This is a genomic window from Dethiosulfatarculus sandiegensis (genome assembly GCF_000931935.2).
Lineage (GTDB): Bacteria > Desulfobacterota > Desulfarculia > Desulfarculales > Desulfarculaceae > Dethiosulfatarculus > Dethiosulfatarculus sandiegensis.
Genome location: NZ_AZAC01000056.1, coordinates 288358 through 346028, shown reverse-complemented (window position 1 = coordinate 346028; position 57671 = coordinate 288358). Strand labels below are relative to the sequence as shown.

Sequence of the window (57671 nt, the reverse complement as noted above, 5' to 3'; positions counted from 1 at the left end):
ATGGCAAAAAGCTCATTTCTCAATCCGTGTTGGTGGGATTGGCGGGTTTATTCTTGGGGGGGCGACGTCTGCGGCGGCGCTTTTTAGCGGGAGCCGCACCCTGTTTTTCGTCCTTGCCCTGTTTGGGGGCTTCTTGCGGCTTGCCGGAATCGGATTTGGGTTTTGGTTTGGGCCTGGGCTTCTGCCCTTCCCCACCCGTCGCCTTGGCGCCTTCCGGCTTCTGGCTGCTTTTTCGCGTTCTGCGCTTGGGCCTGCTCGAAGCGGGCTTTCCCCTGTTTTTACGGTCCTTTAAGGGACGCTTGCCCTGGGGGCGGGCCTTTTTCCTGGGAGGACGATAATCAGGGGCCTTATCTTCCTGGAACATATCATCATCAGCCCAGGCCACCGGCACCTTGTCATCCAGGTATTCTTCAATATAGGGCAGATGGGTGGCAAAACGGTCACAGCAAAGGGTTATTGCCTTGCCTTTGGCTCCGGCCCTGGCCGTGCGCCCAACCCGATGCACATAGTCTTCCGGGTCGGCGGGCACGTCATAGTTGATCACATGGCTTATCTCATCCACATGCAGGCCCCTGGCCGCGACATTAGTGGCCACCAGTATCTGGACCTCGCCGTTTTTAAAGCGCTCCAAAAGCTTCATGCGCTTGCGCTGGTCCAGGCGTCCGGAAATGCCTTCGGCCGAGTAACCGTTCCCCGTGAGTTTAAAGGCCAGGCGGTCCACTTCAGACCGGGTGTTGGTAAAGATCATCACCCTGGACCAGTCTTCCTTATTGAGAAGCCCCAAAAGCAGATTAAGCTTTTCATGAGCCCCGCAATGATAAAGGGCCTGGTCAGCCTCTTTAACGGTTCTGGTGTCCGCCTCCACGGTCACCTCCTGGGGCAGGTTCATGAACTCATAGGTGAGCTCCAAAACCCTGTACCCCAAGGTGGCCGAAAAAAGCATGGACTGGCGGCGCTTGTAATCCGGCAGCCTGCGCATAATCCAGCGCAGGTCGGCCACAAAGCCCATGTCAAAAAGCCGGTCCGCCTCATCTATCACCAGGTGCCTGATGTTTTTTACATCCAGTATTCCCTGTTTGATGTAGTCGATAAGCCGGCCCGGAGTTCCCACCACAATGTCCACCCCGCTGCGCAGGATATTGGCCTGTTTGCGATAATCCACCCCGCCAAATACGGCTGATATCTCAAAATCGGCATAACGCCCGAATTCCAGGGCATCTTGATAAATCTGAAGGGCAAGCTCTCTGGTGGGAGCGATCATAAGCGCGCCCGGTACGCCGGTTTTGCGCTTTTTATCTCTCATCATGCCCGCCATCACGGGCACTAAAAAAGCGGCAGTTTTACCGGTTCCGGTCTGGGCCTCGCCTGCCACGTCATTACCCAAAAGGGCTATGGGTATGGCCTTTTCCTGAATCGGGGTGCAATATTCATAGCCGGAATCTTTAAGCCCCCTTAAGAGCGGTTCCGGAATATCAAAATCCGCAAAAGGGGTTCCTTTGGCCAGGGGAGGTGGGCCGGGTTTGTTTTGTTCTTCGATCTTGGTCTCCTTATTATTTGGCTCCATATCTTTCCATATTCAATAAACGCCCCTCAAACGGGCGCACAAAGTCGTCAGGGCAAAATCCCTTCGCCTCTGTATTCACAGGTCTTGTCCGTTTCACAGTTAAAAGCGTGGCTTTTATAGACCAGCATGCCGTCCATAAAGTAAATCCAGTAAGGCTCTTCCTTGGCCTTGCTCCAGGCGATCTCGCTTAATCCCAGGCTGGCGACTCCAGTCAGCACCCTGCCGACCCCTTCACTGGGTCAGGTGGGTCTGTCCGGCACAAAATTGTATTGCCAGACCAGATAATCGTCCTCATGCCCGGTGAAACGAACCAAACGCACCTTGGCGGGTTGGCCCAGTTGCTTTTTAACCATTTGGCCGGTCATGCCGACCTCAACCTTGGCCAACTCCTCATTGGCCCGCCCGGCGCAGCCCGAGGCAATCAACATCAATCCCAGTATAAACAGTATGGCTCTTTTAGTCATTGCCTTGTTTTCTCCAAAGCAAACCGAACTCCCGGATTCTTGGTATAGCATCGGACATAACCGTCTTAATATACCACGCAAAATTCATAAAAGCTTGGTTTGTAGCCTGAAAGTAGCATTACAGGCGGGTGAGCTTGCCCCAGCGCAGACGGCCTTCAAGTAAACGGTCAAAACCGCTTCCCTCTGTCTGGGAGAGAGTCAAGACCCTAAAAAAGGCCTTGAGATAACTTGTGGAAACCGAATCCGCCTGGTTTACGATAAGGCTTGAGGTCGCTTTTGGAGGAAGAGTTTTAAACGGCCCGTCCGGACCCAAAAGCACTTTGGCCAGGGCCTCGGGGTTGATGCGCTCGCCGGGCAAAAGGCCTGCGGCCCTGGCAAAGACCTCCGGCCTGTGCACCCAGTCTGGACTTAAATTGCGGCCCAGGCCGGAGCCTCCCACCATAACCACCATATGCTCTGTCCGGACCGGGACCACGGGCTCCCAGGGAGCCCAGCCCTTAAGAGGCCTCCTGGATGAGCCGTCGGCCTCCACCAGCACCTTTGTGTTGGGCAGATCGGCAAGCTGGTTGACAAGCTCTTCGTTTATCCCTCTCAACTTGCCGTCCAAGGTGGTCTCTGTGGCCAAAAGAATAAGTTCGCCCGGTTTGATCAAACGCTCCAACTCCCAGGCCGGGACCGGTTCATTGCCTAAAAGTTGAACCTTGACCTTGCGTCTGGCCTCGGGGGGGAAAAGTTTGGTGGTGGTGGTCATAACAACGGGTTTCCCGGCGCCTGCGAACTCAGAAGCCAGTGCATAGAGCAGAGTGGTCTTGCCGCCGGAGCCCACAATGGATGTAACTCCGGTTTGGGCCAGTTCCAAGGCTTCGGAAAGTGGTCCCGGACTCTTTTTTTCGTTCATTTAGCTCTCCCGGTTTTCGTCCCTCACCACCAGAACCGAGCAATGAGCCCTGGTTACGGTCTTGGCCGCCGTGGAGCCGAAAAGCACCCCGGCCAATCCGCTCAAACCAGTGGATCCCATTACTAATAGATCGACACCTTCTTTTCTGGCAAACTCGGCCAAGCGAGATGCCGGATTCCCCTCAAGAATAACCCTTTCCACTGAAAGGCCGCTTACCATCTCGATATAGCGTTCTTTCAGCTCGGCTGTGCTTTCGTTTTTCAACTTCTCGCTGAGCCCCATGGTGGACTGGGAAACGATAAAATCATCCATCAAGGGTGTGGGCGAAACCAAAGGCGGGACCACATGCACCAATACCAATTCGGCCCCGTGTATGCGAACCAACTCCACGGCCTTGGCCACCGCCAGGTCCGCAGTCTGGGAAAAGTCTGTTGCTGCTGCTATTTTTCGAAAGGCCACGATGGATTCCTCCGTTTGTTCTTTTCCCCAGTTTACAGCACAAAAAGGGTTAAGCGCCCATCAAAAATCATTAAACCCTGCATAAACAATGAGCCGCAACCGTTAAAAACGGTTGCGGCTCTTATGTTCGGAAGGTTTTTCCCTTTTGATCAGGGCATAGGCGCCTTGGTCAGAAGGAATTTCAGATCTTCGTCATAGAAGGTCACGCCCGCGCCCAGGAAGAAGGTGGCATGGTCGTCATCGCTGATAAAGTCATCCGCGCCGGCCGTGACGTAGAAGTAATTCCAGAAGGTGTAGTCCACAGCCACCTTGAGGTGGGGATTGGTGTCTATGCGGAAATCATAGGCCTCAAAGGTGAACTTGAGGTTGTCGTCCAGCATGTGATAATCCAGGCCCACGCCGCCTGTTGTATTGAATATTCCGGCCCTGGCCGTAAGATCGTAGAAACGCTTGCCGATCTGGGCATTGAAACCGATCTCATCCCGGTCGTAGGTGGTGGTTTCCTGAACAGTGGTATAGGTGCCGTCCGGCCCCGCATTGTGGGACACGGTTTTCTTGTCGGAACGGCGGCCCACCGGGTCCGTGACCACACCCAAGAGATAGAATTTATCTGCCTTGGGTTGCAGGCGCACACTCAAGGTGTTGCGCAGGGCGGACTCGCCAAACAGGTATTCACCCCGGTAATCCACATTGACCCGCCAGGCGTCGGCCTGGGTTATGTATTCGTTAACACCGGTCAAGACGTCGTCGATCTTGTTGATGGTGGTGTCGTCGTTTACCAGGCGCCCCAAGGTGCCCTTGCCCTGGTCTATCTTTTTGGTGACTTCTTTTAAGGAGGCCAGGGTGGAGTTCAAGTCGTCCAGGGTCTGGCGATCGTTTATGAGCCCGCCAATGGTTCCCTCACCCTTGTCTATCTTTTCCACCACAGAGGTCAGCCCGTTTATAGTGTGGTCCAATTTAGCGCTTATATTACGGAAATTGGTGATCGTCTCACCCAGGGCATCTTTGTTCTGGCCGCTTATCTGGGAGAGGTCCGTGGTAAAACGGTCCAGGTTCGCAATCACCTTGGTAAGGCGGTCCTGGTTATCTGCCACCACCACCTTGAGAGACGCGGTGATCTCCCGGATATTCTGCAAGGACTCGCTTATGTTCCGCTGGCTTTGGGGCGAGGCCAGGCTTACCTTCAAAGATGATGTGATCGCCTTTACATCGTCTGCAATCTCGCCCACCCGGGCCATGACCCGGTCCAGATCGGTCGGCACCTCGGCCTTGGCCAGCACCCCGCCCTGTTTCAGCTTGGGCGCGGCCGGGTTGCCCGGCTCCAGAGCCAGGTATTTATCACCCAAAACCCCCCTGGTCCTGATAAAGGCCTTGGAATCCGCGGCAAGGGGCACCTTGGAGTCCACCAGCATGGTGACCCGGGCCTTGCCATTTTCCAGGCCGATGGTCTTCACCCGGCCGATCTCGATACCGGCCATCTCCACGGGCGCATTCTTTTTAAGGCCCGTGGCGTTATCAAACACCGCCGATATCTCGATGCCTTTTGGTTCGCCAAACTCAAAACTGCCCAGCCTTATGGTCATATAGGCCAATACAGCCAGGCCCAGCATGACAAAAACTCCGACTTTGGCCTCAGTGGAAAAACCGGCCATGATGCCTCCGGTTGAAATTCAACTTGCTTGTAACCTTGCTATAACCCAAACAAAAAAATCAAGAAAAAGAACACCCACCCCTGTTTTGCAGCCACGGCCAAGTAAAAAGAATGGTCTTTACCCTAGACCACCTTTATGGGCCCCTCGGCCCGGCCGTTTACAAACTGCCTCACCACAGGGTCGGTGCTTTGGCGCACCTCTTCCGGGGTGCCGCTCATAATAATGCGGCCGTCATAAAGCATGGCCATATTATGGGCGGTGTCATAGGCGCCTTTAATATCATGACTGATCACAACCGCCGTCACCCCCAGCTTTTGCTGGGTCTCGTTGATCAGGCGGTTGATAGCGTCTGTCATCAAGGGATCGAGCCCCGTGGTGGGCTCGTCAAACAGGATTATCTCTGGGTCCAGGGCAATGGCCCTGGCCAGGCCGACCCTTTTGCGCATGCCTCCGGAGAGTTGGCTCGGCATCTTGTTCTCCACCCCGGGCAATCCCACCAGGGCCAGTTTTTCCGAAACAACAAGCCTTATCTCCTCGGAAGGCAGCCTGGTGTGCTCCCTTAAGGGGAAAGCCACATTCTCACCCGCAGTCATGGAGTCAAACAAAGCCGCATCCTGAAAAAGCATGCCATAGCGGCGGCGCACCTGGTTCAAGGCGCGGTCGTCCATGATAGTGATATCCTGACCATCCACCAGCACCTGGCCCTCGTCAGGCTTGATCAGGCCGATTATATGTTTCAGGATAACGCTTTTTCCTCCGCCCGACCGACCGATTATCACCGTGGTTTTGCCCTTGGGGATAGCCAGATTCACGCCGGTGAGCACCTTTTGGCGCCCAAAGGATTTATGCACGTCCCTGAGTTCGATTATACTTCCGTTATCAATCATAATCAGAACATCAACGCCGTGAGTACATAGTCTCCGGCCAGAATCAGGATACAGGCAAGAACAACAGCCTCTGTGGTGGCCCGGCCCACGCCCTCGGCTCCGCCTGTGGTGTAAAAACCCTTGTAGCAACCCACCACGGCAAGAATCAAGCCGAAAAACGATGCCTTGGCCAGGCCGGTAAGGATATCTTCCACTTCCAGGTACTCGATTATCTTGGCGGTAAAGATGCCGTAGTCTATACCTAACATCCCCACTCCCACCAGGTAGGAAGCCACGATTCCGGTAAAGTCGGCAATAACCGTCAAAAGAGGCAGCATAATAATCGCGGCCAGCACCCTGGGGAGGACCAGATACTGCACCGGATTGACCGCCATCACATAAAGAGCGTCTATCTGTTCGGTCACCCGCATGGTCCCCAACTCGGCCGCCATGGCCGAACCCGCCCTGGCCGTGACCATAAGGGCCGAAAGCACCGGCCCCAGCTCCCTGGTAAGGGCGAGCGCCACAGTGGAGCCCACCAGGGTTTCGGCGCCGAAAAGGGCAAAACCGTGGTAGGTCTGCAAAGCAAAAACCCCGCCGGTGAAAACACCGGTAAGGACCACTACATTAAATGATCTCACCCCCACAAAGTCCATCTGCTTTAAAAAAAGGCGCAGGCGAAAGGGAGGCCTAATAAACCAAAGCGCCGACTGAATTAAAAGAAGCAGGATCTCTCCGGCTTCTTCCAGCCCGCGCATTGTGTTGCGGCCCAGCAACTCAAAGGGTTTTAGCAAAAACATTGACTATCCTCATGGGTCCCATGCCCGACAGAAGCCTTCATAACTTATGCACCACTATATGTTCGCCAAGATAACCCGTCAAGCCGGCCCGGCTGATCGGGCAATGTCTAATACTTTTGCCTTTAGGTACCTTATTATAGACGCAAACCCAAGCAGTATTGTTTCATGTAGATCAAAAAAATTAAAATAATACTCAGCTCAAAGAATCAAAATGACCAGTTAACCAATTTAAATCAAAACCAAATTAAAGCTAATACACAACTTATGGCAAGCTTTTGCTTAAACAAGCAGGGGGGAGGACATAAAAAACCGGTTGGAGAGGCTTTGCCAACCGGATAAAACAGCCAAGGCATGCATGCGCCCGGGGGGCCAAGATCATCCCAGCCTGCGCAGGCGCTCCTTAAGCTCCACAATATTCAGGGACTCACGTACGAACCTGGAAAGGGCAAAATTCTGTTCCGGGTTGATCTCATGAAATTCAATCCCCACAGCCACCATTCCCCGTTCATTAATGATATTCCGCACCACTCCCCTGACTTTCTGGGCGCTGGTCGCGGCCCCCAGTTTGAAATAGATCTCAAACTCGGCATCCACCGCCAATTGGGGGACCTTGGCGCTGGCCTTTTTCTTACAGACAAAACGGCAACCGCCAGTACTGATGTCAATGATCGAGCCGGCCAGATTGGCATCCCCCAATTGCAAGGCCGCAGTCAGGTAGCATTCCGCCCGGTCGGCTTTGCGCAGCTCATGCCGGGATACAATCTTGGGAAAGGTCGAAAAAGTCAGGTTAAAAGGTTTATTAACCGTACTCAAAACGGTGGACTGAAAGGCAAATATAGACCCGCCGTGGAGATATTTCACAACCATGGGCACGCCCGGTTGAAACTTGCCCCGAACTCTGGTGTCAATCTGCGGTGTGCTGATAATCAGGTACTTGGAAGTCTCCATTCCAACTAAGCTGGCATGGAGGTTGCTCTCCACTCCTTCCAGACTTAAAAGCAACTTACAAGGGATATCAACCTGGAGTTGGTCGCTCCCTCCCATTTGTCTAAGCAGTTCTTCCAATTCCATATGAGAATCAACCCTTGATATGAATGGAGGAACAATTAATCCTTACACTTTTTCTCTTCAGTCCAAGCTACTCACCATGTGAAACGATAAACGGAAAAGCCTTAGTTAACTAAGCCAAACTATTCAATTATAACTCAACACACAATACAAAAGCCAATCTTTATCGGGTACTAGTCCTTCCCTCACGGCAAAGGCCAATAATTTTCTAGGTATTGTCGAATGTTGCCAAATCGGTTACTTAAAAACTCAAACAATAGTATTAATCCTATATAATTTATGCAAAGATGATATTTATCTCTATCGCAGCATTCTTAAATGCCTCAACTGCCTCCGATCAGGTTATTTTTCTGGATTAAACGGCAAATAGCTTATAATCTAATACATATTCAGGAATACCAATCGGGTATTCGTAATGCCAACGGGTTTTATGCCGATGAACGACCTCCCCAAAGACAACTTAACCAAGGACAGGGATTCAGAAACCTTAACTGAGAGTGAGACCTTTTCAGCAGACTCCGCGGATGCCGTTTTAGAGGCTTTGACCGAACCGGCCTGGATCACAGACAAAGACCACCTCATTCTGAAGACCAATCAAAAATTTCGCGAGCAACTGAAGCTATCGAGAGGCAGCAAATATCATTGTTGTTACGAATATTTCTTCGGACGTAAGACCCCCTGCCCGGCTGAAGAGAGGGCCTGCCCGATTGAAAGGGTTTTCGCAACCCTGAAGCCTTTCAACACCCTCTATGAGCTCATCTCGCCCCAAGGAAAACGCCAATTATTCCGCGTACAGTCAAGGCCCCTAAAAGACAGCGGGGGCAAGCTTAAGGGAATCTTGCACATCATGCGGGATGTGACCGCCCTGGAAAAGGCGCTGGAGCTGGAATTTGCTCAGGAAGATCCAGGCTCAACCAACCGGATAACAGCCTCCCCCCAACTGCCTCACGGCGAAAAGCGCTTTCAATCCCTGGTGAATAACCTGCCGGGGGTGATCTATCGCTGCGCTCTGGATGAATTCTGGACCATGCATTACATAAGTGATGCTGTCTTTGAACTCACGGGTCATAAAGCTAAAAATTTCATAGGTAATCGTAAACTGGCCTTTGCCGACAGCATACACCCCGAAGACAGGGGAATGGTTGAGGCCGAAATCAAAGCCGCTTTGGCGGAGCACAAACCATATGCCATTGATTACCGGGTGCTTCACACCTCGGGTGACATAAAATGGGTGCATGAAAGGGGCTTGGGCGTATCCATCGATGAAAATGGCCCGGTGGTCTGGCTGGATGGGGCCATATTGGACATAACTCCAAGGATAAAAGCAGAATTTGAAAGCGAGGAGGCCCGAAGAAGGCTTGAACAGCTAATCAATTTTCTGCCTGATCCCACCTGGGTTATTGACAAGGAAGGACGCATTGAGGCCTGGAACCTGGCTTTGGAGATACTCACCGAGATCCCCGCAGATCAAATGATAGGTAAAAGCGATTTTGAACATTCTCTGCCTTTTTTCAGGGAAAGACGCCCCTCTCTTTTGGATCTGGCCCTTAATTGGGATCAACAGGCGGCCAAAAGCTACGAACAGGTCAGCAAGCAGGACGAAACCCTCACCGGACTATCCTATCATCCCCACTTGGGAGACGGAGGCTTATGGCTCTTGAGCTCCGCCAGGGTGCTCTACAATTCCAGGGGGCTTCCCAACGGAGCCATCCAATCGATGCGGGATATCACCCAACGGGTGAAGATGGAAGAAAGCCTGCAACTCGCCACCCACAAGGCAAAAGAGGCGACCAGGGCCAAAGATGAATTCCTGGCCAACATGAGCCATGAGATAAGAACCCCCATGAATGTGGTCCTGGGTATGGCCCATCTTGCCCTTCAAACCGAAGTTCCGCCCCATCTAGTGGATTATCTTTCAAAAATCAAGACGGCCGCCAATTCCCTCTTACGAATAATCAACGATATTCTGGATTTCTCCAAAATAGAGGCGGGCAGGCTGGAAATGGAAAGGTCCCAGTTTCAGTTGCAGGAAGTGTTGGACCAGACTGCTTCCATTTTGGTTGAAAATGCCAGGGAAAAGAAACTTGAATTCCTGATCCATGCCTCGGCGGAGGCGCCGGAAAATTACAAAGGCGATGCCCTGCGCCTTACCCAGGTGTTGCTGAACCTCTGCTCAAATGCCATAAAATTCACTGAAAAAGGCGAAATTTTTGTCTCGGTCAAACCGCTTGAGATGAAAGGCCTGACCACAACCCTGGAATTCACGGTCCGTGATACGGGCATTGGCATGAGCCAAAGAGAGATGAACCGTCTGTTCAGGCCCTTTACCCAGGGAGACGCATCTATAACCCGCAGATATGGGGGAACCGGCCTGGGACTCACCATCTCCAAACGCCTGGTGCAGATGATGGGTGGGGACATCCAGGTCAAGAGCAAACCCGGCAAGGGCAGTGAATTCATCTTTACGGTCAAACTGGAGAGCACGGAAAAAAGCGTCATCCAAAAAGCCAAACTACCCACAGAGCTGAAATGGCTGAGGGTGCTGGTGGTGGATGACAACCAGACCTCCGGCAAGATCATTTCAAATATGCTGGAATCCCTGGCCATGCAGGCAACCGGTGTAACCAGTGGAGAAGAAGCACTCAAACTTGTACAGACAAAAGGCCGGATCAGGCCTTTTGAACTGATAATAGTGGATTACGACATGCCGGGCATGAACGGAGTTGAGACCGTTCAGACCATCTTTGATTCCGTCACAGAAGAAACCAAGCCTCATGCGATAATGGTTTCGGGTTATGACAACGAAAAGATGCGCCAAGGGGTGAAAGACCTTCGCCTTGGCGGCCCCTTGCTAAAGCCTTTTGGGAAAGATGTACTTTTGGACACCATTTTCCACACCCTCGGAAAATCGATGCCGGATCTTTTCAAAAAACATCCGCCTAAGAAGGCTTCGGCCCCAAAAACCGTCCTTTCGGGCAAGGTGCTTTTGGTGGAAGACAATCAGATCAACCGTCAGGTTGCCGAGGGTTTTTTGCACAACCTGGGGCTTGAATGGGATTCAGCCAAAAACGGGGAGCAGGCGGTGCATATGGTGAAGGAAGGTGAATATCAGGTAGTGCTCATGGACATACAAATGCCCATAATGGACGGCTTGCAGGCCACCAGGCTTATCCGCCAAAATCCGGCGCTCAAGGACCTGCCCATAATAGCCATGACCGCCCACACCATGAGCGGCGACAGGGAAAAATGCCTGTCTGCGGGCATGGACGACCACATAGGCAAGCCCATTGACCCCAAAACACTTGAAAGTGTGCTTTTAAAATGGATAAAGGGAAAAACCGCCTCAACCGATAAGAAAGCCCCCCCGGCCGAGCCCCAAAAAGAAGAAGAGTATCTGCCCGGCATATCCAGGCAGGCCGCCATGCGGTCTGTGGGGGATGATAAGGAGCTGTTTGAAGAGCTTCTGGATCTGTTCCTGGCACACAATACAGAGAGTGGACCAAGTATTAACCAGGCCCTTTTGGACCGGGATACTGAAAATGCCGCCAAGCTGATGCACTCACTGAAGGGTACGGCCGCCACCTTGGGAGCACAGGCGCTGGAAAAAGCCACCAGGGAACTGGAAATGGCCATAAGGGAAAAAAGAACCTATGACAAACTGCTCGAAAGATTCAATCTGGAAATAAATAACCTGATAACGGGGATTAAAAGCCACAAGAAAACCCTTTCCTCAATAAACGTACCGCGCCGGGAATAAAAAACTAAAACTAAGTAAGCCGTTTATCTGAACTCGTCAACCGCACCGGCGCCTTCGCGGATAATCTCCGGCGCATCTTCCACCAGGCTGACCACACTGGAAAGCAGCCCGGAGACCGGACCACCATCCACAACCAAATCCAACTGATGCCCCAAAGCCTCTTCAATTTCCCAGGCCTGGTCCAGGATATGGCCTTCGGGGTTTGTTGCGCTGGTTGAGATGATCGGATGCCCCAAAGCCTCCACAATAGCCAGACAGATGGGATGATCCGGCACCCTGATGCCCGCAGTCTTGCGTTTGGTAAGCATCATCTTGGGCACCTCGCGGGAGCCTTCCAGGATAAAGGTGTAAGGGCCCGGCAAAAGACGCTTCAGGGTCTTGTAAGCATAGTTGGTCACCCTGGCGTAATGGCTCAACTCGGTTAACCCGGGACAAATAAAGGAAAAAGGCTTGGCAGCGGGCTGGCGCTTAATCTGGTGCACCTTCTTGATCGCCTTTTTATTCATGATATCGCAACCCAGGCCGTAAACCGTATCCGTAGGATAGGCGACCACCCCCCCTTTTTTCAGGGTGTCAACCACGCGGGCGATCAGGCGTGGTTGGGGATTTTCGGGGTTGATCGTAAGGATCAAGGTACACCTCCAATTAAAAGAAATGCTCCCAAAAGTAGAGTACAAATCTTAAGGAGTCAAGTCCCGTCTCCTTAGGTCTGCGTCGGAACACCGCTTGTCATCAAAACTCAGCCTACAATAATTATAAACAGATTGGGCTCTAATATTAAATTGCGGTTTTTCTGAAGGCAAAGCCTGGATTGACTACGGACGCCATGCCGCCACAGGGGGCAACTTCTTCATCTTTTGCCCCGCCGCCTTGCCAACAATAAGCCGTTCTGTAAGAAGCAACAATAAAATAGTTTTCAAATCAGCCGGATAGCTTCGGTAAACCTCAAACGGATTCTCTGTCTTTGAATATGCCAAATTTGACATATGTTTTGCTTGACATCTAGCTACTATATAGCTATTTTGTATTCACTAGCCCAGTTAAAAATACCACTTTAACGGTTTTATTGTTTTTTTTGGCTGGTTATCCAATTACAGCATCCCGTTTCCAGAACCCGAACGGCTAATTCTCAAAGCCTTGAGGGGGTAAAGCAGGTTTCCCGGATTGCCTGCCCGGGAGCTGAAAAAGCAAGATTCCAAAATGGAATTACTCATAAACCACGCATAAGAAAGCCTGGAAGGTAGCCATGAGGTTCGCGGAAACAGGATACAATTTAGAAATCGACCTGGCCACCGGGAATATTGAACGCGTTGAAACAGACCCGGAAAACCTGGGGCTGTTCCTGGGCGGCCTTGGAACCAATGTCAAAGAACTATGGGAAAGGGTCCCCCCTGAGACCAAGCCGTTTGACCCGGAAAACCTGCTCATCTTTTCCGCCGGGCTTTTATGCGGCACTCCGGCCTATAGCTGCAACAGAAGCATCGTCAGCACCATCTCGCCCCAGAACAACCTTCTGGCATACCCCATGATGGGGGGCTTCTGGGCGGCGGAACTCAAATACGCTGGCTATGACAAGGTCATCATGCGCAACAAGTCCCCAGACCTGGTCTATATCTGGATCAACAACGACAAGGTCGAGATAAGGGACGCCTCCCATCTCAAAGGCAAGGGAGCCCTGGAAACCCAGGAGGCGATCAGACAGGAGCTGAAACAGCCCAACGCCCAGGTGGCGGCCATTGGCCTGGCAGGTGAAAACCGGGTCTTCACGGCTTCCATAGAACAGGGTCGATCCAGCGCCAGCAGGCTAGGCGGCGGCGCTGTAATGGGGGACAAAAAGGTAAAGGCCATTGCGGTGAGGGGTACAAAGGACCTCTTTCTGGCCGATGGCGCCAAATTCATGGAACACATGGCCGAGATCAAAAAATACATCAACTACCGCAATGAAAACCCGCTCCCCGGTGTAATGACCATTCTCTCCGGCATCGGCTCCCCTCAGGAAATGAAGCACACCGACGAAAAATGGCACACCGAAAGCTTTGCCTGGGGCAATGCGCGGGAGCGGAGAAAAACCTTTTGGACCGAAGAGATAGACAAAATGTGGTCCAAGACCCAGACAGAAGCCATCAAGCGCCTTATAAGCTGCTTCAACTGCCCCCAGCAATGCGGCGCCCTTATTAATTACAAAGACGTGCCGCCTTACATGATGAAATGTTTTTCCAAGCTGACCTATGCCATGGCGGCCTATGTAGATGACCTTGACTTTTCATTCAAAATCGTGCAGAAGGCCCAGGAATACGGGTTTGACGCCTTTTCCACTCCACAGATAATGGCCTTTGCCGTGGAACTTCTGGAAGCGGGCATCCTCGCGGAAAAGGATTTTGAGGGCTGTCCCCAAGACAGCAAAGGCCGTTTTTACTGGCTCCTGGAGCGAATCGCCCGTAGGGAGGGTATTGGGGACATTCTGGCCGACGGCACCTATTACGCAGCCAAAAAAATTGGCAACGGGGCGGAAAAGTTCGCCCACAACACCATCAAAAAACACGAGCAGCTTCCCCTTAAACTGGGCATGCTGGACCCACTTTACTACCTCATGTACGCCACCAATGAAAAAATCAGCATCACCCAGATCGAGGGCAACTGGCCCCAGGCCCCCTTCCCCACCAGGGAGCAGAGAGAGGCCTTTGTGGAAGACTGGCCCCAGCTTCCGGACGCCAAATTCAAACAATACCTGCTCGAATGGGAGCCCAGGGGAGAAAAGGCAAACCCCTTCTTCCCCACCCCTGACATGTGCTGCGAAATCGTGGACTGGATGGAGATTGTTCACAATGTGGATGACGCCCTGGGTTTCTGCGCTGGCATGGGCTCTTTCTGCTTAAAGCCCCCTTACCACATACACAACTATCCCAAGCTGATCTCCGCAGCCACGGGCTTGGACCTTGATGAGGAGGGGGTGAGGAAAATTGTCCGGCGATCCAGAAACCTGCACAGGGCCTTCAACATTAAGCGGGGCCTAAAACGCCAGGATGAGAAGCCGCCGGAAGACCACTGGAAAAGAAGGTATCCGGAACACGAGAAACTGCTTCTGGACAGCTACTACAAATTCAAGGGCTGGAACGATGAAGGAATTCCAACCAGAGAGACCCTGACCTCATTGGATTTGGGATACGTAGCCGAGGACCTGGAAAAGAGAGGATTCCTGAAAAATGGCCAAGGTGAAGAAAAAGATCAAGACCATAACCATCAAGGCTGATATGTGCAACGGCTGCAGGGCCTGCGAGGTAATCTGCTCGGCCTTTCACGCCTCTCCGCCCTACAGCAGCATTAACCCGGCCCGCTCCCGCATTAGGGTGGTTCGCTATCCCCTGCAGGACATTTGGGTGCCGGTCTTTGCCGGAGAATACACCCCGGCCGAATGCATGGGCAGGGACAAGTACATAATCGACGGCAAGGAATATGAGGAATGCGCCTTTTGCCGGGCGGTCTGTCCCTCGAGGGATGTTTTCAAGGAGCCGGACTCGGGCCTTCCCATCAGGTGCGACATGTGCGAGGGCGAAGACAAGCCCTTATGTGTTGAGCAGTGCTTAAACGATGTTTTGATTTATGAAGAGCGGGAAGAGGAAGTGGAGGAAAACGACTATCCGGAGGAGCTTGATATAGGGGTTGAGGCGCTTTTGGACAAATTCGGGTTTGACAAGCTCTCTGACGCGGTGGCGAGAAAAGGTATGACGCAATAGGGGAACAGCGCCTCCGGCCTGTTGGGTTTTGCCTGCCCGATTGTGGCGCCGCACCAGCTTTAAGGACGGTTTTTTGTGTCCAAAATCAAATTATGCTTGCGTCGTAATCCTTTAATTCGGCAATCAAGGGATTGATCAATCATGAATCCTTCAATCGGAATAACCTCCCAAATAATCCATCAGGCCAAATGGTACAAGCACATAGGCAAGCTTGGCTTTGACACCATTGAAATAAACCGGCAAAACTCCAAGCTGCATTTCAATCTCTTTTTTCTGGAAAAAGTCAAAAGATACATGGAGGGGGTTGATTTAAGCATCCACTCAGGCACCAAGGGAATATTTCAGCCCAATGAATCCTTTACCAAAGCCAATCTGGCCATACTCACCGCAGAGTTGGATATTTGCCGCTATCTCGGGGCCGGGCAGTTTGTTTTTCATCTAAACGACGGCTTTTGCTCGGCCTACAATAAAAAACGCCTCAAGGAAGTGATCACCTACTCACTTGACTCAGGTGTGCAGATGCTTTTCGAATCCAACAGCGTCCTGGTGGCGGAACACGCCTATGACATCCTGGATTCCTTTCCCGAACTGGGCTATGTCCTGGACCTGGGTCACTTGAACAACGGCCATGGACAAGGCAAACTGGGTTGCAGCATGGAGAGCTTCATCTCCCGGATAAGGGACCGGGTGGTCTATGTACATGCCAGCAACAACTGCGGCAAAAGAGACGAACATAACGGACTGGAGGAAGGCACCCTCGACTGGCGTCATATTCTGGACCTCCTGGATCTTGAAAGGGTGCTCAAAATCATCATAGAGGTGAGGCATGCGCCGATGGTCACCCGCACAACCATGGACCTGATGCATTATCTGGAAGGAGACCTTTCCAGACAAAGACGCCGCGCCCTGGGCTAGACGGCCCGAAAGCCCACTTCCCTCCTTAACCAGGCCCTATCCCCCGTAGGGCCTGGTTAAAATTTGCCGGCCAAGTCAAGGCCCCGTCAGATATTCACCACTATTTATCCTTTTCCGGGCACAAAGCGCCCCGGCTTTTTTTCTTGGCTACCAAACGCCCTCGGCTTTGTTAAACTTTACCCTGCCGGGCGGGACGCAATGCCTGGTGTCACGCCTTGCTTTAAATGGGCAAACAGGGGTCCCGCCCCGTGATTAAAAAACATTAAAAGAGCCGGAACATGAGCCAACAAACCCCATTTCCCCGCCAAGCCTTCAGCGGGTATCCCTTTTCAGCCATCTGCGGCCAGGGACCCCTTAAGCAGGCCCTTATCCTGGGAGCCATAGACTTGAGCCTGGGCGGAGTGCTTTTAAGGGGGGAAAAGGGAACCGCCAAATCCACAGCCTCCAGGGCATTGGCCTCGGTCTTGCCGCCTTTGGAAATAGTCAAGGGGTGTCCGGTGGGCTGCGACCCAAACGGGCCTTTATGTCCCTATTGCCAAAAACTTGCTCCCCCCCTGCCCGTTGAAACCGCCTTGACTCCATTTGTGGATCTTCCCCTGGGGGCCACCAGCGACCGGGTGCTGGGTTCCATGGATATTGAAGAGGCTGTGCAAAGGGGCAGGCAGAAACTCAAACCCGGGCTTTTGGCCAAGGCTCACCGGGGGGTTTTATATATTGATGAAATCAACCTTTTGCCTGCCCATGTCATTCATACCATTTTGGATGCCTGCGCCAGCGGCCGGGTGGTGGTGGAGCGGGAAGGGATAAGCTTCACCCATCCCGCCCAATTCGCCCTGGTGGCGAGCTGCAACCCTGAGGAAGGCCCCTTGGGGCCACAAATTCTGGACCGATTCGGCCTCAGTGTGGATGTGATAGGAGAAAGGGAGCCGAGTTTACGCAAAGAAGTGCTCATCCGCAGAATGGCCTTTGAAAAAGACGCAAGCGCCTTTCGCAACAAATGGGCCCCGACCGAGATCAAATTGCGCCAGCGCCTGATTCTGGCCAGAAAACATTTACCCCTTATCCAGGTCCCTGCCCGGGCCCGCGCCCTGGCCAGTGAGCTGGCAGGCTCCATGATGACCATGGGACAAAGGGGCGAGCTGTCCTGCATCAAGGCGGCACGGGCCCTGGCGGCCTGGCAAGGGGCAAAAGAAGTTTCCCTTGAGATGGTGAATCAGACCGCTCCTCTGGCCCTGGCCCATCGCACCCCTGTAAGGGACCTGAATCAGGCCGCGCAGCCCAGCCTGCGCCTCTCCCATTCTCTGCCCAAGGAAGAAGACCAGGAGCCTGTTCGGGTGGTTAAGGTTGACCGGGAGTTGGAAAACTCGGACCAGGCAGTAAGGCAAGGCGACGAAAGAACGCTTTTCCTGCTTGAGCCCGGCCCTGTCACGCCGGTGGGCACCAGGCTTCCGGCCCGGGAGGGGACCAGCAGGGTGCAGACAGGCCGCCGCCATGCCAGGGAGTCAGTCGGCGACCGGGGCCGCTATCTCAGGGCCTCTCCCAAAATCCTGGGCAGGCCCCTGGCCCTGGACGCCACGGTAAGGGCAGCCGCCCCCCATCAGAAAAACCGGCGGGTAAAGGGCGGACCGGCCCTGGTGGTGCGCAAACCGGATATCAGGGAAAAAGTGCGTTCCGCCAAAAAAGGGCGTCTGGTCCTGTTTTGTGTGGATGCGTCGGGCTCCATGAACGCGGCCACCCGCATGTCCACCACCAAGGCCGCCATATTGGGGCTTCTGACCGAGGCCTACCAAAAAAGAGACAGGGTGGGCCTGGTTGCCTTTGGCGGAGTTTCGGCCAAGGTGCTTTTGCCTCCCACTTCCAGCGTGGAGGTGGCCAGGCGCATGCTGGCCGAGCTTCCCACCGGTGGCAAAACCCCCCTGGCCGCCGGGCTGGTGGCTGTGTCAGAGGTCCTGGCCAGGGAAATGACGAGGGATCCTGGCCTCACCCCTTTGGTGGTGATCTTGACCGATGGACGCCCCAATGTGCCCTTAAACGCCTCGGAACTCGGAAAATCAGCGGGGCAAAAAGGCGGCGGCTGGGGAGACGGCTGGGGAGACGGCGGATATGCGGACCGGGAGGTGTTGAACCTGGCCAAGGCCATGGCTAACGATCCCCGGCCCAATTATGTGATTGTGGACACAGACACTGGTAATGTACAGGAGATAAACCTCTGTCAGCCCATGGCCCAATATATGGGGGCCAAATGCGTTTCTTTGGGCAAACTCACCGCGGAAGGGGTCCTGGACCTGGTCCGCGCCCAATTTTAGGATTGGCCATGCAAGCAAAAATACAAAAACAGCCCATATATCCCTTTGCCGCCCTGGTGGGTCAGGAAAATATGAAACTGGCCCTTAAGGCCAACCTGGTGAATCCCTCCATAGGCGGGGTCCTGATCAGGGGGGAAAAGGGAACCGCCAAATCCACGGCAGTGCGGGCCCTGGCCGAGCTTCTGCCGGAACAGGAGGTGGTTACAGGCTGCGCCTACGGCTGCAACCCCCATGATCCCAAAACCATGTGCCAGGATTGCCTGACCAGGCTGGAAAAAGGGGAAAAACTGGAAGCCGACACCCGCAGGGTAAGGGTGGTGGAGCTGCCGGTGGGGGCCACGGAGGACCGGCTCTTGGGAACCCTGGACCTGGAGACCGCATTGAAAGAGGGACAAACCAGGTTTCAACCGGGAATCCTGGCCGCGGCCAACCGCCAACTCCTTTATGTGGACGAGGTGAACCTTTTGGACGACCATCTGGTGGATGCGCTTTTGGACGCAGCCGCCATGGGGGTCAACACGGTTGAAAGGGAAGCGATGAGCGTGAGCCACCCGGCCCGCTTCACCCTGGTGGGAACCATGAACCCCGAAGAAGGCGAGCTGAGGCCCCAGCTCACCGACCGCTTTGGGCTTTGTGTTCAGGTTAGGGGCCTGACAGACCCGAACAGCCGCCAAAAAGTGATTAAATTGCGTTTATTATACGAAAAAGACCCCTATGAATTCAGCCGTTCCTATGAGGCCGAAGGAGAGGCCCTCACCAAGGAACTGGCCCGAGCCAGAGACCTTTTACCTAAAGTGGAATACAGCCAGGCCATAATCGACCGGGTGGTGGCTATCAGTCTTGCGCTTGAGGTCGACGGCCACCGCGGTGACCTGACCATGCTGAAGACTGCCGTCACCCTGGCCGCACTGGAACAAAGGAACCAGGTGGAACTCAAGGATGTGGACCAGGCCGCCCTCTTGGCCCTACCCCACCGCCTGCGCAGACGCCCCTTGGCTGAGATGGAATTTGATATAGCAGATCGCCTGAAACGGGTCTAATTACTGCCGTCAAAGTCCTCCTGGACTTTGACGGATGCCGCTTGTCAAAAACACGTTTTGACAAGATGGCTCGAATTGGTCGGCTTAGGAAAGCCTCTCAATTCGACGGGCCGTCCTTGGCCCGTGTTATACTGCCGTCAAAGTCCTCCTGGACTTTGACGGATACCACTTGTCAAAAACACGTTTTGACAAGATGGCTCGAATTATGCGGTTGTTCTAAACCGGCGGCGGGAAAAAAGGAGCGAATTCCGTGGCGGCCCGGCCAAAGCTGTCTTTATAGTCCTTGTGCTCCTGATATTCAGAAACCCTGCCCGCCCAAGGGCTCAATTTAAGGCCTATCAGGGTGAGGGCTCTACAGAAAGGCGAGGCGGGATCAAAATCCATGGCCGCCACCCCTTTTTTAGCGGCTTGTTGCAGATTTTCATCCTCAGGCAAAAAGCCCAGGGTTTCCAAAGGCACTCCCAGGTCAGTGGCAACCCACTTTTCCAGTTGCTGGGCATAAACAAAATCATCGACCTGCTTCACCCGGTTCAGCAAAAGTTTGGGGCGCATCTGTTTGATTATCTCCCTGGCCCTCTTCCCTTCACCCGGTTTGGCCTTTTCCAGGGCCATCACCAGCTCAAAGAGCTTGACACTTCCCGGCCCCCTGCCCCGCCGCCTGTATTCCTCCAAAACAGCCTTGGTGCGGTTGTTCTGACGGAAAATACGGTCCATGGCCCGGAACAAGGCGTTTTTTATAAAGTTAAAGGCCGCCAGGGCGGAGGGTTTTTCCGGCAACATCAACACCAGGGAGAGAGGGCTGGCCAGAAAAAAATCCAGCACCGTTATGCTGGTGCCTCCTCCCAGATCCATGAGTAGAAACTCACAGGGCAATTTCCCGAGGTCGTGGAGCAGTTTACGTTTTTTTTGAAAAACCGGGTTGGCAGTGGCCACCATCATGGCGTCGCCGGGCAAAAAGCTGAAATCCGGTTCCAGAACCGGATGAACCACCTGGTCAACAGTGAGGTTTTTATCGGCCAGCACTTCTCCCAAACCGGCCAGGTCATTCTCAAGCCCCAAAAGGTTGTGCAAATCTGATCCGCCCAGGTCCGCATCCACACAAACCACTTTATGTTCCAGACGGGCCAGGATAAGCCCCAGGTTGGCAGTGACCAGACTCCTGCCTGTCCCCCCTTTGCCGCCTCCCACCGGCAAAACTACGGGCAATATTTTTTTTATCTTGTTCTTAGGCATTTTTATCCAGGGCAGGAGTTAGAAAAAGAAAGGATAACGCCCCGTCTTCCCGGAATTAATTTACTAAAAGCAGGTTGGCCTGATCAGCTCCGGCCGAATTTTTTCTTAAGCTCTTCAAGCGCGGCCAGAGCCAGGGCCGGGTCCTTGACACCCAGGGGAAGATCTTCTGCGGAAACAATCCGGGCATGCTCTTTTCCCTGTCCCACCTCAAGGGCCAGAACCAGGGCGTTTCCCGGTTTGTCCGGGTCCCGGATCAGTTTCCCAATGCTTCTGACAGCCAAAACCCCGCTTTTAGGCAGCACCACTTCCTCAAGATGCCGGTCCAGGACAAGCAACAGCTGCTCAGCCTCCACAAAGGTTCGTTCACCGAAAAATTCCCCTCCCAGGACAAGGGCCTGAACGCTGCCCCTAAGGGCTTGATCGCCTGTGAAACGGCCGCCGGTAATGAGCATGCCCTTGGCCAACAGCCCGAAAAGGCTGCCTGTGAACTCACCGCCCTGAATACGGGTCTGATTGGATTCGGTAAAGGCCTCAAAGCCCGAGAAGGCCCCTCCGCTGACCAAAGCCTCGTTGCTTTCGCAAAAAGCCCATTCCCCGCTGAAGGAGCCGTCTTCCACTTTGGTGTCGTGGCTGCCCATAAAGGCGCTTTTCCCGGTGAACTCCCCCCCTTGAACCAGTCCCTTATTGGCCGCGTAAAAACAGAGATCCCCTGAAAAAAGCCCCTTTTTGACCAAGGGCCTCTCCGTGCCGTAAAAAGAAAACGGCCCGGAAAACTCACCGCCGCTCACCTGGGGCTTTTGGGCGCCCCTGAAAGCATAGCGCACAGCTATCCTGCCCTCTTTTACATGGGGTTTCTTCTGGCCGATCTTTTCCGGTTCAAGCTGTTTGAAAAACATTTCGTAAATATAGCAGCCTCAATATGCTACGTCCATTTTTCTCTGGAGCCGTTTTCGGCTGTTTAAACCTTTTACCAACTCCCCAGCTTGTCCACTTGCATACAAGGGCATATAGGCTTAGAATCTGGTGCCGCCTTTGGGGACCGTATATTTCAGCCTGGTCCAAGCCACCTGTCCGCCCCCTTTTCCTTGCAATAGGGCGGCAAAGGTTAAAAGGATTGAACAGGCGCATTTGTCAACAATTTGCTATGCTTGAAACATACGTTATTTTTTTAAACAGTTTAAAACCGCTCGTTTTTTTAAAAACACCCTCGGGAAAAGTAGTCAAAGGTCCGAATAACAATCGACCTTTTGACCAAACCGGTAACACTACGTGTCACAAGCTGGCCGAAGAAGCGGCCGGGAGCAGATCATGAGCCTTTACAACCTGGACAAGATCCTGAAACCTCAAAGCATTGCCGTAGTGGGGGCCACGGATCGCCCCAAAAGCCTGGGCAGATCCCTGGTGCACAACCTGATCAAAGGCGGATTTAAAGGCGATATCTACCCCATTCATCCCAAAAAACCGGAGATCATGGGCATTAAGGCCTTCAGCAGCCTTCAGATGGTTAAAAAGCCCATTGACTGCGCGGTAATCTGCACCAACATAAAAACCGTACCGGCAATCATGCAGCAATGCGTTGACCTGGGCATAGGCGGAACAGTAATCATCTCGGCCGGAGGCAAGGAAGTTGGCCCCGAGGGCGAGGCCCTGGAAAAGGAAATCCTGGCCATTGCCGAAAAAGGCGGTGTCAGGGTCGTCGGCCCCAACTGCCTCGGGGTGGTCAGCTCCCAGGCCAATATGAACGCCAGCTTTGCCCATATCATGGCCAATCCCGGCAACCTGGCCTTTATTTCCCAAAGCGGGGCTGTCTGCACCTCTGTTCTGGATTTCGCAGCCCAGGAACAGATGGGATTTTCCCACTTCATCAGCATCGGCTCCATGCTGGATGTTGATTTCGGCGACCTGATCGACTACCTGGGCAACGACCCCGAGGTGAAAAGCATCCTGCTCTATGTGGAGATGATCAACAACCACCGTAAATTCATCAGCGCGGCCAGGGCCGTCTCCCGAGTCAAACCCATAGTGGTCTTGAAAAGCGGCCGCTCCCAGGCTGGAGCCAAGGCCGCCCAAAGCCACACCGGCTCCCTGGTGGGTGAAGACGCTGTCTATGACGCCGCCTTTAAAAGGGCGGGTATTGTACGGGTGGACACCTTGGGCGACCTCTTTGGCTGCGCGGAGCTGATGGCCAAGCAACCCCGGCCCAAGGGTCCCAGGCTGGCCATTGTCACCAACGCCGGAGGCCCCGGTGTGATGGCGGCAGACTACCTGGCCTCCTATGGCCTGGAACCCGCTCCTTTGAGTGAAGAGACCTTTGCCAAATTAGACGCCATCTGCCCGCCCATATGGAGTAAATCAAACCCCATGGACCTAACCGGCGCGGCCACGCCGGAAACCTTTAAAAAGGCCATAGATATCTGCTGCCATTCCAAGGACTTTGACGCAGTTTTGATTATGCTGCCGCCAATGGCCATGTTCTCTTCAGTGGAGTTTGCCAAGGATATCGCTGAGGCGCTTTTTGATCTCGACTTCCCCACCTTTGCGGTTTGGCTCGGCGGCAAGGAAATGGAAGCCGGTCGAAAAATCCTGAACCAAAGCGGGATCCCAACCTACCCCAATCCCGAAGGGGCCATAAGGGCCTTTCACTACATGTACACCTATGGCCGCAACCAGGAAATGCTGCAGGAAATCCCCTCGGAGACCAGCCAGAATGCGGCCATAGATCCCCAAAAAGCCAGGGAGATCGCAACAAGGGCCCTGGAAAACAAAGAAAGCCTTCTGACCGAAGTGGACTCCAAAAACCTTCTCAGGGCCTACGGCATACCGGCCACCCTGGCCAAGGTGGCCGAAAGCGCCAAGGAAGCCAGGGCCATGGCTGCGGAGATGGGCTTTCCGGTGGTGGTCAAGCTTCACTCCAAAACCATCACCCATAAATCAGATATGGGCGGTGTGGTCCTTGATCTTCGCAATGAAAATGAGGTGGTCAAGGCCTTTAATACCATTCAGGCGGCCACCCGTGAATACGATCCTGAGGCCCACTTCGGCGGGGTCACCATTCAGCCCATGATACGTCAAAAGGGCCAGGAGGTTATCCTGGGAGTGAAAAGAGATCCGGATTTCGGGCCGGTTATCATGTTCGGCATGGGCGGGGTCATGACCGAACTTTTCAAGGACCGGGCTATTGGCCTGCCCCCCCTGAACCACCTTCTGGCCAGGCGCATGATAGAGGAAACCAAAGTCTACCGCCTGTTGAAGGGCTACAGAAACATCGCCAAGGTCAACCTGGACCAATTGGAAGAAATAATGGTCCGCTTAAGTCAACTGGTCATAGATCTGCCTGAGATAGCCGAGTTGGATATAAATCCCCTTTTGCTCACCCCGGGATGGGCTTCCGCCTTAGACGCCAGGGTGATGATTTCGCCCGCTGCGGAGCCTTCTCCCCTGCATCTGTCCATAAGCCCCTACCCGGCTGAGTACGAAGGTTTTCGGGAGACCAAAACCGGTCACAAGCTCTTTATCCGCCCCATAAAGCCGGAAGACGCGCCCATGATGCTGGAACTATTTGAAACCATGAGCCAAAAAAGCATTTACAACCGATTCTTACGCAAGGTGACTGTTTTAGACAGAGACACCCTGGTGCGTTTCACCCAGGTTGACTATGACCGGGATCTGGCCCTGGTGGCACTTGATCTTTCCGGCCACAAACCCACCATGGTGGGGCTCACCAGGCTATCGGGAGATCCGGACGGAGTCAGTGCGGAATGGGCCATTGTGGTGGGAGACCCCTGGCAGGAACAAGGCATAGGGGCCATGCTCATGAATGTGGCCATTGAAACCGGTAAGAAACGGGGTTTAAAACGCTTGTGGGGCTATCTTATGGCGGAAAACAAGGGCATGGTGGCCCTGCACAAACGGTTCGGCAGTAAACTCACCAAAACCAAAGACGGGAAAAAATACCAGGCAGTCTATGACCTGGACCAATAACCGACAGCCGCTGCGGGTGTTTGGAGAAAGGGTTCTCCAGGCCGGTCCGGGGTGCGCCTTTTGGTTTACATACCTTTTGTGGGGCAGTATAACAGCGGCCCCACAAAGCTTGCCGCCAGGGTTCTTAAAGGCGCTAGAGGCCTTCTAGAACCTAAAGACTGTTGACGAACTGCCTGTATGCGACCCGTATTTCCTTTCCTTGCCCTTGACTTTTACCTTAACCTGTTTTTACTTAACCGGGCTCTGACGGTATAAAATAGGCAGCAAGATCAAAAGCGCATGACTGGCTCAAGCCCAAAGGCCTTAAGACCTTTGGCAGACAGTCTGAACCAGGTTTTAAAAACCGGCGCCGGGGTAAAAATATCACACCCCCCAAAAGCCGTTAACATCCGGCCCTAAGGGAAAGTGCGCAGATGACCAATCCCCCGAAATACCAAGCCGAAACCCAGGACGCGCCCGGGCCCTGGCGTCCCAGGGTCTTGATCCTGGACGATGAGTGGTCCACCCTGGAGAGGATAAAAAACTTTTTAAAACAGGATTTTGAGGTTGAAAGCGCCAGCCGGGCCTCCCAGGCGCTGACCGCCATGGACCGCCATAATTTCGATGTTGTGTTGACAGACATGCGCATGCCGGATACAGACGGCCTCACCCTGGTTACTGAAATGAAAAAGCGGCATCCTGAGAGCCAGTATATTTTAATGACCGCTTTCAGCGACATTGAAGACGCCATAACCGCACTGCGCCTGGGAGTGGCAGACTACCTACGCAAGCCCTTTACCGAGGGTGAGGTGCGCCATGCCCTGAACCGGTGCCTGGAACACCGTCGCCTCACCAGGGAAGTGGCCAGCCTGAAATCCGGAAAAAAACACTCACTGGCTGATGTAATCACCAGCGACGAACGCATGATTGAGATCTGCCGCCTGGCCCAAACAGCGGCGGCCACAGACGTTACAGTTTTGATCAGCGGAGAAACCGGTACGGGCAAGGGAGTCTTGGCCAGGGCCATCCACAACACCAGCCCCAGAAGCCCCAGGCCCTATGTGGAGATCAACTGCGCATCCATCCCGGCAACATTGATAGAAAGTGAACTATTCGGCCATGAAAGGGGCTCCTTTACCGGGGCGGTGGCCCGCAAGATAGGCAGGGTGGAGACAGCCGACGGAGGCACCCTGGTTCTGGATGAAATCGGGGAGATGCCGCTGGATATGCAATCCAAGATGCTTAGATTTTTACAGAGCTTTAATTTTGAGCGGGTGGGCGGAACCAAAATACGCCATGCCGATGTGAGGATCATAGCCTCCACCAACCGCGACCTGGAAAAGGCTGTCTTGGAAGGAATCTTCAGACAAGACCTTTTCTACAGGCTTAACGTCATCCACCTGCATATTCCCCCTTTAAGGCACAGGCCGGGTGATATATCAATTCTGGCCGATAATTTCCTGAAAAGGTTCGCCATCAAGTACGACCGAAACATCAAGGGCATTTCACCAAACGCTATGGCCCAGCTTGAAAGGCATGACTGGCCCGGCAATGTGCGCGAACTGGAACATACGGTGGAGAGAAGCGTGATCCTCACCCAGGGAGAGGTGATACAGCAATTTGACCTGCCCCGGGACAGCCAGGACCTGCCCTTGCCGGAGATCAACATGCCGCCGGATGGGCAATGGGAGTCTTCAACCCAAAGCCTGGCTGATTTTATGGGTTCATGCGAGCGCCTTTATCTGGAATCAATATTAAGAAAGCACCATGGTAAAATAGGGGAATCCGCCAAGGCAGCAGGCATAAACCCTAAAACCCTTTACATGAAAATGAACCGGCATGGGCTGAGACGCCAGGATTTCAGGCCTCAGCACATTCAAAGTTGAACCGAAAAGTAAAAAGAGGATCCTTAAGAAGCCGACTTTTCTCACAGGTGATCCTCTTTTCCATGGGCGCACCCCATGGCATCTGCCTTAAAAGGCAAAAAACCTTTCACCACCTGTTTTGAAACGGGTTTTGGAGTGAATTCTTGCCTGAGCATAAACATATCACTAATCCAGGCTTAACCGGGCAGGCAGCCTTTCACGGCGGCGACATATGGGGAGCCGCCCGTCGTCTGGAAGTGAACCCGGATAGAATTCTGGACCTGTCCGCTTCCTTAAACCCCTTGGGACCGCCCGCGGGACTCGACAAAATCCTGGCCCAATCCTTTAAACGAATCTGCCACTATCCGGACAGACACAACACCCTTTTAAAAGAGGCCCTGGCCAAGCAACTGGGCCTTAACAGTAAAAACCTGATTGTAGGCAACGGCTCCACCGCCCTGATACGTCTGTTGTCCCGCGCCCTGGATCTCAAGACCATATTGATCCTGGCCCCCTCATTCGGGGAATTCCCCCGCTCCATGGCCCTGACCGGACGCCATTTTCATTTTCTGTCTATCAGTGAAAGCCAAAACTTCACCCCCACCACAGTGGATATAGACCGAATATGGGCCCATGACCCTTCCTGTGTGGTGCTGACCAATCCGGTAAGCCCCACCGGCACTTTGGTGGAAAGGGAGTTTTTAGACACTCTGCTTGCCCAGGCCATGGCAAGGCGCACCTGGATGATTGTGGATGAAGCCTTTATTGACTTTGCCCCGGACCAGGCCAGAAAATGGTCGCCGCCCCTGGTTCAAAAATACCCCAGGCTTATTGTGCTGCGCAGCATGACCAAGTTCTATTGCCTGGCCGGGCTGCGCCTGGGTTACATGATGGGGCACACAGACACCCTGGCCCATATCGAGCCCTTGGGCGAACCATGGAGTGTCAACACTCCGGCCCATGACGCGGGGATCTATTGCCTGGCTCAAAACGAATATGCTTTAAAAACCAGAAAAGCCGTGGACAAGTGGCGGGAAGAAATGAAGGGAAAGCTCACCGGAATGGGGCTTGTGGTTTATCCCAGCCAGGTTAATTATCTACTCACCAGGCTGCCCCACACAGCGCCCACCGCGGATATTGTCTCCAGCCGAACCGCCGAGCAAGGGGTGTTGGTAAGGGACTGCCAATCATTTCCCGGCTGCGGCCCCCGTCACCTGCGTTTTGCAGTCACCACCACAGAAGAACAAAAGCGTTTATTCAAGGCGTTGGAAACGGCGCTGAAAAGCTGATCTTTCGGCGGGAGATCTACAGGCTTTGCCTGCCCGAAAGGGTCCTTCCGTATGCAAACCAAAAGGCCAGGCCCCGGTTTTTTACACCAGGGCCGGGCCTTTGCTTAATTTACGCCTTTTATCATGATCAGACTGGCCCTTCTGGTCAAAGGCAAATCTGATATCACAGGCAGGGCGGCGGTGACGTTCATGCAGAAATCCCTCACCATTTTACGGGGAACCAGCAATTGAGAGTCCTTGCTGCGAGTCTTTCGTTTACTCCTGTATAGAAAAACCCGTTTGTGACCGAGAATATCCGCGGCCATTAAGGCCAAAGACAGGGTCTTTTCCCTGCCTGCCCCATAATCCATTAACAACAAACCACCCGGATAACCGCTTTTTACAATATCTGTGACAGTGCGAATCTGGGCCTGATCCGCCATCCCACCGGCAAGAAAAACCAGGTTCAGCTCGGGAGAAGATGCCGGTTTGGCCTGCTTAAGGTCTTTTACCCTGGACAAAACAAAAGAATAACGCCCTCCACCAGCCAAAAGGTTGGGAGGGTCCAAAGGCTTCACCCCTTTGCGCCCAAGAGCCGAAAGGGATTTTTTAAGGCCTTTTTTCTTTGAATTGCCGAGTAACAGCCGATACAGCATGGGGCTTTTCCCTTTGGCCGGGGCAATGGTCCAAACCAGTTTCACCCTCTTGTCCCCGGCCAGGACTTTTCTGACTATCTCAAGGTCTTTTTTAAGGTTCGCTGTTTTGGCATATGCCCCTATTTGACGCCAATTTTGGCTCCCCCCTCCGTCCTTCCAGATATGGTCGACCAGCATGGGGTCTTTTTGCAGTTCAGGAGCCAAAGAAGAAAGCGCCTCAAGGCCTTTATTGTTTTCCCCCTCCTCGGGAGAGAGGCCTGGAGAAGTCTCTTTTGGTTCAGGGGCGTTTTGCGGTTCTTTATGACCAGAATCTTTTTCAGTAAGTTTTTTTGGGGGAGGATCGGCTGTAGGTTCTTCTGAAAACTCCTGCTTTTCAACAGATTTAACCTGGCTGGCCAAAGGATCTTCAGTCTGGCCTGCCTCATTTGCCTTAACCGCAGCCCCAGGAACAACAAGTTCGGAACTTGGTTTGGCTTTGGCAGGCGGTTTGGTTTGCAGAGGCTTTGCAGAATCAAGTTCCTTTGCATCCACCTTGCCGTGGATTACCGGGGTGTGGCTATTATCCTGCTTTTTGGGGGGAATGAAAAAAAAGGCAAAGACCAAAAGGCCTAGGGCCAAAACAGCGGCCAAGCCCAGGGCTAGGGTTTTTCTGGAAAAAGGCAATTGCAAAAAAGAGGCTGCCCGGGCCTCTTCAGGCATTTCTCCAGGATCCTGAATATTGATTAAGACAGCGGAAATATTGTCCGGCCCACCGGCCCGATTGGCCTCTTCCACCAATACCCGGGTTTTTCCCCGGGGCCCGTTTTCCGCGCCGATTACAGCGCTTATCAGCTCTTCACTAACCGGTCCGTGCAGGCCGTCAGAGCACAGTAAAAGTTGGTCATCCGGCATAAGCTCCACGGAAAAGAGATCAACCTCAACCACCGGCTGGTTGCCCACCACCCTGGTGAGCACATTACGCATGGGATGTTCCCTGGCCTGTTCCAAGGTTATCTGACCCTGATCCACCATCTCCATAACCACTGAGTGATCATGGGTGACTAAAGTCAGCTCTCCCTTGCGCCACAGATAGCAGCGGCTGTCCCCCACGTTGGCCACCACTGCCCTGCCCGGCTCCAAGGCCACTGCCACCACAGTTGTGCCCATGCCCCTGAAATCCGGAGTCTCCTGGGATTTTTGAAAAACAGCTTCAGCCGCGGCGCTGATCGCTGCGGTAAGCCCCCGCTCCAGTCCGTTTTCCCTGGATTCGGTTGCAAAAACCCTGGGGATGGTGTTGGTGGCCAACTCCGAAGCCACCCGTCCCCCGGCCACTCCGCCCATGCCGTCGGCCAACACGAAAAGGCCCGGCACAGGCCCCTGGTCCTCTGGGGGTAAAAAGACGGCATCCTGATTCTCGGTGCGGACCAGGCCCACATCCAGTGAACCGCCAAATGTTATCTCCAAGGTGCAATCCCTTCGATAAACAACCTTCCACCCGGCCGGGAAGCAAAGGTGCAGGCAGGTTAACTACTTGATTCCCAGCGGATTATATGTTCAGACACACAATTTGGTCAAATGTAAAGCAAAATCCCGCCGTCTCTTTTTCTTCTATGAGACGGCGGGATTTATTTTAAAGGCCCTTGGGCAAGCCGGACAAATGAGAGTCACCAAAAGGAAATTAGCTTTCCCAAGCTGTCCGACCCATGGGGGCGACGTCATAACCACCCAATTTCATAACCGCTTTTTTAAAATCGGGATTCTCCAGGGTATCAAGCAACACCTGAACGCGATGATCTTCAAGATGCTCTTTGGGGATCAACAGGTCGTAGCGCTCCTGAACCAGGGGAATGAAATCCAGATCCAGGGCCTTGGCTGCCGCCAAAATGCCCACCCCCACGTCCGCGCCGCCGCTCAATACCTGAACAGCCACGGCCATATGAGTGTATTCCTCCTGGGAATAGCCCCTGATATTGTCGGCATCCATACCCTCCTGGGCCAGGGCGTAATCCAACAGCACCCTGGTTCCGGAACCGGCCTGGCGGTTCACCAGACGCACATCGGCCCGTTCAAGATCACTGAGGGATTGAATGCCCTTGGGGTTGCCTTTCTTGACGATCATCCCCTGCTGCCTGTAGGCCAGGGTGACCAGCTTAACCGGCAGATCCGGCAGATAGCGCTTGATGTAACTTACGTTGTAATCACCTGTTTCCGTATCCAGCAGATGGGTGCCGCCAAGATGGCTGCGTCCTTCCTTGGCGGCCATAAGGCCCGCCAAAGATCCCAGATGAGAGGATGAAACCCTTAGCAGCGGGTCTTTTTTGGCCATGTGACCAGCCAGGAGGTCCAGGGTTATGTCGTGGCTGCCCACCACCACCAGGGTGTTTTCCAGCGCCCTTTCCGAGGTGAGTATCTCGGCCGGGGCAAAGGCAGAAGCCTCAAGCCCCTCTGAATGGACACCGATTCGCATCAGTCCGTCCGCCCTGGTCAGGGAAGTTATAGTGCCCGCCCCTCTTTTCAGGGGAGTGGCCACCATGTTTTGCCCAACCCGACCCAGGTGAACCCGTAGGAATTCCTCCTGCCCCAGCTTGGAAGGCAGGGGACGGGCGGGTTTGGCCTGTACGGTAATGCGTTGGGGCGGGGCCTGGCCTTGCATCCCGGCCAGGGCCGGGGCCACGAACTGGTCAAAACACACCCAGGCCGAGACGGCATAGCCCGGTGTGCCGATCACGGGTTTATTTTTGACCTTGCCCAAAATGCTGGGCTTGCCCGGCATTACAGCCACTCCGTGCACCAGAACCTCGCCCAGGCCGCCGATGACATGGACCGAAAAATCCTTGGACCCGGCCGAGGCACCGGCATTCAAAAGCACCATGTGGGCCGAGGATTCCACGGCTTGTTCCACTGCCCGGCTTATCACCTCCGGGTCGTCCGGCTGGCGCTCCATAACCAGGGGTTCCGCCCCGGCCTCCCTCACCAGACCGGCCAGCAATACCGAGTTGGATTCAATTATCACCCCTGGTCCGGGTGCTTTTTTCTCGGCTTCCTGCCAGTCCAGGAGTTCGTGGCCCGTGGGGATGATAGCCACCTTGGGCTTTTCCAAAACCTTTAAATGGAAAACTCCGGCTTGTAAAAGGGCGGCCAGATCCTCGGCCTTTAACTTATGGCGGCTGGGGAATAGAAGTTCTCCGGCCACGATATCCTCGCCAACCCTGCGCACATGCTGCCAGGGAAAGGCGGCCTGCCTGAACTCCACCAGGCCGGAGCCGGGCTGGTGCAGATCCTCTATCATGACCACAGCGTCGGCTCCCCCGGGCAAGGGTTGGCCTGTATTGACAAAAAAGACCTTTTCCCCTTCTTTCAAGAGCAGGGGGTTCTCATCATCCGCGCCATAGGTGTCAGAGGCCTTAACCGCAACTCCGTCCATGGCGGCCGCATGATAGCCGGGTGAGGAGTAATGGGCAAAGACCTCTTCCGCGGTTATCATGCCCAGGGCGTCAACCGTATCCACGGTCCGGACAGCCAGCATTTTTCCCCAGTCAAAAGCGGAGGAAAACAGTTCCCGGGCTTCTTCCAAGGGTCTTTTTTTCAGATATATGTTTCTTTTATGCATTTAAATCCCCTGTGAACCAGGAGCCCGATTATTCCAAGGGGGCCCGGTCCGGACATGTTCCACGAATCATCACGGAAAGAGCATAACCTCAACCTGGTCACCGGCATACATACCCTCGCTGTCCGCAGGCACCTTTACCAGGCCCTGGCCCTTGATCAGGGTGGTGAGCAACCCCGATTTACCAAAGACAGGCTCAACCAGGGGGCCATCGTTTGAGTCGACAAAGCTCACCCGCACGTACTCCTCCCGCCCAGAGACCGAAGGCAGCGGTCTGGACAATGAGCCGATTTTTCTAGGGAAACGGGCAAAGGCCTTTACCGGCCTGCCCAAAAGCCTCTCAATCACAGGCTCCACAAAAACATGAAAAGCAACTACGCAGGAGGCTACCTGGCCGGGCAGACCCAAAAGCTGGCCCTTTTCCGTGGCAACCCAAATAAAGGGTTTTCCCGGAGACACCCCCACTCCGTGAACCAAAAGTTCGGCAGTGGGGAAGGAAAGAAAAACCTTGGCTGTCAGGTCCCTGACCCCAACGGAAGAGCCGCCGGACAACAGGGTGAGGTCGCATTCCTCAAGGGACTGAGCCACCTTCTCGGTAAGCACCTTTTCATCATCGCCCACCAGCCCCATTTCCCTGGGCATGCCGCCGGCAAACAGAACCTGCTGACTCAAGGTATAGGTGTTCACATTTCGCACCTGCCCCGGCCTGGGTGTCTGTTCCACAGGCACCACCTCGTCCCCGGTGGAGACAATCCCCACCACGGGCCTTTTAACCACATGAACCTCAAGCTGACCCAAGGCGGCCAACAACCCGATATCCTGAGGCTTCAGCCTGTGCCCGGCCTTCAGCAGAGTCTCACCGGAATAGGCGTCGTCACTCGGCCCCATGGTGTTGCCTTTGGGAGCCACTGATTTGATCACCTCCAGGGTGGTGTCATCCAAAAGACGGGTGTGTTCCACCATGAGTACACTGTCGGCGCCTTTGGGCAGCATGCCGCCTGTGCCTATGCGGGCGCATTGCCCCCTTTTGAGCTCAAAATCCGGTTCAACGCCCATTCGCACCTCGCCCACAATCTCAAGATAGCCGGGCGAGGTCTCTGAAGCGCCAAAGGTGTCCCTGCTCCCAAGGGCAAAACCATCCATGGTGGAACGCTTGAAGCCGGGAAGATCGGTGGGGGAGGTAAAATCCCGGGCAAGGATTCTGCCTCCGGCCTGAGTGAGGTTTATTATTTCCGGGGAAAGCGGGGACAGACGATCGGCGTAGCCATGGACCTGGTCTACGCTCTGCACATTGAAAAAGGGTTTCATCAATCTTTCCCGGTTAAAAGTCCAGGCAATTGCTTGTACAGAAAAGGCCTTGCCTTTTTTAACGCAAAGTCTTTTGCTTGGATCAAGGCAAAGTTATATGGTTTACTATTGTGGATACTATATTATGTCAGAAATGATATTCATGGCAACCAACCTTGAGGTTGGGGGCCTGGTTTTAGCTCGGCGGGTGGCCCCTTACCTGCTGAAAGGTGAGTGCAATTGCAGATTCGTATGAAATTGTGGGTGGAAAGAGACGGCGAAGTCATATTTGGCGAGGGACGCCAAAAGCTTTTGGAGGCGGTGGTCAAAACCGGTTCCCTGGCAGGAGCGGCCCGGGAACTGAGTATGAGCTACCGGGCCGCCTGGGGTAGACTCAAGGCCTCGGAAAAACGCCTGGGGTTCCCCCTGGTGGAACGGGGCTCCAAGGGCAAACGCGGCCTTATCCTCACTGAGGCTGCTCACAAAATCATGAAACTCTATGCTGAACTGGAGCAAAACACCTCGGGAGTTTTACGCAAGGCCGAGGCCGCCTGGCCCGACAACCTTGACAAGGAAGTCTAAACCGGCGAGGCCTTAACAAACCAGCCCCAAGCCGGATTGACCGACCTTTTGCAACTGCTCCTTCTGACTAAATATGAAAGCTCTGCCCAAATTCAAGGAGATCAGCAATATGCCTTATGTAGTCTGCCTGATCGGCCCGGATTGCCAGGAAAAAGAGCAAATCCTGGAAAACCTGCCCCAGGCCCTGGGCCCAAAAGGCCTTAAAACAGGAATAATCAAAAAAAAACAAAACCTCGACAAAGCGCCTCCGGATACATTGGAGCTGGCTGAAAAAGGCTTTGTATTAAAAGCCCAGGCAAAAGAGAAAACCCTGCCCCAGCTTTTGGAAGCTTTTTTCTCCGAGCATGATCTGGTCCTGACCACAGCCCACGATCAGGCAAAAAAGGCCAAATTGGAACTGGTTCTTTCAGGCAATCCCGGTCAGGACCCCGGAGTAAGGGCCTATATCTCTGAAAAGCCAATCGACTCGGGAAAACCCACCTTCAGCCCCACTGATCTTGCCGGTCTGGCTGAGTTTGTGGCCAAGGAGGTCATGCCGGAAAAGGAACCGGCCAGGGTCCGCATTTTGCTCTCCGGAGAAAGGATCCCCATTAAAGGCTTTGTCCAGGATATTATAGCCAATGCCATAAGGGCCATGGTGGCCAGTTTGCGCTCCGGCGACAAGCCCGGAAGGCTTGAGGTTTTTATAGACAAGTAACAGGCATGAGCATCCCCACCCCCCCTCATAAAAAAGCGTTCCGGGTGGGGATGATGCTTCAACCTTGACCCAAAACTGTTCCGGTCACTTAAACACCCCCCAAAGGGTCACAAATCTTCTCAGGTCATAGCCTTCATACCATATCATCATATATGAAATTTACCCCAACAAGTCACCATAACCGTCTATATCTACACTTATTCTAAAACCAAATCTTCCCTATCATTAATAGTTATTAGCAAAAATAGCCTCTCCCCAAATCCTCATCATATTTCCGCATCACCAAATAGACTAGCTAAAAAATATTTGAAAAATCATACTGTTAGAGTATTCCAACAATGACGCTTTTTATCTATTTTAAATTTATAATATTGTTCTCGGGAATAAAACCGTCGCCACTCTCCAGCAACCCCAAAATAGTCTGGCCTGAAGATAATAATTTTGCATTTACGATATTCGACGATACGGACCACTCTACCGTAGAAAACACAAAACCAATCTACGATTTTTTAAATAGTATTGGCATCAAAACAACAAAAAGTGTCTGGACAACCAATCATAAAGATAGAGATCATAGAACCGGATGCTCCCTTCAGGATAAAGAATATCGCATCTTCATTCAAGAACTGGCGGAAAAAGGTTTCGAGATAAGCCTTCACCTGAACGCAGGCCTCACCTCCACTAGAGATGAAACCATTAAAGGATTGAAATTCTTTAGAGAAGTCGTAGGATACTATCCCAAATCCCTCGCCAATCACGACAAAAATTTAGAGGGTATATATTGGGGAGAAGCCCGTTTTACGGGTCTTAACAAGTTTTTTACCGTCTTGTAAATCTTAAAAATTTAAAACGCTTTCAAGGTTACGAGGAGAGTTCACCCTTATTCTGGGGCGATCAATGCTGCAAGAAAGTAACCTATGTAAGTAATTTTTTCTAACGATACAAACACATTAAAAAAATGCAAAAAGATGCCATACTACGATCCGGAAAAACCATATGTTAATTTCTGGTTTGCCAGCACCAACGGAAGCACTATCGACCGTTTCAAGCAGGCGTTAAGTAAAAAAAACCAAGATCTTCTCGGGGCTCAATCAGGGCTCTGCCTGATCAGCACTCATTTTGCCAAGGGATTTACGGAAAAAGGAAAGATCAATCCACAGTTCAAAACTCTCATGACAAGACTGGCGAAAAAAAAGGCTGGTTTGTTCCTGTGCATCAAATCCTGGATTTTCTGAGAAGGGAACAAAAACAACCTGATATCAGCACCAAAGACCGCTTTTCCCTAGAAGCCTCATGGCTTTTCCAGCGCATCATATCCAGGTAAGCACCGGAGTAAAATACTACAACTCATTTTCAGGCAAAACCGGACAGAAGAAAAATCTTTGGAAAAGTTGCGGGCATTCACAGAAAAAACTTCGCCCTTTTAACGGATACCGGAACTACTCCCTTTAAAGGTCAACCGAGCAGCCATTCCATGCGCTTTTACCAAAACCAGACTCAGCGCCCAAACCTGATCAACCGCAAAAACCTGTCTCCAAAGCGCTACAAAACTAAAAAAAAGCATCCTTAATTCAGGAAAAGCTAAAGTCCACTTTAAACCCGAAGTTAAATTAGTTTAATTTTTTTCGATTTCAAGTCGGTTCAATCAAGTCGCTCCCGCTTTTCCCGGAGAAAAGATGGATTTTATAATTACTGATAATAACGGCACATTTTCTGCATCCACCGCTTAATGCCGCCTTGACACTAGCTTTGGGGTGGGATAAGGTTTCTACTTCCTATTAATATATAGGGTCAGAATTTCAACAATCCTATAAAAACCATTAGAAAGATGATTGTGGCCATGCAAGAATTCAGACGCATGAAAAGACTTCCGCCCTATGTCTTTGCCGTTGTCAACGAGCTCAAGATGGAGGCTCGCAGGGCAGGCGAAGACATAATCGACTTAGGCATGGGCAACCCCGACCTGCCCACTCCGGACCATATTGTCGCCAAGTTGACCGAAGCTGCTGCCAAGGCCACCAATCATCGCTACTCTGCCAGCAAGGGCATCACCAAGCTCAGACACGCTATCAGCAGTTGGTATAAAAGGCGTTATGACGTAGACATAGACCCGGATACCGAAGCCGTGGCCACCATAGGAGCCAAAGAGGGCTTAAGCCACCTGGTTCTGGCCACTGTGGGTGCGGGAGATGTGGTTCTGGCCCCGAGCCCCACCTATCCCATCCATCCCTACAGCGTGGTCATAGCAGGCGGGGACTTGCGCAGCGTGCCTCTTTTGCCGGGCAGGGATTTTTTCGAGGACCTGGTGACAGCCTATAATGACTGCTGGCCCCAGCCCAAAATGCTTATCACCAGCTTTCCCCACAACCCCACAACCATGGTGGTTGACCTGGACTTCATGCAAAAAATAGTGGACTTTTGCCGGGAAAGGCAAATCTGGCTGGTGCATGACTTTGCCTATGCGGATCTTTGCTTTGACGATTACAAGGCTCCCAGTATTTTACAGGTCCCGGGTGCCAAGGATATTGCAGTGGAGTTCTTCTCCATGTCAAAATCCTATTCCATGGCAGGCTGGAGGCTGGGTTTCTGCGTGGGCAACAAACAGCTTGTCCACGCACTCACCCGCATAAAGAGTTATCTGGATTACGGCGTCTTCCAACCCATCCAGATCGCGGGCATTATTGCCTTAAACGAAGATCAGTCCTGCGTAAAGGAGATCGTGGATATCTATCAGAAGCGCAGGGACACCCTGGTCACAGGCCTTAACCGGGTGGGCTGGGAGGTCGAATCTCCCAAGGGCACCATGTTCCTGTGGGCCAAAATCCCCGAAGAATATCGAAAGTTGGGGTCGGTTGAATTTTCCAAGCTCTTAATCAATGAAGCCAAGGTGGCGGTGAGCCCGGGACTGGGCTTTGGCCAATATGGTGATGAATATGTGCGTTTTGCTCTGGTTGAAAACGAGCATCGCACCAACCAGGCCATCCGCGGACTCAGGAGGTTTTTTAACGCCTAAGCTGAAAAGGACACCCCAATGAAAAAGCACAAGATCAAAGTGGGCCTTTTGGGCCTGGGCACAGTGGGCGGAGGCACAGCTCAGCTGCTTTTGGAAAAAAAAGAGCACTTTGAAGAACTCCTCGGCGCCGAGTTGGAACTCACCCTGGCCGCCGACCTGGACGCGTCCCAAAAGGAGAGCCTGGGTCTGGATGACCGGATCTTCACCCAAGACGCATCCCGGATAGTCGGCAACCCGGAGATCGATATTGTGGTCGAGACCATAGGCGGTATGAAGGTTGCCAAGGATTTCATGCTCGAGGCCCTTTCCGCGGGGCAGCAGGTGGTGACCGCCAACAAGGCGCTTTTAGCCACACATGGAAGGGAAATCCACGCCACTGCCAAGGCCAATCAGACCAGTGTGGCCTTTGAGGCCGCCGTGGGTGGGGGCATCCCCCTGATCCGCTCCATCCGGGAAGGCCTCTTGGCCAACCGCATTGAAAGCTGCATGGGCATTTTAAACGGCACCAGCAACTTCATCCTCACCCGCATGACCCAGGACAATGCACCCTTTGAAGAAGTCCTCGCCCTGGCCCAGAAAAAGGGCTATGCCGAACAAGACCCCACTTTTGACGTGGAAGGCGTGGACGCGGCCCACAAACTGGCCATAATCACTTCCCTGGTAACCGGTGATTATCCTTCCCTGGAAGACATCCACATGGAAGGCATAAGCAAAATCACTCCCCTGGACATTCAGTTTGCCAATGAGTTCGGCTTTACAGTCAAACTGCTGGCCATAATGAAAAACAAAGGTCAAAAGGTGCAGGCCCGGGTGCATCCGGCCCTGGTTCCGCATGACCATGTGCTGGCTTCCGTGGACGGGGCTTTCAACGCCCTTCACATCACCGGCGACTGGGTCGGAGACGTGCTGCTCTATGGCCTGGGCGCGGGCCGCGAGGCCACCGCTTCGGCAGTGGTGGCCGATGTGGTGGATTTGGCCAGGGATCTTTTGGTAAAAAGCCGGGGCAGGGTGCCTGCTCTGGGCCTGGCCAAGAGTCGGGGGGAACACCTGGAGCTGGCCCCCATGGAAGAGACCAGCTGCCAATATTACTTCCGATTCACCGCAGCCGACGAACCGGGCGTCCTGGCCAAGGTGAGCCGCATTCTCTCAGAGCACAATATCTCCATTGAAACGGTTATCCAAAAGGGACGCCGCAGCGAAGGATCTGTACCTATAGTTATGATGACCCACGAGGCAGTGGAAAAAGACGTCAGCGCAGCCTTGGCGCGCATAAACGCCCTGCCCCAAATTACGGAACCAATCATGCTGATGCGCAAAGCATGACAATAGCGGAGTGATCCAGTGAAATACCTGATTCTGGTGGGAGACGGCATGGGGGACTACCCCATGGAGGAATTGGGCGGCAAAACCCTTTTACAGGCCGCCAAAACCCCCAACATGGATCTTTTAGCCGGCCAGGGCATGCTTGGCCTGGCCCAGACCGTGCCCCAAGGCATGGCCCCGGGTTCAGACGTGGCCAATATGTCGCTCATGGGCTACGCCCCCAAACTTTACCATACCGGGCGCTCTCCCATCGAGGCGGCCGCAGTGGGCATTGAACTGGGGCCAAACGACGTGTCTTTCAGGTGCAACCTGGTGACACTGGCCCATGAAGACAACAAGACCGTCATGGCCGACTATGCCAGCGGCCATATAGACGACCCCAGCGCCGCTGAAATCATAGCCACCCTGGAGAAAGAACTTGGCGGCGATGATATTCATTTCTACACCGGCCAGAGCTACCGTCACCTGGTGGTCTGGAAAAACGGCCCCTTAAATGCGGTCACCGCTCCTCCCCACGATTACTCAGACCAAACGGTGGATCATCTTCTGAACGAGGGCGGGGAGACCCTGCCCCTGGTCGAATTCACCAAAAAATCCTGGCCGTTGTTGGAGGCCCATCCGGTGAATAAAGCCAGGTCTGAAAAGGGAGAGCACCAGGCCAATTCCATCTGGCTTTGGGGTCAGGGCACCAAACCGACACTGCCCAAGCTCAAGGTGACCGGATTCACGGTCAGCGCGGTGAACCTGGTAAAGGGCCTGGGGATCATGGCCGGGCTGGAAGCCTTTGAGGTTCCCGGAGCCAACGGCTGGCTGGACACCAACTATGAGGGCAAGGTCCAGGCCACCTTGGACGGCTTAAAAGACCGCGACCTGGGCTTTTTACATGTGGAGGCCCCGGACGAAACCGGCCACGGCGGCATTTTGAGCGAAAAAATCCAGGCGATCGAACTGTTTGATGAAAAAGTAGTGGGCCCGGTCATGGCCGGCATGAAAGGCCTGGGACACCACAGGGTGCTTTTGGCCACAGACCATTACACACCCGTGAGCACCAAGACCCACAGCTCAGAGCCGGTTCCCTTTGTGATCTGGGACTCTGAAAAAATTAAAAACAATCCCAAAGGCTTTAATGAAGTTCAGGCCGCTCGCAGCTCCCAAGGCAAGGTGATTCCCGGTTATGAACTGATGAAAAGGTTACTTGGCTGAAATGATGAACAGATATGAGTTTAGGCCGCTTTTTGGCGACACAGACGCCATGAATGTGGTCTATTATGGGAACTACCTGCGTTACTTTGAACGCGGTAGGGCGGAACTCATGCGGGCCGGTGGAGGGGCGTATGCCGATCTGGCGGCCCAGGGTCTGCACCTGCCGGTGACGGAGGCGCATGTCCGCTATCAAAGTCCGGCCCGATATGACGACCCCCTGGTGGTTTCTACCAAAGTCGCCTGGGTCAAAAGGGCTTCGTTGCGTTTTGATTACCTCATAACGAGAAAAACGAGCGCCGCCGGCGAAGAGACCTTGGTAAGCGGATACACAGTGCATGGCTGTGTTTCAACCGAAGGCAAGATAAGCCCCTTGCCTAATTGGTTGGTGGATGTGGCAAGAGCCTATGTTTCGGAGTCTGCCGGTTAGGTCCTTAGGGGAAAGGGCCTTAAAGCGCGTTGGCAATTTATCCATGCAGATAATTTTCAATTTGGTCGACGCGGCATTATCCGGCAAAACCAAACAATCCCCAAGACTCGGGGACTATACCAGGGTCAGGAGGTAACAACGTGGCTAACAGCAAATATGTGTATTCCTTTGGCAACGGCAAAGCGGACGGTTCTGCCGACATGAAGGAATTACTTGGCGGCAAAGGCGCCAACTTGGCCGAGATGACCAGCATCGGCATTCCGGTTCCCGCTGGTTTTACCATCACCACGGAAGTCTGCACCTACTACCAGGAACAACAGGGGCAATACCCCGCCGAACTGAAGGCACAGGTGGAAAACGCCCTCAAGGAAGTGGAAGAATTAATGGGCGCCAAATTCGGCGACCCGGAAAACCCGCTTCTCATTTCCGTGCGCTCAGGCGCGCGCATCTCCATGCCAGGAATGATGGACACGGTCCTGAACATCGGACTGAACGACAACACCATCAAGGGCCTTATCAACAAAACCGGCAACGAGCGCTTTGCCTATGACGCCTACCGCCGTTTTGTGAACATGTATGCCGACGTGGTCATGGGAGTGCGTCCCGAGACCGAGTTGGAGCACGATCCCTTTGAGGAAATACTGGAAGCCAAAAAACAAAAAAGCGGCGTGACCCTGGATACCGAACTCACCACCGAAGACCTCAAGGAACTGGTGGTGGAGTTTAAGGAACTGGTTCAGAAGAGGCTCGGCAAGCCCTTCCCGGAGGAGCCCATGGATCAGCTCTGGGGCGGCATCGGCGCGGTCTTTGGCTCCTGGAACATTCCCAGGGCCATCTCCTACCGCCAGATCCACGGCATCCCCGAGGACTGGGGCACGGCCACCAACGTCCAGGCCATGGTATTCGGCAACATGGGCGAGGACTCGGCCACAGGTGTTGCCTTTACCAGAGACCCCGCCACCGGCGAGAACTACTTCTACGGCGAGTACCTCACCAACGCCCAGGGCGAGGACGTGGTCGCGGGCATCCGCACACCCCAGCCCATCAACCGGGCCAAGACAGTGCCCGAGGGTATGAACACCCTGGAAAACGAGATGCCCGAGCTCTATAAGCAGCTCGCAGGGATCAGGGATAAACTGGAGCTGCATTACCACGAAATGCAGGACATTGAGTTCACCATCCAGCAGGGCCGCCTGTGGATGCTCCAGACCAGGACCGGCAAGCGCACAGCCGCCGCTGCCTTGAAGATCGCGGTGGACATGGTCGGCGAAGGGCTTATCGATAAAATCGAGGCTATCCAGAGGGTCGAACCCGAGCAGATCGACCAACTCTTACACCCCATGCTGGACCCCGAGGCCCCCAGAGAAAAGATTGCCAAAGGCCTGCCCGCCAGCCCCGGCGCGGCCGTGGGCCAGGTGGTGTTTTCGGCCGAGGACGCAGAATCCTGGCACAACCAGGGCAAAAAAGTCGTCCTGGTCAGGGTGGAGACCAGCCCGGACGATATAAGGGGCATGAACGTGGCCCAGGGCATCCTGACCAGCAGGGGCGGCATGACCAGCCACGCCGCGGTTGTGGCCAGGGGCATGGGCACCTGCTGCGTGGCGGGCTGCTCTGAAGTAGTGGTGGATTACAAGAAGCGCTCCTTCACCGCAGGCGGCGTCACCATCAAGGAAGGCGATTTCATCACCTTGGACGGCAGCAAGGGCGAGGTCTACAAGGGTGAGATCCCCACAGTGGATCCCCAGCTCACCGGCGACTTCGGCACCTTCATGGAGTGGGTCGACGAAGTCAGGCAGCTTGGCGTGCGCACCAACGCCGACACCCCCCACGACTCGGAAGTGGCCCGCAACTTCGGAGCCGAGGGTATCGGCCTCACCAGGACCGAGCACATGTTCTTTGAGGGCAACCGCATTGATGCAGTGCGCGAGATGATCCTTTCCGAAACCCTGGAAGGACGCCAGGCCGCCCTGGCCAAGATCCTGCCCATGCAAAGAGAAGACTTTGTGGGCATCTTCAAGGCCATGGACGGGCTGCCGGTCACCATCCGCACCCTGGACCCGCCCCTGCACGAGTTCTTGCCCCATACAGATAAAGAGATCAATGACCTGGCCAAGGATATGGGCGTCAAACCCGCCCAGCTCAAGGCCAAGGCCGAATCCCTGGCCGAATCAAACCCCATGCTGGGTCACCGCGGCTGCCGTTTGGGCCTGTCCTTCCCGGAAATCACAGAGATGCAGGCCAGGGCTATTTTTGAGGCGGCCTGCCAGGTGGCGTCCGAGGGTGTCAAACCTCTACCCGAGGTGATGATCCCCCTGGTGGGTCATGTAAATGAGTTTATCCGCCAGAAAGAGATCGTAGCCAGGGTGGCGGAAGAAGTGATCGCAAAAACCGGGCAAAAAATCGACTACATGATCGGAACCATGATCGAGCTGCCCAGGGCCGCCCTGACAGCCGATGAAATTGCCCAGGAAGCGGAATTCTTCTCCTTTGGCACCAACGATCTCACCCAGACAACCTTCGGATTAAGTAGAGATGACGCAGGCAAGTTCTTGCCGGACTACGTTTCTCAGGGTATCCTGCCTCATGACCCCTTTGTAAGCATAGACGAAAAAGGGGTGGGTCGCCTGGTCGAGATCGGCGTGGAACTTGGGCGTAAAGCCAGAAGCAATCTCAAGATCGGAATCTGCGGCGAGCATGGTGGAGACCCCAAATCGGTTGCATTTTGCCACCGCGTTGGTATGAATTATGTGAGCTGCTCCCCCTACCGTGTACCTATCGCGCGGCTGGCCGCAGCACAGATCGCCATTGCCGAACCTCGCAAGGCATAAACAAAAAACGGATTTCAGGCGGCGCCCTTAACAGGGGCGCCGCCCCTTAATGTTCCCGCGGAGAGACCGATGGTTCCCATTCGCATTGCGGGTACGGGTTCTTACGTACCTGAAAAAGTGCTGACAAACTTTGACCTGGAAAAATTCTTGGACACTTCAGACGAATGGATCGTCCAGCGTACAGGAATCAAAGAGCGCCGGATCGCAAGACCGGACCAGGCTTCCAGTGACCTGGCCGCCGAGGCCGCCAAAATAGCCATGGAAGACGCAGGCATAAGCCCACATGACTTGGACCTGATTGTAATGGCCACGGTCACCCCGGACTTTCACAGCCCCAGCGCAGCCAACTGCCTGCAAGCCCTGATCGACGCCCCCCAGGCCTTTTCATTTGACATTACAGCCGCTTGTTCCGGCTTTATCTTTGCCATGGATGTGGCATCCCGCTACCTGCAAAGTGGCGCGGCCAAGACTGTCCTGGTGGTTGCCGGTGAAGTGATGAGCAGGGTTCAGGACTGGACCGACCGGGCCAACTGCGTGCTTTGGGGTGACGGAGCCGGAGCCGCCGTGCTTCAGCCCGGTGATGCCAATCCCCAGATTCTAGCCACCTACCTGGGTTCTGACGGAAGAAACGGCAAGGACCTGCGCATCGCTGGCATGGGCTCCTCTGTGACGCCTTTGACTCATGAATCATTGGATCAACATGTCCACACCCTGAAACTGATCAACGCCTCAGCTTCGGTCAGGGTGGCTGTCAAACACTTTGTGCAGTCCATTCATGCAGTTCTGGACCAGACCGGGCTTACCATGGACGATGTCGACCATTTTATTCCTCACCAGGCCAACCTGCGCATGATCCAGCAGGTGGCCAAACGCATTAAAGTCGATATGGACCGTTTCGTAGTCACAATAGACAGATACGCCAACATAAGCTCCGCCAGCTGCGCCATTGCCATGGACGAGGCTATCAGGGAAGGCCGTATTAAAAAGGGCGACCTGGTCTGCGTGCCGGTCTTCGGCGGCGGAATCACCTGGGGCGCGGCCCTGATCAGATTCTAGGCCATAACAAAGGCAAAAAGCCTTGTGACCATATAAAAAACCCCGGGCTGTCTTGGACAGGCTCGGGGTTTTCGCATTGTTTGGCCCACGATTCTTTTTCTTTTCTTGGATCGTGTTTTCAAGTCACGCCCAGTAACCTTTTATTTCAAGATAATCAGATCTGTGGGTTCTTTCTGGCTGGCCACCAGGGTGCGGGTGTTGGAGAGCGCCTGGTCTATTACCTGGCCCAGGTCCTTTTCAGCCAGTTCCGGTCTGTTTGTGTTTTCGGAAAGGTGGGCCTGCACCACGCAGGCCAGGTCGGCGTGCCCCACTTCCGCCACCAGTTCCGCCCCCTGCTGGTTGGAGAGGTGCCCCTGCCTGGAGCGCACCCTTTGCTTGAGCCATTCCGGGTAGTGGCTGCTGGTGAGCATGGCCGGGTCATGGTTGGCCTCCACTATAAGTCCGCGGCATTGGGCCAGACGCTGACGAACCACGTTTGTGGTGCAACCAAGGTCTGTGGCAAAACCTATTTTTACGCCGTTTTGGGATATGGTCAGCCCCACCGGTTCTTCCGCATCGTGAGAAATATCAAAGGGCCGGATGGAAAAGCCCGCCTCGTCAAAGGAGCGCCCCGGTATGAAGATTTCTTTGTCGGGCAGGTCAATACCCTCCATTTTGGAAAAAGTGCCCCTGGTGGCGAGCACCTTGCATCCCAGGCGCTTGGTCAGCACCCGAACTCCGGCAATATGATCTGTATGTTCATGGGTTAGCACAATGGCCTGAACCGATGAAGGGTCCACTCCCCTGGCCTCCATGCGCAGAACTGCCTGACGGGCCGTGATGCCGCAGTCTACTAAAATGGCCTTTGAGCCATTAGTGATCACAGTTGAGTTTCCCTTGGAACCACTTGCGAGTACGCAAAATGCCAGGGACATAAGATCCCCCCAAAAAATAAAAGGCCCCCTGCGGGGCCTTTAGTCTCAGTTCAATCAGGCTCATGCCCTGATCTGACTTTAATGGCCTCCGGTATGGCCAAAGCCTCCCGCACCCCGATCAGTATCAGGCAATTCATCGACTTCGGTCAAAACCGCCTGGCACACGGGAGCAATAATCAACTGGGCCACCCTGTCACCCCTTTTGAGGTTGACGGGCTCCGCGCCCAGGTTGATCAAACCAACCATTACCTCGCCCCTGTAATCCGCGTCAATAGTTCCCGGCGCATTGATCACGGTGATGCCGTGTTTCACGGCCAGGCCGGATCTGGGGCGAACCTGCCCTTCGTATCCGGGCGGTATGGCAAGAGCCAGGCCTGTGGGGATCAGGGCTATCTGTCCTGGTTGCAGAACCAGGGTGTCTTTTAGAGCCGCGGCCAGATCCATGCCCGCGGCCAGCTCGGTCATATAGACCGGCAGGTCCAGCCCCCGGCCGTGTTCAAGGCGCTTTACCGCTACTTCAGGTTTCTCTTGGGGATAACTCATCAGTTCATCCAGTCCAGTTCCTCTGGTGTAAGCGGCCCCAAGGCAGTCAGGCAGACCTTGGCCGGGTCCAGGATCTCCTTGGCCAAAAGGTGTATGCTCTCAAGGTCCACAGCCTCTACTTTGGCTAAAATCTCTTTCAGGGGCAGATCGCGGCCAAAATTAAACTCGTTGCGGGCCAGCCGCCCCATGCGGCTCTCCGGATTTTCCGCGGAAAGCAAAATGGAACTCCTCAGGCTGTCTTTGGCCATGCTGAGTTCACTTTGCTCCAAAAGGCCGTCCGCCAGGGCGTTGAGTTGTTCCATTGCCACCCGCACCGACTCACCGGCCCTTTTCGGGGGAACCCCCATGTAAATGCCGAGCATGCCGGAATCACTGTAGGAGCCGAGATAGGAATAGACCGCATAGGCCAGTCCCTTTTTCTCACGAATCTCCTGGAACAGCCTGGAGCTCATATTGCCGCCGAGAACCAGATTTAACAGGCTGACCGTAAAACGGCCCTCATCAGTGGCAGAGGGAGCAGGCATACCCATCAGGATATGGGCCTGCTCAGAATCCCTGACCTTGACGAAAACGCCGGAATTGGGGGCTCCGGGCACCCTGCCGGCCCTACCGTTGGTTTTGGGCAAAAGGCTTAAGCTGGGCGCCACCAGGTCCACAACCTGTTGGTGCTCCAGGGCTCCCACCGCGGCCACCACCAGTCCTTCGGGAGAATAGGAATCCCTCAGATACGAGAGAATATCGTCCCTGGTCAACTGGGATACCGAGCTGTTCGAGCCCAAAATGGGTCTGCCCAGGGGATGATCCGCCCAGAACCGGTTGCTGAAAAGCACATGGACCAGTTCCTCGGGCGCATCCTCCACAGAGCTGATCTCCTGAAGGATAACCTGGCGCTCCCGCTCCAGTTCAACCGGGTCGTAACTTGGCTTCAGCAAAATATCCAAAAGAAGATCAGAAACATCGGACAGATGTTCGGGAAGGGCCCGGGCGTGGAAGCAGGTGCTTTCCTTGCTGGTGAAGGCATTGGCCTGTCCGCCCAGGCGATCAATTTCACGGGCGATATCAAGGGGACCCCTTTTAGAGGTCCCCTTGAACGCCATATGCTCTATGAAGTGGCTCACTCCGCCTGCTTCAACGGATTCATCGCGAGAGCCAACTCCCATCCAGGCGCCCACAGTGACTGAAAAGGCATGCGGGATGACTTCGGTCAGTATGCGGACACCATTAGGAAGAACAGTTTTTTCAATCACTTGGCATCACCGCCTGGGGCTACGGTTATTTTTGTTGCCACCCGGGTCCCTGCGATCCTTATTGCCATGGTCATCTTGGCGAGGCGCGCCACCTTCGGGTTTGGGCAAAAGGGCCTTTCTGCTCAGACGGACCTTGCCGCGGTCGTCTATGCCCAGCACCTTGACCTTTACCATATCGCCTTCTTTAAGCACGTCGGTAACGGCCCGAACGCGATGGTGTTCCAGCTCGGAGATGTGAACCATTCCGTCTCTACCGGGGAGGATCTCCACAAAGGCCCCGAAGTCCATGATGCGGACCACTTTGCCTTCATATACAGCGCCTTCCTCGACTTCGCGGGTCAGCTCATTGATCATCTTCAGAGCTGCCTTGCCCTGGTCTGCATCCACGGCTGCAACATGGACGGTGCCGTCGTCTTCAACATCGATCTTGACGCCGGTCTCCATCTGAATTCCACGGATGACCTTGCCGCCGGGGCCGATGATATCCTTAATGCGCTCAACCGGAATATGAATTGTGGTGATGCGCGGAGCATAATCGCTGATATCGCCCCTGGCCTTGCTTATGGCCTTATCCATGATGCCCAGGATATGCAGCCTGCCGTCACGGGCCTGGCTTAGGGCCTGACGCATGATCTCTTTGCTGATACCGCTGATCTTGATATCCATCTGCACCGCGGCCACACCTTCGGTGTTACCGGTGACTTTGAAGTCCATATCGCCCAAGTGGTCTTCATCACCAAGGATATCGGTAAGGACGGCGACCTTGTCCCCTTCCTTGATAAGGCCCATGGCCACTCCGGCCACTGCGCTTTGCACAGGCACGCCGGCATCCATGAGAGCCAGGGAGGCACCGCAGACCGTAGCCATGGAGGAAGATCCGTTGGATTCCAGAATGTCGCTGACCACACGCATGGCATAGGGGAAATCTTCGGCAGCGGGCAGGACAGGCATTATGGAACGCCTGGCCAGGTTGCCGTGTCCGATCTCGCGCCTGCCCGGGCCACGCAGCATCTTGGCTTCATTCACGCTATAGGGCGGGAAGTTGTAATGCAGCATAAACCTGCGGAATGTATCGCCCTCGGTGAGGGATTCAATACGCTGCTCGTCTCCACTGGTGCCCAGGGTGGCGGTGACCAGAGACTGGGTCTCACCCCTGGTGAAAAGGGCTGATCCATGGGCCCTCGGCAGAACGCCGACCTCGCAGGAGATGGGGCGCACCTCTGTGCTGGTGCGGGAGTCCACCCTGTGGCCTTCGTCAAGAATCATGGCCCTCATGGCTTCGGCTTCCAAATGCCCGACCATGTTCTTAATCTCAGACTCACGGCCTTCGTAAGCCTCGCCAAGTTTTTCCACGGCCAGGTTCTTCAGATCACGGACCTTGGCGTAACGCTCCAGTTTAGGCGCGGTGGCCAAAACCTCGGCCAGGCCTTCGGTGGTGACTTCCCTGACCTTGGCCAGGAGATCTTCATCATCCTGGGGAGGCTCAAAAGAACGTTTGGTCTTGCCTGCCTCGCGGGCCATCTCCTCCTGGATATCCAAAAGGGGTTGCAAGCCTGCATGGGCAAACCAGATGGCTTCAAGCGCGTCATCTTCCGTGATGAAGTTTCCTTCACCTTCCACCATGCAGACTGCGTCTCTGGAACCGGCCACAATGAATTGCATATCCGATTGTTGCCGCTGGTCGGTGGTGGGGTTCAAGACGAACTCGCCGTCAACCCTGCCCACGCGCACGCCTGCTATGGGGCCGTCAAAGGGCACATCGCTAACCATCAAGGCTGCGGAAGCGCCTGTCAGTGCCATGACATCTGTGTCATGCACTTTGTCCGCCGAGTAGACCCCTGCAATAATCTGGGTCTCATAAGTCCATCCCTTGGGCAAAAGCGGCCTGATGGGACGGTCTATGAGCCTGCTGGTCAGGGTTTCCCTTTCGGACGGACGGCCCATCTCGCGGCGGAAGAAGTTGCCTGGAATACGGCCGGCCGCATAGGCAAACTCCTGGTAGTCCACGGTAAGGGGGAGGAAATCAATTCCCTCCCTCTTGGTCTGTGCACCAACCGCGGTTACCAGCACCACCGAGTCGCCACAGGTCACCCAAACAGAGCCGCTGGCCTGCTTGGCAACTTTGCCGGTCTCGATGCTGAACTCTTGGCCGTTGATGGTCGTCGATACCTTTTTGTACATCGTTCCTCTCTTAGGGGAGCTGGGAGTTTTATTACTTACGGATGCCCAGTTCCTTGATCACAGCGCGGTAACGCTCAACATCTTTGCGCTTCAGGTAGTTGAGCATGCGGCGCCTCTGGCCGACCAGCTTCAACAGCCCACGCCGGCTGTGATGGTCCTTTTTATGGACCTTAAAGTGCTCTGTGAGGTAGGTGATTCGTTCGCTTAAGAGGGCTATCTGAACTTCGGGAGAGCCGGTGTCGCCTTCGCTCCTCGCGAACTTCTGAATGACCTCACTTTTTGCTTCGGTAGTGAGAACCACTTTCTTATTCCTCCTTGTTACTCTACATGCAAAAGTGGAATTTTGCCTTGCGCGGCCGGGTCTTTCGCCTGATTGTCAGGAAAAACCCTTATAGTTTCGTATTCGCGGCCCGGCCTTGCGTCGCAAGGTCCCAGCCAACGCAGCACAGCCACCAACTCGCCCTGGGGATCGTGAACCATGAAAGGTTCGCCTTTCCCGGCTATTTTTCCCTGGCTGCCGGCTAAAAATAAATCCCTGCTTAATATTCTACCTTGTCTCAGTTCCCAGGCGCTGTCTTCATCCAGGACCACGTTTGCGATCCCCAGTTGTTCGAGCGCCTCGGAAGTCTTCAGCATTTCCCCCAGAAGTTCTTCTTCTGTGAGGGAAACCGCCCTGTCCAGGTCACATGCCTGGTCCAGACCAAAGGGTGTCGAACCTGTACGCACCAGGGACGTGAGGTGTCCCACCGCACCCAGATCGCGGGCAAGCTCCTCGCCCAATGGTCTGATATATGTCCCCCTGGAGCAGGAAATCTCGAACCTAAGCTCGTTGTGCTCCAGGTTTAACAACCCGGCGGAATAAATTTCTATCCGCTTGGGCGGTTTTTCGATTTTTATCCCTTTGCGCGCATATGCGTAAAGGGGTTTGCCCTCATGTTTGGCCGCCGAGTAGGCGGGAGGGGCTTGCATTCTCTCGCCAACCATGCGGGCCAGTAATTCTTTTATCCGTTCCTCATCAAGCTGCGGCACCGGTGTTTCCGAAATCACCTCGCCGGTGGGATCTCCGGTGTCGGTTGCCTTTCCCAGGCCTATGACTGCCCGGTATGTCTTGGACCCCTGTCCCAATAGGTCGATCAATCTGGTGGCCCGGTTAAAGGCCAGGATCAAAAGTCCGGAAGCAAAAGGATCCAGGGTGCCTGCATGGCCTATTTTGGCAGGCTTGAAACGTCCCCGCAGCCTGGCCACAACATCGTGGCTGGTGGGGCCCGCCGGCTTATTGATCAATAAAAAGCCGTCCGCGAAAAACTTCGCTTTGCGTCTTCTTGCCATTAAGTGGCTTTCACCAAAGGAGCCAGGCGGCTCTCCAATATGCTCAGGGCTTCGTCCAGGGTGCTTTCCAAAGTGAGCCCCGCCGCGTTGTGATGACCTCCGCCGCCCAAATCAAGGGCCACTTCGGCCACATTCACCGCCCCCCGTGAGCGCAGACTGGCCTTTACCGTGCCGTTTCGGCGCTCTTTGACAAAGGCCGAAACAGAAACGCCCCGAATCAGGCGAAGGGCCTCGGCCACATCTTCCAGGTCCTCCGGGCTTGCCCCCAGTCCGTCAATATCGGAAAGGGTGAGCCCGGCTATAATCAGCTTGCCGTTTACATAGGTGCGGGCCTTTTCCATTACCAGGGCCAAGAGACGAATCTTGTTGGGCCTGGTGGCATAAACTTCCTGGCTCACCAGCCAGGGATCCGCACCTTTTTCGATCAAATATCCGCCGGTGTATAGGGAGCGCGCCGTGGTGTTGGAATAGCAGAATGATCCGGTATCGCCTTGTAGTCCGGCAAACAGGCAGAGCGCAGCATCTTTTGTGAACTGCCAATTATATTTTTGGGCCAAGGTGGTTATCATCTCGGCCGTGGCCGCGTAGTCAGGTGCTATCCAGACAGCCTGGCCAAACGCGGCTTCTCCTTCATGGTGGTCGATAACCGCCGTGGCTTTGAAATCGCCCATAAAGTTGCGGGCCGCCTCACCAGCCCTATCCGGTTGGTGGCAGTCCAGAAGTACACCCAGATCAAAAGCCCTCGGATTCGGAGCCGTATCCGTAATCCGCGCTCTGCCGGGGAGGAAGTCGAGGTCCTCAGGTATGGGACCGGCAGAGTAAACCGTCACCTTTTTCCCCTGGGCTTCCAGCAAATGCATCAACCCCAGGGTGGATCCCAGCGCGTCAGCGTCGGGATCTAGGTGCGAGGCCACAAATACAGTTTGAGCCCGGGCCAGTGTATCCAGGACAGCCTGGCTCACTTGGAGTCCTGTTCGCTTTCAACCGGATCGTCGGCCCGGTTGTCATCGTCTTGCTTACGCACTTTATCAATCAGGTCACTCATGCGCGCACCTTCGATCAAAGAAGTGTCAAACACCGGTATCAACCGGGGCATGACCTTTAGATGCATGCGGGCGGCCAGTTCCTTGCGCAAGAATCCGGCAGCCGATTTAAAGGCCTTTTCCACTTCCTTCTGGCCCTGGTTTTCCCACAGGCTGTAGTAGACCTTGGCCTGGCGCAGATCAGGGCTTACATCAACGGCAGTAATGGACAATGCCTTTAATCTGGGGTCCTTGATCCTGCGCTGCAGGAGTTCACCCAATTCCGCCTGGAGCAATGCTCCCAGTCGTTTTGTGCGGAGTGTACTTCCCAATATATCTTTTCCAAAGGGCAGCTTTTTAAGTCTACCCGTTATGATTGTTCCATCTGGCCTGAGGGGCCCAGGCCATATCCTTGAGATTCATCACCTCAAGTCTGACATCAACGATCTCGGCAAGCCCCAGGGATTCCACAAATTCCTCAATCCTGTCCAGTTGCCGTTCCACGTGGGAAGGGTCATTGCCGCAGACGGCGAAACCCAGTTCAATCCTTTGCCAAAGATCGTTTGCGCCCGTCTCTGCCACCGCTGCGTTGAACTTGGCCCTGGTGCGGTCTGTTATGGCTCTAAGCACCTTGCGCTTGGCCTTTAAGCTGTTCGCATAAGCCAAGTGCAAGGTAATCTGTAATGCGCCAACAACCAAACGCCGGTCTCCTTTTGGTTCGACCTCTAGGCCGTAATTTAAAAAACCGCATCCGGTTTGGCGGCCAGGCCCAGATTCACCCGGCGGATCAGAGTTTACCGGCCACTTCCTTGATCTCGAAGACCTCCATGGTGTCGCCGATCTTTATATCGTTGTATCTCTCCAGACCGATACCGCACTCAAAGCCCTGGGCCACTTCCTTGGCGTCGTCCTTAAAGCGGCGCAGGCTGGAAATTTTGGTCTTGGTAACCACAACACCGTCCCTGATCAGGCGGACACCGGCGTTACGCTGCACCTTACCATCGGTAACATAGCAGCCCGCCACAGTTCCGATCTTCGGCACGCTGAAGGTGTCCCTGACCTCGACCCGGCCCAGAACTTCTTCCACCAGGGTGGGGGCCAGCATACCGGTCAAGGCCGCGGTGACGTCTTCCACTATCTGGTAGATCACGTCATAGGTGCGAATCTCGACATTCTCATTGTCGGCGGTGGTTGTCACCTTGCCGGTGGGCCTCACGTTAAATCCTATGATGATCGCCTCTGAAGCTGCGGCCAGCATAACGTCGGTCTCGGTAATAGCTCCGGTGGCCGCGTGGATTACGTTGACCTTCACCTCTTCGTTCCCGAGCTTGCCCAGCGCATCGACCAGGGCTTCCATGGAGCCATGCACGTCAGCCTTGACCACCAAATTGAGTTCCTTGACATCCTGTTCCTTCATCTTGGTCAGGAAGCTCTCCAGGCTCAGCCTGGTCTGGGCACTCAATTCGGCCTCGCGTTTTTTCATGGTCCGATAATCGGAGACCTGCTTGGCTGTTTTTTCGTCTTTCAGCACCTGGAAGTCGTCGCCTGCCTCAGGCACGCCGCTCAGGCCCTGAACCTCCACCGGGATGGAAGGTCCGGCAAAATCAATACGCTGACCCATATCATCAAGCATGGCCCGAAGTTTGCCATGGTGGTTGCCGCAAATTATGGCGTCACCTGTACGCAGGGTTCCCTCCTGGACCAAAACGGTGGCCACCGGGCCCCGACCTTTATCCAGTCGTGCCTCAAGCACGTGGCCCTTGGCCGGTTTGTCCGGGTTGGCCTTTATCTCCAGAATCTCGGCCTGCAGGTCCAGCATCTCCAAAAGATCGGAAACGCCTTCACCTGTCTTGGCTGAAACCTTGACCGAAATGGTATCGCCACCCCAATCCTCGGCAATGAGGTTCAGATCGGCCAATTCCCGCATCACCCGGTCCGGATCGGCTCCGGGTTTATCTATCTTGTTTATGGCCACCATAATCGGCACCTTGGCGGCGCGACTGTGGTTGATGGCCTCACGGGTCTGATCCATGACACCATCGTCGGCCGCAACCACCAGAACCACCAGGTCGGTGACCTTGGCTCCCCTGGCCCGCATCTCGGTAAAGGCCTCGTGACCCGGGGTGTCCACAAAGACCACATGGCCGCCGCTCTTAAGATGCACATCATAGGCGCCGATATGCTGCGTGATACCGCCGGCTTCACCGGCCGTTACATTGGCTTCCCGGATTTTATCCAAAAGCGAGGTCTTACCATGGTCAACGTGGCCCATGATCGTGACAACCGGGGGTCTGGGTTTGAGATCTTCGGGCTTATCAGCCGTTTGCTCCAGAACTCCCTGTTCCTGAAAAGCGGTGCGTTCCACCTCAAAGCCCAATTCGTTGGCTACAATAGTGGCGTCTTCCACATCCAGGGACTGGTTCACCGTGACCATCATGCCGAGCTTCATTAAACGGCCCACCAAATCGGCGGCCTTAATGCCCATGCGCTTTCCAAGTTCGCCCACAATGATGGTGTCACCCACCTTGATGCGGCGTTTAATGGCCTTGGGCGTGGTAATCTCGGTCTTTTTGGTTCGCTTAGGCGCCTGTCCGCCGCGCTTCTTGCCCCTGGAACGGCTGTCATAAAGGTCGGCCCGGTCCAGAATCTCCTTGCGACGGCTGGCGGTTTTGCGCATCAGGTAATCATCATCCGGGATGGAAGCCCCTCCCTTTTTACCTTTTTTGCGCTTGGGCCTCTGCCTTTGCTCTCCTCCGCGATCCACGGGAGGTATGGCATTGGGTATATCGCTTACCCCGGGTCGACCCGGTTTGGCGCCGGGTCGGGGACCGGGTCGGGCTCCGGGCTTGACGCCGCCTGGTGTAAACCCTTCTCCCTTTTTGGGTGCACCCGGCCTTCCTCCTCCCGCAGGGGCGGTGGGGGCCACGGGTGTTTTAGGCAGACTGATAATCTTGGCAGGAGTATCGAACTTACCTCGACGAGGTTTAGCCTGTGCTTTTTTCGATTCTTTTTCCTGCTTGGCCTTGGGTTCTGAAGCTGCCTTTTTGCCCTTGCGTTCGGCGGGTTGCGCCTTTCCCTTTGATTTAGCAGCCTTTGGCTGAGCTTTTGCCTCGGTCTTTTGCGCTTCTGCCTGAGGCGGTGCCTTTTTGGGCTTATCTGCAGTTTTTTTAGCCTCGGGCTTGGCCGCTTCCTTGGCAGCGGGCTCGGCTTTTTGGGCCTCGGGCTTGGCCGCTTCCTTGGCAGCGGGCTCGGCCTTTTTAGCCTCGGGCTTGGCCGCTTCCTTGGCAACGGGCTCGTCCTTTTTCACCTCGGGCTTGGCCGCTTCCTTGGCAGCGGGCTCGGCTTTTTTAGCCTCGGGCTTGGCCGCTTCCTTGGCAACGGGCTCGTCCTTTTTGGCCTCGGGCTTGGCCGCTTCCTTGGCAGCGGGCTCGGCTTTTTGGGCCTCGGGCTTGGCCGCTTCCTTGGCAGCGGGCTCGGCCTTTTTGGCCTCGGGCTTGGCCACCACCTTGGCAGCGGGCTCGGCTTTTTGGGCCTCGGGCTTGGCCACCACCTTGGCAACGGGCTCGGCCTTTTTGGCCTCGGGCTTGGCCACCACCTTGGCGGCGGGCTCGGCCTTTTTGGCCTCGGGCTTGGCCACAATCTTGGCAGCTGGCTCAGCTTTTTTCTTCTCAGGCTGGGGCTTTTTCTCAGCCGCCGGCTGTACTTTAACTGTTTCAGGCAAAGGTGCTGTCTCCGGTGCGGGCTTAGCCGTTTCCTTTAATTCAACCTGTTCTTTTTCGGCCTTTAAGGCCTTTTCAGGCTGTTCGGCCCGGGTTTCCTCGGATTTAACCCTCTTACGACGGCGTCTGATAACCCTGCCGGTAATTCTTTTTTCTTCAACCACTTCCGACTTACTATTCATGAGGCTTTCCCGTGCCTTTTGAGCTTCTTCCTCACTCAGGACACTCATATGGTTGCGGACATCGAAGTCCATGTCCTCAAGCTTCTTAGCCAGTTCCTTGGCATCAACCTTGAGTTCTTTGGCCAGTTCATAAACCCGCAAATTGGGCATCAGGCTCCTCTCGAAATATCAGACGGCACAGACACAGCCTTTGAGGTCAGGATCTCTATAAGTCCGACCCAGGCATTTTCGTCTAAACGACTTCGAAACACCCGCTTTTTTTTGCCATATCGTGCCAAATGTTCAACACATTCCTTCTTCTTACAGATATAGGCCCCGCGTCCGTTCAGACGGCGCGCCGGATCGGGCCGAACTTCCCCCTTGACCAAAGCCAACCTCAGCAACTCATCCTGCGGAGCTTTCAAACCACAGGCTATACAGGTGCGCAAGGGTTTTTTTTTATCAACTCGGGTCAAAAAGCAACAGCCCCTTACCGATAACCATTAAAATCCGCACATCCCTAGTCTTGAGGAGCTTTTTCCTCTTGAGGGGCGGCTTCATCCAAAGAAGCGTTTTCTTCATCCGAATTTTCAACAGATTCCTCTGCCGGGTCAACCGCCTCTTCGGATTCATCCTCTACAGGAGCTTGAGGCTTGGGAGTAAAAGCATTTTCCAGGCTCATAGTCTCGGCCGGCTTTATTACAACGCCTACCGAAGACTTACCTGATTTTCTCTGTTCCTCGAGGTAGAGTTTGGCATCCGCCACCAGTGATTCGGCCCTTTCCCGGTCAATTCCGGGCAAAGCGGCCAGCTCGTCGATATCAACATCGGCCAAAGCCTCTGCCGAACCAAAACCAGCCTGGAATAAAGTATCGGCCCCAACATCGCCCACACCGACAACGTCGAGCAATGACCGATAGCCGTCCCTAAGGGATTCACTGTATTTGGACTCGCTCTTCACATCAATGCGCCAGCCGGTGAGCTTGCTGGCCAGGCGGACGTTCTGCCCTCTTCTGCCGATGGCCAAGGAGAGCATCTCATCGGCCACAATAACTTCCATGCACTGCTGGACTTCATCCACAATGACCCTGGAAATTTCAGCCGGGGCCAAAGCATTGACCACGTACTTGGCCGGGTCCATGTCCCAGGCGATAATATCGATTTTCTCCCCCCTGAGTTCCTGCACCACAGCCTGCACCCTGGAGCCCTTCATACCCACACAGGCACCCACCGGATCAACATCCCTGTCCTGAGAGGAGACTCCTATTTTGGTGCGGCTTCCGGCCTCACGGGCCACGCCCTTGACCTCCACGATACCTTCGGAAATCTCGGGCACCTCCAGCTCAAACAAAGCCTGAATAAAGCCGGGGTGGGTTCGAGACAATATTATCTGGGGACCTCTGCTGATGCGCCTGACATCAAGCACATAGGCGCGGATCCGCTCTCCGGGGCGGTAACCTTCCCTGGGAACCTGCTCCTTATGCGGCAGCACCGCTTCGGTCCGGCCCAGGTTGACAATGATGGCCCCTTTATCAAACCGCTGCACAATACCGTTTATAATCTCGGACTTGCGGTCTTTAAAATCTTCATAGATGACATCCCTCTCCGCATCTTTCATGCGCTGGATTATCACCTGTTTGGCGCTCTGGGCGGCGATACGGCCGAAGTCGGCGGTCTCCACTTTTACACCCAGTTCATCGCCGGGTTGACATTCAGGGTCAAGGCTCAGGGCTTGCTCCAGGGAAACCTGAACGTCAGGATCAGTCAACTCGTCCACAACCTCTTTAAACTCAAAGACTTCAACCTCTCCGAGTTCGTCATTGTAGGCCACGTCAACCTCGACTTTACTGCCGAGCATACGACGAGCCGCCGATCGCATAGCCTCTTCAAGGGTTGCGATGAGGATCTCACGATCCAGGCCTTTTTCCCGGGCCACCAGGTCGATCATCCTCTTCAATTCGCTCATAGTAAACTCCCCTTTGGCAGGGTGTCAAAAACCGGCAGAAATGCCAATGATTCGCGGTTTTGTGCTTTAGTCATATCTTCAC

General features: G+C 54.4%; 46 protein-coding genes (1 of these 46 running past the window's edge). 18 read left to right on the top strand and 28 right to left on the bottom strand.

Features of this window, described 5'->3' with window-relative positions:
* The 10 genes from X474_RS22530 to X474_RS22490 form a co-directional block, all read right to left on the bottom strand.
* A protein-coding gene (locus X474_RS22530; RefSeq protein ID WP_044352129.1) for a spermidine synthase family protein crosses the window boundary here: on the bottom strand, nucleotides 1-16 show its start. It extends 2231 nt beyond the left edge of the window; the window shows 16 of its 2247 coding nt (coding positions 1-16); its start codon is at nucleotides 14-16; its stop codon lies beyond the left edge, outside the window.
* 3 nt (nucleotides 17-19) lie between these two features.
* Nucleotides 20-1564 carry a DEAD/DEAH box helicase gene (locus X474_RS22525; RefSeq protein WP_082464578.1) on the bottom strand — a complete coding sequence of 515 codons (1545 nt, stop codon included), beginning with the start codon at nucleotides 1562-1564 and terminating at the stop codon, nucleotides 20-22.
* A gap of 47 nt (nucleotides 1565-1611) precedes the next feature.
* Entirely contained in the window at nucleotides 1612-1782 is a 171-nt protein-coding gene (locus X474_RS26355) for a hypothetical protein (protein ID WP_156360888.1), read from the bottom strand.
* 21 nt (nucleotides 1783-1803) lie between these two features.
* Nucleotides 1804-2028 (bottom strand): hypothetical protein, encoded by a 225-nt coding sequence (locus X474_RS22520; protein ID WP_044352127.1) that lies wholly within the window; start codon nucleotides 2026-2028, stop codon nucleotides 1804-1806.
* 118 nt (nucleotides 2029-2146) lie between these two features.
* Nucleotides 2147-2926 carry a selenium cofactor biosynthesis protein YqeC gene (yqeC, locus tag X474_RS22515; RefSeq protein ID WP_052515521.1) on the bottom strand — a complete coding sequence of 260 codons (780 nt, stop codon included), beginning with the start codon at nucleotides 2924-2926 and terminating at the stop codon, nucleotides 2147-2149.
* Complete coding sequence (locus X474_RS22510) at nucleotides 2927-3385, bottom strand: universal stress protein (protein ID WP_044352126.1); 459 nt, start codon at nucleotides 3383-3385, stop codon at nucleotides 2927-2929.
* A 149-nt stretch (nucleotides 3386-3534) separates the two neighbouring features.
* Nucleotides 3535-5037 carry an MlaD family protein gene (locus X474_RS22505; protein ID WP_044352124.1) on the bottom strand — a complete coding sequence of 501 codons (1503 nt, stop codon included), beginning with the start codon at nucleotides 5035-5037 and terminating at the stop codon, nucleotides 3535-3537.
* A 122-nt stretch (nucleotides 5038-5159) separates the two neighbouring features.
* Nucleotides 5160-5924: an ABC transporter ATP-binding protein gene (locus X474_RS22500; RefSeq protein WP_044352122.1), complete on the bottom strand. Its 765-nt coding sequence runs from the start codon at nucleotides 5922-5924 to the stop codon at nucleotides 5160-5162.
* Between the two features lie 2 nt (nucleotides 5925-5926).
* Complete coding sequence (locus X474_RS22495) at nucleotides 5927-6703, bottom strand: MlaE family ABC transporter permease (protein ID WP_044352120.1); 777 nt, start codon at nucleotides 6701-6703, stop codon at nucleotides 5927-5929.
* Between the two features lie 375 nt (nucleotides 6704-7078).
* Entirely contained in the window at nucleotides 7079-7774 is a 696-nt protein-coding gene (locus X474_RS22490; RefSeq protein ID WP_044352119.1) for a flagellar brake protein, read from the bottom strand.
* 412 nt (nucleotides 7775-8186) lie between these two features.
* Here X474_RS22490 and X474_RS22485 point away from each other — a divergent pair, with 412 nt between their 5' ends.
* Nucleotides 8187-11528: a PAS domain-containing hybrid sensor histidine kinase/response regulator gene (locus tag X474_RS22485; protein WP_082464576.1), complete on the top strand. Its 3342-nt coding sequence runs from the start codon at nucleotides 8187-8189 to the stop codon at nucleotides 11526-11528.
* 23 nt (nucleotides 11529-11551) lie between these two features.
* Here X474_RS22485 and X474_RS22480 read toward each other — a convergent pair whose 3' ends face one another.
* Nucleotides 11552-12160 (bottom strand): L-threonylcarbamoyladenylate synthase, encoded by a 609-nt coding sequence (locus X474_RS22480; RefSeq protein WP_044352118.1) that lies wholly within the window; start codon nucleotides 12158-12160, stop codon nucleotides 11552-11554.
* A gap of 614 nt (nucleotides 12161-12774) precedes the next feature.
* Here X474_RS22480 and X474_RS22475 point away from each other — a divergent pair.
* The 5 genes from X474_RS22475 to X474_RS22455 all read left to right on the top strand — a co-directional run bounded on the left by X474_RS22475 (nucleotide 12775) and on the right by X474_RS22455 (nucleotide 19523).
* Nucleotides 12775-14778 (top strand): aldehyde ferredoxin oxidoreductase C-terminal domain-containing protein, encoded by a 2004-nt coding sequence (locus X474_RS22475; protein ID WP_044352117.1) that lies wholly within the window; start codon nucleotides 12775-12777, stop codon nucleotides 14776-14778.
* Nucleotides 14732-15262, top strand: coding sequence for a 4Fe-4S dicluster domain-containing protein (locus X474_RS22470; RefSeq protein ID WP_044352116.1), 531 nt, complete (start codon nucleotides 14732-14734; stop codon nucleotides 15260-15262). Before X474_RS22475 ends, X474_RS22470 begins: the two co-directional genes overlap by 47 nt.
* Before the next feature lie 141 nt (nucleotides 15263-15403).
* A complete protein-coding gene (locus X474_RS22465) occupies nucleotides 15404-16177 on the top strand; it encodes a sugar phosphate isomerase/epimerase family protein (RefSeq protein ID WP_044352114.1) in 774 nt (257 codons plus the stop codon).
* 278 nt (nucleotides 16178-16455) lie between these two features.
* Nucleotides 16456-18483: a VWA domain-containing protein gene (locus X474_RS22460; RefSeq protein ID WP_044352113.1), complete on the top strand. Its 2028-nt coding sequence runs from the start codon at nucleotides 16456-16458 to the stop codon at nucleotides 18481-18483.
* An 8-nt stretch (nucleotides 18484-18491) separates the two neighbouring features.
* The gene (locus tag X474_RS22455) at nucleotides 18492-19523 is read left to right on the top strand and encodes a magnesium chelatase ATPase subunit I (protein ID WP_044352218.1); all 1032 of its coding nucleotides are present in this window, start codon (nucleotides 18492-18494) and stop codon (nucleotides 19521-19523) included.
* Between the two features lie 216 nt (nucleotides 19524-19739).
* Here the strand turns inward: X474_RS22455 and X474_RS22450 are convergent, their stop codons facing one another.
* On the bottom strand, nucleotides 19740-20756 hold the full coding sequence (locus X474_RS22450) for a MinD/ParA family ATP-binding protein (protein WP_044352112.1): 1017 nt from the start codon (nucleotides 20754-20756) through the stop codon (nucleotides 19740-19742).
* An 83-nt stretch (nucleotides 20757-20839) separates the two neighbouring features.
* Nucleotides 20840-21652: a DUF3737 family protein gene (locus tag X474_RS22445; RefSeq protein WP_044352111.1), complete on the bottom strand. Its 813-nt coding sequence runs from the start codon at nucleotides 21650-21652 to the stop codon at nucleotides 20840-20842.
* A gap of 412 nt (nucleotides 21653-22064) precedes the next feature.
* Between X474_RS22445 and X474_RS22440 the strand changes: the two genes are divergently transcribed.
* The 3 genes from X474_RS22440 (at nucleotide 22065) to cobD (ending at nucleotide 27870) form a co-directional block, all read left to right on the top strand.
* On the top strand, nucleotides 22065-24737 hold the full coding sequence (locus tag X474_RS22440) for a bifunctional acetate--CoA ligase family protein/GNAT family N-acetyltransferase (RefSeq protein ID WP_044352110.1): 2673 nt from the start codon (nucleotides 22065-22067) through the stop codon (nucleotides 24735-24737).
* A gap of 413 nt (nucleotides 24738-25150) precedes the next feature.
* Nucleotides 25151-26602, top strand: a complete 1452-nt coding sequence (locus tag X474_RS22435; RefSeq protein WP_044352109.1) for a sigma-54-dependent transcriptional regulator — start codon at nucleotides 25151-25153, stop codon at nucleotides 26600-26602.
* A 143-nt stretch (nucleotides 26603-26745) separates the two neighbouring features.
* Nucleotides 26746-27870: a threonine-phosphate decarboxylase CobD gene (gene cobD / locus X474_RS22430; RefSeq protein WP_052515519.1), complete on the top strand. Its 1125-nt coding sequence runs from the start codon at nucleotides 26746-26748 to the stop codon at nucleotides 27868-27870.
* A gap of 104 nt (nucleotides 27871-27974) precedes the next feature.
* On the opposite strand, the gene X474_RS22425 is transcribed toward cobD, so the two are convergent.
* The 3 genes from X474_RS22425 to X474_RS22415 form a co-directional block, all read right to left on the bottom strand.
* Nucleotides 27975-29948, bottom strand: coding sequence for a Stp1/IreP family PP2C-type Ser/Thr phosphatase (locus tag X474_RS22425; RefSeq protein WP_052515518.1), 1974 nt, complete (start codon nucleotides 29946-29948; stop codon nucleotides 27975-27977).
* Between the two features lie 214 nt (nucleotides 29949-30162).
* A complete protein-coding gene (locus tag X474_RS22420; RefSeq protein ID WP_044352108.1) occupies nucleotides 30163-32094 on the bottom strand; it encodes a molybdopterin biosynthesis protein in 1932 nt (643 codons plus the stop codon).
* Between the two features lie 69 nt (nucleotides 32095-32163).
* Nucleotides 32164-33399, bottom strand: a complete 1236-nt coding sequence (locus X474_RS22415) for a molybdopterin molybdotransferase MoeA (RefSeq protein WP_044352106.1) — start codon at nucleotides 33397-33399, stop codon at nucleotides 32164-32166.
* 219 nt (nucleotides 33400-33618) lie between these two features.
* Between X474_RS22415 and X474_RS22405 the strand changes: the two genes are divergently transcribed.
* The 9 genes from X474_RS22405 (at nucleotide 33619) to X474_RS22360 (ending at nucleotide 44507) form a co-directional block, all read left to right on the top strand.
* Complete coding sequence (locus X474_RS22405) at nucleotides 33619-33960, top strand: winged helix-turn-helix domain-containing protein (RefSeq protein WP_197282230.1); 342 nt, start codon at nucleotides 33619-33621, stop codon at nucleotides 33958-33960.
* A 109-nt stretch (nucleotides 33961-34069) separates the two neighbouring features.
* Nucleotides 34070-34657: a hypothetical protein gene (locus X474_RS22400; RefSeq protein WP_044352102.1), complete on the top strand. Its 588-nt coding sequence runs from the start codon at nucleotides 34070-34072 to the stop codon at nucleotides 34655-34657.
* Nucleotides 34658-34995: 338 nt separating this feature from the next.
* On the top strand, nucleotides 34996-35490 hold the full coding sequence (locus X474_RS22395; RefSeq protein WP_044352100.1) for a hypothetical protein: 495 nt from the start codon (nucleotides 34996-34998) through the stop codon (nucleotides 35488-35490).
* A gap of 1007 nt (nucleotides 35491-36497) precedes the next feature.
* Nucleotides 36498-37670 carry an alanine transaminase gene (alaC, locus tag X474_RS22385; RefSeq protein WP_044352098.1) on the top strand — a complete coding sequence of 391 codons (1173 nt, stop codon included), beginning with the start codon at nucleotides 36498-36500 and terminating at the stop codon, nucleotides 37668-37670.
* A gap of 18 nt (nucleotides 37671-37688) precedes the next feature.
* The gene (locus tag X474_RS22380; RefSeq protein ID WP_044352097.1) at nucleotides 37689-38993 is read left to right on the top strand and encodes a homoserine dehydrogenase; all 1305 of its coding nucleotides are present in this window, start codon (nucleotides 37689-37691) and stop codon (nucleotides 38991-38993) included.
* An 18-nt stretch (nucleotides 38994-39011) separates the two neighbouring features.
* The gene (locus tag X474_RS22375; protein WP_044352095.1) at nucleotides 39012-40196 is read left to right on the top strand and encodes a cofactor-independent phosphoglycerate mutase; all 1185 of its coding nucleotides are present in this window, start codon (nucleotides 39012-39014) and stop codon (nucleotides 40194-40196) included.
* A 1-nt stretch (nucleotide 40197) separates the two neighbouring features.
* Entirely contained in the window at nucleotides 40198-40623 is a 426-nt protein-coding gene (locus tag X474_RS22370) for an acyl-CoA thioesterase (RefSeq protein WP_197282229.1), read from the top strand.
* A 140-nt stretch (nucleotides 40624-40763) separates the two neighbouring features.
* Nucleotides 40764-43451 (top strand): pyruvate, phosphate dikinase, encoded by a 2688-nt coding sequence (ppdK, locus tag X474_RS22365; RefSeq protein ID WP_082464574.1) that lies wholly within the window; start codon nucleotides 40764-40766, stop codon nucleotides 43449-43451.
* Nucleotides 43452-43520: 69 nt separating this feature from the next.
* Nucleotides 43521-44507, top strand: a complete 987-nt coding sequence (locus tag X474_RS22360) for a 3-oxoacyl-ACP synthase III family protein (protein ID WP_044352094.1) — start codon at nucleotides 43521-43523, stop codon at nucleotides 44505-44507.
* 140 nt (nucleotides 44508-44647) lie between these two features.
* On the opposite strand, the gene X474_RS22355 is transcribed toward X474_RS22360, so the two are convergent.
* The 12 genes from X474_RS22355 to nusA form a co-directional block, all read right to left on the bottom strand.
* On the bottom strand, nucleotides 44648-45421 hold the full coding sequence (locus X474_RS22355; protein WP_044352092.1) for an MBL fold metallo-hydrolase: 774 nt from the start codon (nucleotides 45419-45421) through the stop codon (nucleotides 44648-44650).
* Nucleotides 45422-45499: 78 nt separating this feature from the next.
* A complete protein-coding gene (dut, locus tag X474_RS22350; protein ID WP_044352091.1) occupies nucleotides 45500-45964 on the bottom strand; it encodes a dUTP diphosphatase in 465 nt (154 codons plus the stop codon).
* The gene (locus X474_RS22345) at nucleotides 45964-47211 is read right to left on the bottom strand and encodes a M16 family metallopeptidase (RefSeq protein WP_044352089.1); all 1248 of its coding nucleotides are present in this window, start codon (nucleotides 47209-47211) and stop codon (nucleotides 45964-45966) included. Before X474_RS22345 ends, dut begins: the two co-directional genes overlap by 1 nt.
* A 6-nt stretch (nucleotides 47212-47217) precedes the next feature.
* Complete coding sequence (gene pnp, locus X474_RS22340; RefSeq protein ID WP_044352088.1) at nucleotides 47218-49392, bottom strand: polyribonucleotide nucleotidyltransferase; 2175 nt, start codon at nucleotides 49390-49392, stop codon at nucleotides 47218-47220.
* Nucleotides 49393-49423: 31 nt separating this feature from the next.
* On the bottom strand, nucleotides 49424-49693 hold the full coding sequence (rpsO, locus tag X474_RS22335; protein ID WP_044352087.1) for a 30S ribosomal protein S15: 270 nt from the start codon (nucleotides 49691-49693) through the stop codon (nucleotides 49424-49426).
* Between the two features lie 17 nt (nucleotides 49694-49710).
* Nucleotides 49711-50721 carry a tRNA pseudouridine(55) synthase TruB gene (truB, locus tag X474_RS22330; protein WP_052515517.1) on the bottom strand — a complete coding sequence of 337 codons (1011 nt, stop codon included), beginning with the start codon at nucleotides 50719-50721 and terminating at the stop codon, nucleotides 49711-49713.
* On the bottom strand, nucleotides 50721-51683 hold the full coding sequence (locus X474_RS22325; protein WP_044352085.1) for a DHH family phosphoesterase: 963 nt from the start codon (nucleotides 51681-51683) through the stop codon (nucleotides 50721-50723). Before X474_RS22325 ends, truB begins: the two co-directional genes overlap by 1 nt.
* Nucleotides 51680-52075: a 30S ribosome-binding factor RbfA gene (gene rbfA / locus X474_RS22320; protein ID WP_197282228.1), complete on the bottom strand. Its 396-nt coding sequence runs from the start codon at nucleotides 52073-52075 to the stop codon at nucleotides 51680-51682. The genes X474_RS22325 and rbfA overlap by 4 nt, the downstream gene beginning before the upstream one ends.
* Nucleotides 52076-52106: 31 nt before the next feature.
* A complete protein-coding gene (locus X474_RS22315; RefSeq protein ID WP_044352082.1) occupies nucleotides 52107-52442 on the bottom strand; it encodes a DUF503 domain-containing protein in 336 nt (111 codons plus the stop codon).
* 88 nt (nucleotides 52443-52530) lie between these two features.
* Nucleotides 52531-55794 (bottom strand): translation initiation factor IF-2, encoded by a 3264-nt coding sequence (infB, locus tag X474_RS22310; protein WP_044352081.1) that lies wholly within the window; start codon nucleotides 55792-55794, stop codon nucleotides 52531-52533.
* On the bottom strand, nucleotides 55794-56099 hold the full coding sequence (locus tag X474_RS22305) for a YlxR family protein (RefSeq protein WP_052515515.1): 306 nt from the start codon (nucleotides 56097-56099) through the stop codon (nucleotides 55794-55796). Before X474_RS22305 ends, infB begins: the two co-directional genes overlap by 1 nt.
* A gap of 44 nt (nucleotides 56100-56143) precedes the next feature.
* Complete coding sequence (gene nusA / locus X474_RS22300; protein ID WP_044352079.1) at nucleotides 56144-57589, bottom strand: transcription termination factor NusA; 1446 nt, start codon at nucleotides 57587-57589, stop codon at nucleotides 56144-56146.
* Between the last annotated feature and the right edge of the window lie 82 nt (nucleotides 57590-57671).

Bases quoted from the DNA above. Each gene is read 5' to 3' on its own strand.
- X474_RS22525 (WP_082464578.1), bottom strand. From the start codon at position 1,564: ATGGAGCCAAATAATAAGGAGACCAAGATCGAAGAACAAAACAAACCC.
- X474_RS22520 (WP_044352127.1), bottom strand. From the start codon at position 2,028: ATGACTAAAAGAGCCATACTGTTTATACTGGGATTGATGTTGATTGCC.
- yqeC (WP_052515521.1), bottom strand. From the start codon at position 2,926: ATGAACGAAAAAAAGAGTCCGGGACCACTTTCCGAAGCCTTGGAACTG.
- X474_RS22505 (WP_044352124.1), bottom strand. From the start codon at position 5,037: ATGGCCGGTTTTTCCACTGAGGCCAAAGTCGGAGTTTTTGTCATGCTG.
- X474_RS22500 (WP_044352122.1), bottom strand. From the start codon at position 5,924: ATGATTGATAACGGAAGTATAATCGAACTCAGGGACGTGCATAAATCC.
- X474_RS22495 (WP_044352120.1), bottom strand. From the start codon at position 6,703: ATGTTTTTGCTAAAACCCTTTGAGTTGCTGGGCCGCAACACAATGCGC.
- X474_RS22490 (WP_044352119.1), bottom strand. From the start codon at position 7,774: ATGGAATTGGAAGAACTGCTTAGACAAATGGGAGGGAGCGACCAACTC.
- X474_RS22485 (WP_082464576.1), top strand. From the start codon at position 8,187: ATGCCAACGGGTTTTATGCCGATGAACGACCTCCCCAAAGACAACTTA.
- X474_RS22475 (WP_044352117.1), top strand. From the start codon at position 12,775: ATGAGGTTCGCGGAAACAGGATACAATTTAGAAATCGACCTGGCCACC.
- X474_RS22470 (WP_044352116.1), top strand. From the start codon at position 14,732: ATGGCCAAGGTGAAGAAAAAGATCAAGACCATAACCATCAAGGCTGAT.
- X474_RS22465 (WP_044352114.1), top strand. From the start codon at position 15,404: ATGAATCCTTCAATCGGAATAACCTCCCAAATAATCCATCAGGCCAAA.
- X474_RS22460 (WP_044352113.1), top strand. From the start codon at position 16,456: ATGAGCCAACAAACCCCATTTCCCCGCCAAGCCTTCAGCGGGTATCCC.
- X474_RS22455 (WP_044352218.1), top strand. From the start codon at position 18,492: ATGCAAGCAAAAATACAAAAACAGCCCATATATCCCTTTGCCGCCCTG.
- X474_RS22450 (WP_044352112.1), bottom strand. From the start codon at position 20,756: ATGCCTAAGAACAAGATAAAAAAAATATTGCCCGTAGTTTTGCCGGTG.
- X474_RS22445 (WP_044352111.1), bottom strand. From the start codon at position 21,652: ATGTTTTTCAAACAGCTTGAACCGGAAAAGATCGGCCAGAAGAAACCC.
- X474_RS22440 (WP_044352110.1), top strand. From the start codon at position 22,065: ATGAGCCTTTACAACCTGGACAAGATCCTGAAACCTCAAAGCATTGCC.
- X474_RS22435 (WP_044352109.1), top strand. From the start codon at position 25,151: ATGACCAATCCCCCGAAATACCAAGCCGAAACCCAGGACGCGCCCGGG.
- X474_RS22420 (WP_044352108.1), bottom strand. From the start codon at position 32,094: ATGCATAAAAGAAACATATATCTGAAAAAAAGACCCTTGGAAGAAGCC.
- X474_RS22415 (WP_044352106.1), bottom strand. From the start codon at position 33,399: ATGAAACCCTTTTTCAATGTGCAGAGCGTAGACCAGGTCCATGGCTAC.
- X474_RS22400 (WP_044352102.1), top strand. From the start codon at position 34,070: ATGCCTTATGTAGTCTGCCTGATCGGCCCGGATTGCCAGGAAAAAGAG.
- X474_RS22395 (WP_044352100.1), top strand. From the start codon at position 34,996: ATGACGCTTTTTATCTATTTTAAATTTATAATATTGTTCTCGGGAATA.
- alaC (WP_044352098.1), top strand. From the start codon at position 36,498: ATGCAAGAATTCAGACGCATGAAAAGACTTCCGCCCTATGTCTTTGCC.
- X474_RS22380 (WP_044352097.1), top strand. From the start codon at position 37,689: ATGAAAAAGCACAAGATCAAAGTGGGCCTTTTGGGCCTGGGCACAGTG.
- X474_RS22370 (WP_197282229.1), top strand. From the start codon at position 40,198: ATGATGAACAGATATGAGTTTAGGCCGCTTTTTGGCGACACAGACGCC.
- X474_RS22360 (WP_044352094.1), top strand. From the start codon at position 43,521: ATGGTTCCCATTCGCATTGCGGGTACGGGTTCTTACGTACCTGAAAAA.
- X474_RS22355 (WP_044352092.1), bottom strand. From the start codon at position 45,421: ATGTCCCTGGCATTTTGCGTACTCGCAAGTGGTTCCAAGGGAAACTCA.
- dut (WP_044352091.1), bottom strand. From the start codon at position 45,964: ATGAGTTATCCCCAAGAGAAACCTGAAGTAGCGGTAAAGCGCCTTGAA.
- pnp (WP_044352088.1), bottom strand. From the start codon at position 49,392: ATGTACAAAAAGGTATCGACGACCATCAACGGCCAAGAGTTCAGCATC.
- truB (WP_052515517.1), bottom strand. From the start codon at position 50,721: ATGGCAAGAAGACGCAAAGCGAAGTTTTTCGCGGACGGCTTTTTATTG.
- infB (WP_044352081.1), bottom strand. From the start codon at position 55,794: ATGCCCAATTTGCGGGTTTATGAACTGGCCAAAGAACTCAAGGTTGAT.
- nusA (WP_044352079.1), bottom strand. From the start codon at position 57,589: ATGAGCGAATTGAAGAGGATGATCGACCTGGTGGCCCGGGAAAAAGGC.